Below are 41,070 nucleotides of genomic sequence, written 5' to 3'. Positions count from 1 at the left end.
ACGCAAACCGTGATTCTGTTTGTTGTTGTGGGTTTTTTTTTGTGTATCAGAGCCCGCGGGGGGGCCGCCGCCCCCCGGGTGGGGGCCACCGGCGTGTTCGGGCCCGCCGCGCCCGCCGACCGGTCGGCGCGCCCGGGCCGTCCGGTAGGCGACCCCCAACGGACCTGTGGGGCCGGGCCGTTGGCGACCGGCGAGGCCAATCGGCCCGCGCCGCACCGCTCGTCATGCCCACGGCCGTCAACTGGTACAGACCTATTGCCAGTTGCCGGCCGGCTCCCTACCCTCGGGGAGCACAGGATCCTCCGCGGCAACCCGACGGCCCGAGGTCTCCGCTCCGCGCTGCCCCACGGCCGGAGCGCTCGCACACCGCTCCACGCACCTGACACCTCCCCACGGGTATCGGGGCGCCCCGGCATGCCCGGAGGCCCCGGGACAGGAGCCACATCCATGCGCAGACGTCGGATCAAGCTGCCGCTGCTGGCGGCCGGTACCCTGCTCGTCCCGCTGCTCGCCGTCTCCCTGCCGGGCGCCACCGCCAACGCCGCCGGGTCCGCCACCGCCGCCTTCACCAAGGGCAGCGACTGGGGCAGCGGCTACGAGGGCGCCTACACGATCACCAACGGCTCCGCCGCCCCGGTCAACGGCTGGACGCTCGAGTTCGACCTGCCCGCCGGCAACACCGTCGCCTCGCTCTGGAACGCGACGTACACCACCGCGAGTTCGCACGTCACGGTCAAGAACCCGAGCTGGGCCGGGAGCCTGCCGCCCGGCGGCACCTACAACTTCGGCTTCAACATCGCCTACTCGGGCAGCTACAAGCCGCTGCTGAACTGCAAGCTGAACGGCCGGCCGTGCGACGGCGGCGGCGAGGACCGGACCGCGCCCACCGTGCCGGGCGGCCTCCAGGCCGGCAACACCACCCAGACCACGGTCGACCTGTCCTGGACGGCGAGCACCGACGACGTCGCGGTCACCGGCTACGACGTGTTCCAGGGCGGCACCAAGGTGGCCACCACGGACGGCGCGACCACCGCGGTCACCGTGCAGGGCCTGACCGCCGGCACCGCCTACCAGTTCACCGTCCAGGCCTTCGACGCCGCGGGCAACCGCTCGGCCGCGGCCGGCCCGGTGAGCGCGACCACCAAGCCCCCGGTCGACCCGGACAAGCAGCCGCCGACCACCCCGGGCACCCCCGCCGTCTCCGGATCCGACGCCAACAGCATCTCGCTGACCTGGGCCGCCAGCACCGACAACGTCGGCGTCACCGCCTACGACGTCTACAACGGCGGCGCGCTCGCCGCGACCGTCACCACGCCGTCCGCCACCGTGGGCAACCTGGCGCCGGACACCTCGTACACCTTCACCGTGAAGGCCCGCGACGCGGCCGGCAACGTCTCCCCCGCCTCGGGCCCGGCGACCGGGAAGACCAAGCCGGGCGGCAGCAACCCCGGCGCCCTGAAGATCGGCTACTTCACCCAGTGGAGCATCTACGCCCGCGGCTACAGCGTGAAGAAGCTCGACACCTCGGGCTCGGCCGGCCGGCTCACCACGCTCAACTACGCCTTCGCCAACATCCATCCGACCACCAAGCAGTGCTTCATCACCAACAAGGCGGCCGGGCCGGACAACGACCCGAACGCGGGCGACGGCGCCGGTGACGCCTGGGCCGACTTCGGCAAGGGCTGGGACGCGGGCAGCTCGGTGGCCGGCACCACCGACACCTGGGACCAGAAGCTGGCGGGCAACTTCAACCAGCTGAAGCAGCTCAAGGCCAAGTACCCCCACCTCAGGATCCAGATCTCGCTGGGCGGTTGGTCCTACAGCAAGTGGTTCTCCGACGCGGCCGCCACCGACGCCTCGCGCAAGGCGCTGGTCAGCTCCTGCATCGACATGTACATCAAGGGCAACCTCCCGGTCATCGACGGCCGCGGCGGCCCGGGCAGCGCGGCCGGCATCTTCGACGGCATCGACCTCGACTGGGAGTGGCCGGCCTCGGGCGGGCACGACGGGAACATCTTCCGGCCCACCGACAAGGCCAACTACACGCTGCTGGCACAGGAGTTCCGTCGCCAGCTGGACGCGCTCGGCGCCACCACCGGCAAGCACTACACGCTGAGCGCCTTCCTCCCGGCCGACCCGGCGAAGATCACCGCGGGCATCGACGTCCCCGGCCTGTTCGGCGCCTTCGACTTCGCCACCGTCCAGGGCTACGACTACCACGGCGGCTGGGAGACGAGCACCAACCAGCAGTCCGCGATCAAGCTCGCGGCCGGCGACCCGTCCACCCCGGACCGCCGGTTCAGCTCGGAGATCGCGATCAACGCGTACGTCGGCGGCGGCGCCCCGAAGAGCAAGCTCACCCTGGGCATCCCGTTCTACGGGCGCGGCTGGACGGGCGTGCCGCGCGGCACCACCAACGGCCTCTTCCAGAGCGCGACCGGCCCGGCCCCGGGCAGCTACGAGGCCGGGTTCGAGGACTACCACAAGCTCAAGGAGTACGCGACCAGCGGTGGTTACACCCTCTACCGGGACCCGGTCGCGGGCCACGCCTACCTCTACAACGGCTCGGTCTTCTACACCTACGACGACCCGACCGAGATGGCCCGCAAGACCGCCTGGATCAAGTCCCAGGGGTTGGCCGGCGCGATGATCTGGGCCTTCGACGGTGACACCGCCAACGGCGAGCTGATGGCCGCGGTGGACAACGGCCTGAAGTAGGCCGCCCGGGGCCGACCATCCCACCGGCCCCCCACCCGCCTGGCCCGTCGCCCGCTCAGCCGGCGCGGCGGGCCAGGTGCACGACGTCCGGAACCCCGCGGGCGACCGGGATCTCGTGGGTCACCACGTCCGAGAAGCCCGCCGCGCGCAGCGCCTCCTCGAAGGCCGGGGAGGGCTGCGCGCTCCACACCGCCAGCACGCCGCCCGGCTGCAGCCGGTGCCGGAGCACCGCCAGCCCGTCCGCGCCGTACAGCCCGGCGTTGGAGTCGGTGACCGTCCAGTCCGGGCCGTTGTCGATGTCGAGGCAGAGCGCGTGGTAGCGCTCGCCGTCCGCCCCCGCGAGGTACTCCAGCAGGTCGGTGTGGAGCACCGCCACCCGCTCGTCGTCCAGCGCCCCGGCCGAGAAGTCGGCCAGCGGGCCGGTCCGGTGCCAGTCGATGATCGCGTTCTCGCGCTCGACGACCGCGATCCGCCCCCAGCGCGGCTCGGCCGCCGCGTACGCCAGCGAGAAGCCGACGCCGAGCCCGCCGATCAGCACCGACGGCCGCTCGACCGCGGCGCCGGTCCGGTCCAGCTCGTCCAGCGCGGCCTGGATCAGCAGCCGCTCGGAACGCCCGTCGGCGGTGTCCATCAGGAAGCAGCCGTTGGCGATGATCTCGAAGTGCCGGCCGCGCTGCCGCAGCACCACCTCGCCGAAGGGGCCCTCCCGCCGGTCGAGCGTGACGACGGCGTCGAGGCCGTCCCGTGCGGGCAGTGCGGTGGACATCCGGATTCCTCTGGGTACTCGGGTGCGCGGACTACCCGCCCGACAATAGCCGAGGCCGGACACCGTCCGGTCATGTCGTGATCAGCACCCCCGCGTAGGAGACGCCCGCCACCATCACCCAGGACCCGAGGCCGAGCAGCGCGATCCGGCCGCCGGTGCGCACCATCGTCGGCAGGTGCACCGCACTGCCGAGACCGAACAAGGCGGCCGCCAGCAGCAGCTCCTGGGCGTCCCCGGCCAGGGTGAGCGCCCGGTCCGGCAGCAGGCCGGTGGTGCGCAGCGCGATCATCGCCAGGAAGCCGGCGACGAACAGCGGGACGATCGGCGGGCGTTTCCCGGTCTTCACCTCGTGTTCACCCCGGCGCCGCCTCCGGACCGCCATGGCGACCCCGGCGACCAGCGGTGCCAGCAGCACCACCCGCATCAGCTTGACCAGCACGGCCTCGCGCAGCGCGCCCGCCCCGCCGGTCTGCGCGGTGGCGACGACCTGGCCGACGTCGTGGACGCTGGCACCCACCCAGCGCCCGAACTCGGCCTCGCCGAGGCCGAGCGGGTGCTGGAGCAGCGGGAGGACGGCGATCGCCAGGGTGCCGCAGAGGGTGACCAGCGCCACCGAGGCGGCGACGTCCTCCTCCTCGCTGCCGGCGGCCTGGCTGACCGCGCCGATCGCGGAGGCCCCGCAGATCGAGTACCCGGTGGCGACCAGCAGCGGCTGGTCGCCGGGCAGGCCGAGCCGGCGCCCGAGCCACCAGGTACCGGCGAAGGTGGCGGCGACCACGGCGAGCACCATGGCCACGGTGGCCCAGCCGAGGCCGAGCACGTCGTCCAGGCTGAGCTTGAGGCCGAGCAGCACGATGCCGAGCCGCATCAGCCGCTTGCCGGCCGTGGAGAGCCCGGGCCGGGCGACGCCGCGGACCACCGGTCGCACCCCGGGCAGGTGGGCGGCGGCGATGCCGAGCAGCACGGCGGCGGTGAGCTTGGGCACGGCGGGGACGGCCTGGTGGACGGCGAGCGCGGCGGCCACGCCGAGCGCGGCGAGCAGCAGGCCGGGGGCGTCCCCGCCGAGCGGGGGCAGCGGGCGGGTGCGGACGCGCCGCTCCCGGATGGTCAGTGCCACGCCGCGCTCACCGCTGGTCGTCGGCGGGCAGCCGGTAGACCCGCCGGATGCTGGTGCCCAGCCGGGAGACGTCGGCGCCGTAGACGTGGATCGAGATGGCGGTGGAGCCGCAGGCGTTGCGGACCAGGTGGATGTCGCCGGGCGGGGCGAAGGCGGCGACGCTGCCGGCCGGCCCGACCACGTGCTCGGTCTCGACCAGGTGCGCGGTGCGCCCGTCGGAGACCAGCCGGTAGCGGATCTCGCTCTCCTGTCCGTGGTGGACGCCGGCGACGCACCAGGAGACGTGGTCGTGGATCGGGGTCTGCTGGCCGGGCAGCCAGACCAGGGCGACGACGGAGAAGCTGCCGTCGCTCTCGGCGTGCAGGACGTGCTGGCGGTAGCGGTCGGGGTCACCCTCGCACTGGGCGTCGGTGAGCAGGTCGTCGTGGGTCAGGTGCGGGGCGAGCCGTTCGCCGACCAGGTACGCGGTGAGTTCGGGCGGCAGACCGCGGTCCACGACGGCGCGGATCTCGCCGACCAGGGCGGTCATGCGCTCGGTGAGCCGGTCGCTGCCGACCGTCGCTGAGGGTGTCATGGCAGCAGGTTCGACCCGGTCGACCTATCACGTCCAACGAGGGTTCTTTAGCCGTCCCCCAAACCCCGCTTATGAATCGTCGGCCTCAGCGGGCCGAGGCCGGGGCAGGCCGGGCGCCTCAGCCGACCTCCGGCCACCCCGGCCTCGGTCGGCCCGGCCTCGGTCGGCCCGGCCGCGGCGCCTCAGCAGCCGACCCGGGCCGCGGCGGCCGATCGCAGGTGGTCCAGCACCAGTGCGGTCGCCGGGATCCGGCGGTGCTCGCGCAGCACGTACGCGCAGACCTGACGGCGCAGGTGGGGTTCGACGGCCCGCCCGGTGACCTTGCGGTGGCACATGAACGAGAGCACCAGCGCGGGCATCAGCGCGATCCCCACCCCGGCGGCGACCAGGCTCTGCACGGCGAGGTTGTCGTCGGTGGAGAACACGATGTCGGGCGCGAACCCCTCCTCCGCGCAGACGTGCAGCAGGTTGGCCCGGCAGCGCGGACAGCCGGCGATCCACCGCTCGCCGTCCAGGTCGGCCAGCCGGACGGCGTGCCGCCGGCCGAGCGGGTGACCCACCGGCAGCAGGACGGTGAGCAGGTCCTCCATCAGCGGGATCTCATCCACACCGTCCGGCACCTCGGTGGTGGCACCGGGATAACGGAAGGCCAGGGCGATGTCGCACTCACCCCGGAGCAGCCGCTGGACGGAGTCCGGCGGCTCGGCCTCCAGCAGTTCGACCCGGACGCCGGGGTGCTCGGCGAGCAGCCGGGCCATCGCCTCCGGTATCAGGGTGGCGTTGGCGCTCGGGAACGCGCAGACCCGGACCCGGCCGGCGCGCAGCCGGGCGAGCGCGGCGAGCTGCTGCTGGGCGGCGGAGAGGCTGCCGAGGATCAGCTCGGCGTGCCGGGAGAGCGCCTCGCCCGCCTCGGTGAGCCGCAGCCCGCGCCCGGCCCGGGTGAACAGCGGCACCCCGACCGACCGCTCCAGCGCCTTCATCTGCTGGGTGATGGCGGGCTGGGTGTAGCCGAGTTCACGGGCCGCCGCCGAGTAGGAGCCGGCCCGGACGACCTCGTGGAAGGTCCTGATGTGCCGCGAGTCGAATACCGGCTCCACTGACCCTCCGCCTGCCCGCTCCTGCGCCGGTCCCCCGGCCGGAGCAATCATAAGCAGACTTTGGAGGTCGCAGATCTAACCTCGCGCGCCACTATGGTTTACGGACGAACCGTCCGCACCTCCGCTGCGCCCCCTGCGACCCCGACCCGGCTGGCGGTCACCGGCCGCGCCGGCCCTTCAGCAGCCAGCCCAGCACACCGCCGGCCAGCAGCGTGGCCAGCAGGGCGATCCAGAGCGGCGTGGTCACGGTGAACACCCAGAACTGGATCTCGACCTCGTCGAGGTTGGCGAACAGGAACCACACGGCGAGGACGACGAGGACGCCGATCCCGATGTACCGGGTGGGGACGCCACCGATCTCGCTGCGCCCGGATCCGGACGGGCCGTCTGAAATCTTGCTCACACGCGCAGTCTGCGGGCCGGTCGGCCGGTCCGCCCGGCCACGCGCCCGGGAGTAGCCCGCACGGGGCAGGGTTGCCCCGTGCGGGCTCGCGCCCGGCCGCGGGCGGGCCCCTCTCACCTACCGCTCGTCCCGCCACGAGCGCCAGAGCGCCGCGTACGGACCGCCGGCCGCCACCAGCTCGGGGTGGCTGCCGTACTCGCTGATCCGCCCGCCCTCGACCACGGCGATCACGTCCGCGTCGTGCGCGGTGTGCAGCCGGTGCGCGATGGCGATCACCGTGCGACCCTCCAGCACCCGGGAGAGCGAACGCTCCAGGTGCCGGGCGGCCCGCGGGTCCAGCAGCGAGGTGGCCTCGTCCAGCACCAGGGTGTGCGGATCGGCCAGCACCAGGCGGGCCAGCGCCAGCTGCTGCGCCTGCGGCGGCGTCAGGGCCGTACCGCCCGAACCGACCTCGGTGTCCAGGCCCTCCGGCAGCGCGTCCACCCACTCCCCGGCGTCCACGGCGTCCAGCGCCCCGCGCAGCTCGGCGTCGTCGGCATTCGGCGCGGCCAGCCGCAGGTTGTCCCGCAGGGTGCCGACGAACACGTGGTGCTCCTGGTTGACCAGAGCGACCTCGGCCCGGACCCGCTCGGCCGGCATCCGGGACAGCGCCGCCCCGCCGAGGGTCACGCTCCCCCGGCCCGGCGCGTAGATCCCGGCCAGCAGCCGGCCCAGGGTGGACTTGCCCGCGCCCGACGGGCCGACCAGCGCGACCCGACTGCCCGGGGCGACGTCCAGGCTGATGCCGTGCAGCACGTCGGCGCCCTCGCGGTAGCCGAAGCGGACGTCCTTCGCCTCCACCCGCCGGCCGTCCGGCCGGGCCTGCTCGTCGCCCTCGTGCTCCGGCACCTCGCGGACCCCGACCAGCCGGGCCAGCGAGGCCTGCCCGATCTGCAGCTCGTCGTACCAGCGCAGGATCTGGTCGACCGGGCCGGTGAGGGCCTGGGCGTACAGCACCCCGGTGGTCAGCTGGCCGACGGTGATCCAGCCCCGGACGGCGAACAGCCCCCCGAGCACCAGGGTGCCGAGCACGGCCAGGGCGTAGACCGCATCGATGGTCGGGAACCAGACCGAGCGCAGCCAGAGGGTGTACCGCTCCCACGCGATCCACTCGCCGAGCTTGCGGTCCGTCAGCCGGACGCGGTCGTCCCCCAGGCGCAGCGCCTCGACCGTCCGCCCGGCGTCGACCGTCTCGGCGAGCACGGTGTTCACCGCGGCGTACCCGGCCGACTCGTTGCGGTAGGACTGCGGGGAGCGCCGGAAGTACCACCGGGTGGAGACCAGCAGCAGCGGCAGGCCGAGCAGCGAGGTGAGCGCCAGCAGCGGCGAGGTGAGCACCAGGGCGCCCAGCACCAGCAGCAGCGAGACGACGGCGACGGCCAGCTCGGGCACCGCCTCGCGGACCGACTTGTCCAGCCGGTCGATGTCGGTGGTACCCCGGGAGACGAGGTCCCCGGTGCCGGCCCGCTCCAGGACGCCGGTCGGCAGCGCCACCGAGCGGACCAGGAAGTCCTCCCGGAGGTCGGCCAGGACCCGCTCGCCGAGGATGCTGCCGCGCAGCCGCGACCACCAGGTGAAGGCGGACTGCACGGCCAGCGCCAGCAGGTACCAGCCGACCGCGACCGCGATGGTCGACTCGGCGGTGCCGGTGGCCAGCGACTCGACCAGGGTGCCGAGCACCCAGGGCCCGACCAGCCCGGCGACGGTGGCCACCGAGTGCAGCAGCACCACCGAGGAGAACCCGGACCGGTGGCGCCGGGCGAGCAGCCCCAGGTAGGCGCGGACGGCGGCCGGGGAGCCGACCGGCAGGGTGGTGACCGGCCCCTGCTCCCGTTGGACGGGGGGCTTCATGCGGTGCTCCTCGGCTCGTGCGGTCGGCTGGGGTCGTGCGACGGGATGGGCCGGTGCGGCCGGCTGGCCTCGTGCGACGGGATGGGCCGGTGCGGCCGGCTGGCCTCGTGCGACGGGATGACCTCGTGCGGCCGGCTGGGGTCGTGCGACGGATGCGACTCGTACGCCCCGGACGCGTGGTGCGTCGCGGTGCGACGGCTCCGCCCGCTCATACGCCCTCCCCGACCGGGGCCGGCTCCTCGTCGCGGGTGACCACGGCGCGGTAGGCGGGCTCATCGTGCATCAGCTCCCGGTGCCGGCCCGAGGCGGCGGCCCGCCCGCCCTGGACCAGCACCACCCGGTCCGCCTGGTCGAGCAGCAGGGGGCTGGTCGCGAACACCACGGTGGTACGGCCCTCCCGGTTCTTGCGCAGCCCGGCCGCGATCCGCGATTCGGTGTGCGCGTCGACCGCGCTGGTCGGCTCGTCCAGGACGAGCACCGGCGGGTCGGCCAGCAGCGAGCGGGCGAGCGCCAGCCGTTGGCGCTGGCCGCCGGAGAGCGAGCGTCCGCGCTCGGTGATCCCGGCCCGCATCGCGTCGCCCCCGGAGTCCGGCGAGCCGTCCACCAGGGCGTCCAGCACGTCCTCGGCGCGGGCGGCGGCCAGCGCCTCGGCGGGCGTGACCCGCCCGGAGGCCGGGACGTCGAGCAGCGCGGCCAGGGTGCCGGAGAGCAGCACCGGCTCCTTGTCGTGGACCAGCACCGCCGCCCGCGCCGCGGCCAGCGGCACGGCGTCCAGCTCGGTGCCGCCGAGCCGCACCGACGGCGAGGGCTCCACGCCCTCGGCCAGCGGCACGTGGCCGCCGAGCCGTTCGGCGAGTTCCCCGGCGAAGTCCGGGTCCCCGCAGACCACGGCGGTCAGCTCGCCGGCCCGGGCGGTCAGCCCGGAGGCCGGGTCGTACAGGTCGGACTGCCCGGGCGCGGACAGCTCGGCGTCGTGGTTGCCGCTGGTGCGGCTGAGCGAGAGCACCCGGACCGCCCGCCCGGCGGAGACCCGGGCCACGCTCCAGGCGTGCGCGGCCTCGCCGAGGATCCGCAGCGGCGCGGCCAGGTACGCGGTGGCGCCGTAGACCGCGACCAGGGTGCCGATGCCGATCCGCCCGGTGGCGGCCAGGTGGGCGCCGTACCAGGTGATGCCGACCACGAACAGGCCGGGCAGCAGGACCTGCTGGGCCTGCATCAGCGACCAGACCCGGGCCGAGCGGACGGCCGCCGAGCGGACCTTCTGGGAGGCGGCCCGGTACCGGTCGAGGAACAGCTCCTCACCGCCGATGCCGCGCAGTACCCGCAGCCCCGCGACGGTGTCGGCGGCCAGCTCGGTGGCCTTGCCGCCGAGCGCGCGCTGCTCCGAGTAGCGCCGCTCGAACGGGCCCAGCAGCGGCCAGACCGCGGCGGCCAGCACCGGTACGCCGAGCAGCACGGCCAGCCCGAGCACCGGCTCGACGACCAGCACCGCGGCACTGACGCCCAGCCAGACGATCACCGCCCCGCGGACCCGGGCGGAGAGCTCGACGTACCAGCCGATCTTCTCGACGTCGCCGCTGCCGACCGCGACGATCTCGCCGGTGGCGATCCGCCGGGACAGCCCGGCGCCGAGGTGCGAGGCCTGGCGGGCCACCAGCTGGCGCACCTGGGTGGCGGCGTGGATCCAGTTCCACACCGCCTGGCGGTGCAGCAGGACGGTGCCGAGCGCGGCCAGCGCGGCCAGCGCGAGTGCGGCACCGCCGGCGCGCCAGATGCCGGGGGCGTCGCCGTCGACGGCGGCCTGGACGCCCCGGCCCAGCGGGACCGGCAGGGCCGCCTGGCAGCCCAGCTCCAACAGCGACCAGCAGGCGGCGAGCACCTGGCCGCGCCGCTGGCTGCGCTGGAGCCAGCGCAGGAAGGCGAGGGGGGAGGAGAGGTCGGGGCCGCCGGGATCGGCCAGCGGCAGGGTTGCGAGCGGCATGACGCTCCGTTGGGGGTGGTACGGGCAGGTGGCGGCGCAGCCAACGCGGGTCGCGCGCCGGTGCGAGGGGGGGAGGAGGTCCGGCCGGTGCGGTCACGGCCGAGTGCTGGTCAGGGGTTCTCAGGAGGCCATGGCAGCGAGCCTGCCAATCCGAATGTGACCCACGCAACAGGTTTTCCCCGCCGCGCGCCCCCGCTCACGCCCCTCGCGCGAGCCCGCCGCGCGCCCCGCGAGGACCCCGTCGGCAGCCCCCGCCCGCAGCGCCGGCGGTCCGCCGGGCACCGGCCCCAGCCCGCTGCACGCGCCGGTACCACGCGTCAGAAAATTCTTTTCCGGACCGGGAACAATCGGGCCCCCGCACCGGTTGCTCGACTGGAAGCAGAAGGACGACCAGGAGGGCACCCCGTCCCGTGAGCAACATCCCCAGCGTCACCCTCAACGACGGCTCGCAGATCCCGCAGCTCGGCTTCGGCGTGTGGCAGGTGCCGGACGCCGAGGCCACCGCGGCCGTCCGCAGCGCCATCGAGGCGGGCTACCGCTCGATCGACACCGCGGCGGTCTACGAGAACGAGGCCGGCACCGGCAAGGCCGTCACCGAGGCGCTCGCCGACGGCGTGGCCCGCGAGGACCTCTACATCACCACCAAGCTGTGGAACTCGGGCACCCGCGACTGGTCCGGCGAGCAGGGCCGGGGCGCCGTGCTGCGCGCGTTCGACGCCTCGCTGGCCAAGCTCGGCCTGGACTACGTGGACCTCTACCTGATCCACTGGCCGCGCCCGATGCACGGCAGCTACCTCAACATCTGGAAGGCCCTCGAGCAGCTGCACGCCGACGGCCGGGCGAAGTCGATCGGCGTCTCCAACTTCGGCACCGAGCAGCTCACCCGCCTGCTCGGCGAGGCCTCGGTGAAGCCGGTGCTGAACCAGGTCGAGCTGCACCCCTACTTCCCCCAGGACGAGCTGCACGCCTTCCACGCCGAGCACGGCATCGCCACCGAGGCCTGGAGCCCGCTGGGCCAGGGCAAGGAGCTGCTCGCCGAGCCGGCCCTGGCGGAGATCGCCGAGAAGCACGGCCGCACCGTCGCCCAGGTGGTGCTCCGCTGGCACCTGCAGCGCGGCGTCATCGCGATCCCGAAGTCGGTCACCCCGTCCCGGATCAAGGAGAACCTGGACGTCGCCGGCTTCGAGCTGGACGCGGACGACCTCGCCGCGATCGCCGGCGTCGCCACCGGCAAGCGGATCGGCCCGGACCCGCAGGAGTTCGACTGGAACTGAGGCATCCGGAGAGCTGAGGCTGCCGGAGTCGCCGGAGAGCCGAGGCTCCCGGGGTCTCCGGAGAGCCGAGCCTCCCGGAGAACCCGATGCGCCCCGGGCCGTTGCCGTCGGCCCGGGGCGTCTTGGGCGCCTGACGATGCGCCAATCCCGAAGGCCGCCTCCCCCCGTCCGGGTCAGCGGCCTTCAGTACGTTGGCGAATCGTTTTGGCTGGAGCTCAAAGGGCGGAGGGGCTAGAGCCGGGCCGCCTTGGCGATCAGCGCGAGCGCGGGCTCGTGCTCGTCCTCCTCCAGCGGCGCGAGCAGCAGCCGCTGGACCTGGGCCACGCCCGCGGCCGAGCGGTGCAGCAGGTCCTGGCCCGCCGGCGAGAGCGACAGCAGGTTGCGCCGCCCGTCCGAGGGGTCACGCCGACGCTGCACCAGGCCGCGCCGGACCAGCCGGCTCACCATCTCGGCCATCGTCGCCTTGTCCAGCGAGGCCAGCTCGCCGACCGTGCGCTGGTCGGCGCCCGGCTCCAGCTCGAGCGCGTCGAGCACCGCGTACTGCGGCGCCGTCAGCTCCGAACCGACGTGCTCCGACCAGAGCTTGGTGTGCACCTGCTGGCTCACCCTGATCAGGTAGCCGATCGCCCGCTGGGCGTCCAGCATCGGCCGCGCGTCGGTGAGGACGGCGACCGCGGCGGGCTCCAGCCTGGCTATCTTGGCCATCACCCGGACGATCTCCAGCTGCTCCTCCGCCGTCAGCGGCTCGAAGAGCGTGCGCTGCACGCGGACCACTCCGCCGGTGGCCTCGCGGACAGCCTGGGCGCCGCTCTGCGAGAGAGCGAGCAGTTTGCGCCGGCCGTCGGCCGGGTCGCGGCGTCGCAGCACCAGGCCGCGCCGGACCAGCCGGGCGACCATCTCGGCCATCGTGGCCTTGTCCAGCGAGGCGCGCTCGCCGACCGTCCGCTGGTCAGCACCCGGTTCGAGGGCGAGGACCAGCAGTACGGCGAACTGCGGAGCCGTGAGGTCGGCTCCGACGTGTTCGGACCACAGACGGGTGTGAACCTGCTGTGCAACGCGGATCAGGTGCCCGGGCGACTGCTGCAGTCGCGCGGACACGCGGGTCGTCGGGATCTCCCCCAGCACCATGTATCCGTCCCGATGTCACACCCGGTGTGTGTGGGACACCCGGGTGGGGCAGTAACGGCGAGTGGGCGTCCCGCTGTGAGGGAGGGCGCTCCAGCCGTGCAGCCGGTGGCTGCTGGCGGACACTATACAAACGGCGAGCCCTTGCTGGCAGGCGGGGGCGGATAGTAGACGCAGGTTCGGCAACATTGGCATATTTACCCGCCGAGCCGACCCGGCGGAACCCGTTCGCACGAGAAACCCGACCGGCCGGTCCTTACCCTCGGTCACCTGCGGCTTCGCCCTGGCCGGGCTCCCTACTCGCCGGTAGGGTATGGCCACTCGGCGGTCCACCCCGAGGAGAGTCTCCGCGCGGCCCCCGCGAGGGTTCCGCACGGGCTCCGAGCCAGATCCGAGCGAATCCGAGAGAGACGAGAGCCAGCATGACCGAGCAGACCACCGCCCCCAGGGTCGCCGTCGTCACCGGCGCCGCGCGCGGGCTGGGCGCCGCCACCGCCGAGCGCCTGGCGGCCGACGGCTACGCCGTCGCCGTCCTCGACCTCGACGAGGCGGCCGGCAAGGACACCGTCGACCGGATCACCGCCGCCGGCGGGCGGGCCCTCGCGGTCGGCGCCGACGTCTCGGACGCCGACCAGGTCCAGGCCGCGGTCGACCGGATCGTCGCCGAGCTGGGCGCCCCGGTCGTCCTGGTCAACAACGCGGGCGTGCTGCGCGACAACCTGATCTTCAAGATGTCCGAGTCCGACTGGGACACGGTCATGAACGTTCACCTCCGCGGCGCCTTCCTGATGACCCGCGCCGTCCAGAAGCACATGGTCGACGCCGGCTTCGGCCGCATCGTCAACCTCTCCTCCTCCTCCGCCCAGGGCAACCGCGGCCAGGCCAACTACTCCGCCGCCAAGGCCGGACTGCAGGGCTTCACCAAGACCCTGGCCATCGAACTGGGCAAGTTCGGCGTCACCGCCAACGCCGTCGCCCCCGGCTTCATCGCCACCGACATGACCGCCGCCACCGCCGCGCGCGTGGGCATGGACTTCGAGGACTTCAAGCGCGCCGCCGCCTCGCAGATCCCGGTGCAGCGGGTCGGCCTGCCCGAGGACGTCGCGCACACCATCTCGTTCCTGGCCAGCGAGGGTGCCGGATTCGTGTCCGGCCAGGTCATCTACGTCGCCGGCGGCCCTCTCGACTGAGGCACCGAACCTACACAGGGTTACCACGGAGTGGGAGCCGGCGCGGCCGGGCTCCCACTCCGTTTCCTTTGCCCGCCCTTGGGAAAACCCGCGCGGCGACCGCACGAAAATTCGATCCGGAATTACCGGAAAAACGCCCCCGGGTGACCGGATTCCAGTCGCTTCGATCCTTTCCCGGAGAATTCCGAATTCCTCCCGGAAGGCCGCCGACCTGGTGGGTATGGTCACCAGCGTGCAAGCGCCGAGTGAATTGCCGGAGAACCCCACCACCCGCCGCGAGTGCCCACGCCGCTCCCCCGCGGAAACCGGCCGGGAACCCGGCTGGCCACCCTTGGGCCGCCGGCAGGCCGGACTCCTGGCCCTCACCGCGCTCGGCTACCTGCTGGTCGTGGCCGGCGTGCTGCTCGACAGCTCGCTGGTCGACCTCGACTGGACGGTCCGGCTGGCCCGCCCGTACGAACGGTGGCCCAGCCTCGAACCGCTGCTGGACAACTGGGTGGTGGCCGGCCAGCGCGGACCGTCCGCCGTCGCGGCCTTCGCCTGGCTCGGTTGGCGCGCGCACCGGCTCCGGCGGCTGCGTCCGCTGCTGGTGATGGGCGCGGCACTGCTGCTGCTCAACGTCACGGTCGGCGCGGTGAAGATCGTCACCGGCCGGCTCGGCCCGCACTACGCGCACTACGTCGGCTCGCCCGAGCTGTTCTCCGGCGGCACCATCTTCCCCTCCGGGCACACCGCGAACGCCGTGGTCACCTGGGGCGTGCTCGCCTACCTGGCGGTCCGCTGGCGGCGCACCGGCGGGGTGCTGGCCGCCGCCACCGCCTGCTCGGTCGGGCTCACCACCCTCTACCTGGGCACCCACTGGGTCACCGACGTGCTGGCCGGCTGGGCCGCGGGCCTGCTGGTCCTGCTCTCGCTGCCGCTGCTGGAACCCCTGGTCGCCGCCGCCGAACAGCGCATCGCCGACCGCGGCGCCGCCCGCCGGACCGGGCCGGAGGTCACCCCTCCCAGCTCCGTTCCACCACCCCGTCGCGCACCGCGAGGTTGAGCCGCCCCTCCCGGTGGTCCATGGTCATCATCGCCCCGGGCGGCAGCACCCGGACCGATGCCCAGCCGTGCCGGCGGGCCAGCTCCTCGGCCCGCTCCACCCGCAGCCCCGCGTAGCGCTCCGCGTCCGCCTCCGTCATGGCCCCTCCCGACCTCGAACACCGGACGTACGCTGGAATGGTAGACGGCAGCGACGCCGGACGGAGGTGACCGGGCATGCGCACCACCACCCCGCGCCGGTGGCGGAGCGGCACCGAGCCCGCCACCGCCCGCAGCGACCTCAAGCTCCGCTACCTGCTCTCGCTGACGTTCACCCCGCTGTTCGCGATCGCCACCGTGGCCTTCGCCGTCTGGGCCGCGCACGCCCCCGAGCTGGGCGCCCCCAGCCGGGGCACCCTCACGGGCTTCGCCGTGGCCTGCGGGATCCTCACCCTGTTCGCCGCCGTCGACCTCGTCGTCGTGATCCGGCGCCGCCGGACCGAGCTCTGACGCGGTATCTCCCGCGGGGTGGGCGGCCCTCCCGGCCTCCCACCCCGCACCCCGCTCAGCGGTTGCCGACCGCCTGCTTCACCAGCGTCCGCCCGAAGTCCCACATCAGGCCGCTCCCGCGGTGCGCGTCGTCCATCACGTCGGTGAAGGCGTCCAGGAACCGGTCGACGTCCCGCTCGGTGATGATCAGGGGTGGGATCAGTTTGATCACTTCCAGGTGGTCACCGGACACCTGCGTCAGGATCCGGTGCCGCTGCAGCAACGGCACCACCACCATCTGGGCGAACAGCCCCTTGCGCGCCGCCTGCAGCGCCGTCCACCCGGTCCGCAGCTTCAGTGACTTCGGCCGGCCGAACTCGATGCCGATCATCAGGCCGCGGCCGCGGACCTCGGCCAGCATCTCGTACTTGTCGACCAGCGCGGTCAGCCGCTCCCGGAACACGTCGCCGACCCGGCGGGCGTTCTCCACGACCTTCTCGTCCCGCATCACCTCCAGCGTCGCCAGCCCGGCCGCCATCGCCTGCGCGTTGGAACCGAAGCTGGCCGAGTGCACCAGCACCCGGTCCATCGAGGAGTACACCTTCTCGAAGATCCAGCCCTTGCCGAGGGTCGCCCCGACCGGCACGTAGCCGCCGGAGAGCGCCTTCGCCGCGCAGACCAGGTCCGGCAGCACGCCCTCCTCGTGCTGGTAGGCGAAGAAGTCCCCGGTCCGGCCGATGCCGGTCTGCACCTCGTCGCAGATCAGCAGCGCCCGGTGCTCGTGCAGCAGCTCCTGCGCCGCCCGCAGCCAACCGGGCGGCGGCGCCTGCACGCCCTTGCCCTGGATCGGCTCCACGATCAGCGCCGCGACGTCGCCCTTCTTCAACTCCTTGGCCAGCGCCGCGAGATCGCCGAGCGGGACGGCGGTGTCCGGCAGCAGCGGGTCGAAGCCCTTGCGGAAGCCGCTCTCGCCGTTGACCGAGAGCGAGCCGGCGGTCAGCCCGTGGAACGCGTGGTCCGCGAAGAGGATCCGCCGCCGCCCGGTGGCGTACCGGGCGAACTTGAGCGCCGTCTCGACCGCCTCCGTCCCGCTGTTGCCGAAGAAGACGCGGTCCAGCCCGGGCGCGTGGGAGAGCAGCCGCTCGGCGAGCAGGCCGGGCAGCGGCGAGCAGTCGAAGCGGACCAGGTCGGGCAGGCCGAGGTCCATCACCTGCTGGATCGCCGAGCGCACCACCGGGTGGTGCCGGCCGAGCGCGAAGATGCCGAAGCCGGCCAGCATGTCGAGGTACTCGTTGCCCTCGGCGTCGTAGAAGTACGGACCCTGGGCGCGCTCGTAGTACTTGTCGAAGCCGATGGTGTGCAGCATCCGCGGCAGCTGCGGGTTGAGGTAGCGGCCGTGCAACTCGTAGCGCTCGCCGCCGCGTTCGGCGATCAGCGCGGCGAGATCGAAACGGGCCTCGGTCGGGTCTGGTTCAGCCGGCATGGCGCTGGTTCGCTCCTCGGGTCGGTAGCAGGTTCTTGGCGAAGGCGGCGGTCTGGGCGGCGACCCCGGTGCCGGTCAGCCCGGTCTCCTCGAGGATCTCGCCGCGGGAGGCGTGCCCGAGGAACCGCTGCGGCAGTCCGAGCACCCGCACCGGCACGTCCACCTCGGCGTCCCGCAGGGCCTGGGCGATCGCGGCGCCGACCCCGCCGGTCCGACCGTTGTCCTCGACCGTGACGACCAGCCGGTGCGCGGCGGCCAGCGCGGGCAGCGCGGGGTCGACCGGCTTGACCCAGCGCGGGTCGACCACGGTCGCCGTGAACCCCTCGGCGAGCAGCAGCCGGGCCGCGTCCAACCCGGCGCCCGCGGTCGTCCCGACCGTGACCAGCAGGATCTCCGGCAGCTCGCCGGTCCGCAGCAGGACGTCCAGCCCGCCGATCCGCTCGACGGCGGGCACGACCGGCCCGATGTTCGCCTTCGGGAACCGCACCACGGTCGGCGCGTCCGGGACGTCCACCGCCTCGCGCAGCTGCGCGCGCAGCTGCTCGGCGTCGCGCGGCGCGGCCAGCCGCAGACCGGGGACGACCTGCAGGATCGACAGGTCCCACATGCCGTTGTGCGAGGCGCCGTCCGGGCCGGTCACCCCGGAGCGGTCCAGGACGAAGGTGACGCCCAGCCTGTGCAGGGCGACGTCCATCAGCACCTGGTCGAAGGCCCGGTTGAGGAACGTCGCGTACACCGCGACGACCGGGTGCAGCCCGCCGGTGGCCAGCCCGGCCGCGCTGGTCACGGCGTGCTGCTCGGCGATCCCGACGTCGAAGGTCCGCTCCGGGAAGGCCTTGGCGAACTTGGCCAGCCCGACCGGCTGGAGCATCGCGGCGGTGATCGCCACCACGTCGGGCCGCTCCGCCCCGAGCGCGAGCATCTCCTCGCCGAAGACGGACGTCCAGGAGGTCCCACCGTTGGGCGAGACGGGCAGGCAGGTGTAGGGGTCGATCGGGCCCACCGCGTGGAAGCGGTCCGCCTCGTCCTGCTCGGCCGGGCGGTAGCCGCGGCCCTTGACGGTCAGGCAGTGCACGATCACCGGGCCGCCGAAGCCGCGTGCCTGGCGCAGCGCCTGCTCCACGGCGGCCAGGTCGTGGCCGTCGATCGGCCCGAGGTACTTGAGCCCGAGGTCCTCGAACATGCCCTGCGGGGCGAAGGCGTCCTTGAAGCCCTTCTTGGCCCCGTGCAGCGCGTCGAAGATCGGCTGGCCGACCAGCGGGGTGCGCTGCAGCGCCTCCTTGCCGAGGGCGAGGAAGCGTTCGTAGCCCTGGGTGGTGCGCAGGGTGGCGAGGTGGTTGGCGAGGCCGCCGACGGTTCTCGCGTAGGAGCGCTCGTTGTCGTTGACCACGATGACCAGCGGGCGGTCGCGCGCCTCGGCGATGTTGTTGAGCGCCTCCCAGGCGAGGCCGCCGGTGAGCGCGCCGTCGCCGATCACCGCGACGGTCTGCCGGTCGTGCTGCCCGAGCAGCCGGGCCGCCTTGGCGAGGCCGTCGGCGTAGGAGAGCGCGGTGGAGGCGTGCGAGTTCTCGACCAGGTCGTGTTCGGACTCGGCGCGGGAGGGATAGCCGGACAGGCCGCCCTTGCCGCGCAGTCTGGAGAAGTCCTGGCGGCCGGTGAGCAGTTTGTGGACGTAGCTCTGGTGTCCGGTGTCCCAGACGATCCGGTCGTAGGGCGAGTCGAAGACCCGGTGCAGGGCGATGGTCAGCTCCACCACCCCGAGGTTCGGGCCGAGGTGGCCGCCGGTCCGGGTGACGGCGTCGATCAGGAACTCGCGGATCTCGTCGGCGAGGAGCGGGAGGTCGGCGGCCGGGATCTTCCGCAGGTCGGCCGGCGACTTGACGCTGGAGAGCAGTGGCATGTGTTCACCTCACGACTCGGAGCGGTGCGGTGGTGCCCCCCTGTGGCGGGTCGCCCGGCACAGGGGCTGCTCCCGTGCCGGGCGGGACGTGCTCAGTGGCCGCGGTTGGCGTTGACGGTCTCGGTGATCGCGCGCAGCGACTCCTTGAGGGAGCCCATGGTGGCGAGGACGGCGGTCGGCTCGTAGCCGCAGTGCGCCATGCAGTTGGCGCAGCGGGCGTCCTTGCCGCGGCCGTACTTGGACCAGTCGGTCTTCTCGATCAGTTCGCGGTAGGTGGGGACGTAGCCGTCGGCCATCAGGTAGCAGGGGCGTTGCCAGCCGAACAGCGAGTAGTTGGGGATGCCCCAGGCGGTGCACTCGAAGTCGACCTTGCCCTCCAGGAAGTCCAGGAAGAGCGGGCTGTGGTTGAGCCGCCAGCGCCGCCGGTTGCCGCCGGCGAAGGTCTTGCGGAACAGGTCCCTGGTCTGGTCGACGCCGAGGAAGTGCTCCTGGTCGGGTGCCTTCTCGTAGGCGAACGCCGGGGAGATCATCATCTCGTCCACCTTGAGCTCGTCGTTCAGGTAGTCGAGCACGTCGATGATGGTCTGCGGGGTGTCGGTGTTGAAGAAGGTGGAGTTGGTGGTCACCCGGAAGCCCCGGCGCTTGGCCTCCTTGATCGCCTCGACGGCCTCGTCGAAGGTGCCCTCCTTGGCCACCGAGGCGTCGTGCCGCTCGCGCAGCCCGTCGATGTGCACGGTGAACGTGAAGTAGGGCGAGGGCTTGAACCGGTCCAGCTTCTTGCGCAGCAGCAGCGCGTTGGTGCAGAGGAAGACGTACTTGCGGCGCTCGACCAGCTGCCGCACGATCTCGTCGATCTGCGGGTGCATGAGCGGCTCGCCGCCGGCGATCGAGACCATCGGAGCGCCGGACTCCAGCACCGCGCCGACCGCCTGGGCGACCGGCATCCGCTGCTTCAGCACGCCCGCCGGGTGCTGGATCTTGCCGCACCCCTCGCAGGCCAGGTTGCAGGCGAAGAGCGGTTCCAGTTCGACGATCAGCGGGAACTTGTCCCGCCGCTTGAGCTTCTGCTGCATGAGGTAGGTGCCGACCCGCACGGTCTGGCGCAACGGCATGGCCATGGCTAGCTCGCCTCCTGGGGGAGCGTCGAGGATGTGGGGTGGTGCCGGGTGCCGGCCACCGGGCCGCCGCGGCCCGGCCGGTTCCGTTCGTGCCAGTCGACCAGGGCGGGCACGGTGGCCCGCAGGGTGCGCCAGGCCCGGACGCCGGCCGGCAGGGTGCCCGGGCGCAGCAGCTCGTGCTCGGGGGTGTCGACGACGACCCGCAGGACGGCCGCGGGCAGGGCTGGGCGGAGTTCGTGCAGGGCGGCGAGCACCGCGGCGGCCTCCATGTCCACCGCGAGTGCGCCCTGCAGGTGGAGGGCGCGCCGTTCCAGGCCGCGCACCACGTGGTCGGCGGTGTGGTGCACTCCGGAGTGGGCGGTCAGGCCGCGCAGTCGGAGGGCCCGGGTGAGCTCCGGTCCCGAGTCGACGGGGAAGAGGTTCCCCTCGGCGTCGCGCACCCCGTTCGCGACGATCACGTCGCCGGGCGTCATTCCCGGTGCGACGGCCGCCCCGAAGCCGGCCACCACGACGGCGCCGTAGCCGCCGGGGGCCGAGGTGAGCAGCCGTCGGACGGCGTGCGCGGCCCGCCGCCGGCCGACCCCGGTGCGGACGAGCACCGGCGGGCCGCCGGCCGCGCCGCGCCAGTCCCCTCCGCGCAGGGCCCAGACCTCGGGGCCGAGCGCGCAGAGGACCAGCAGCGGGGCACGGTTCACCGGGCCGCCCCGATCGCCGGGGTGCTGGTCTCCCGGCCGGTGGCCGGGCTGCCGTGCAGGTACCGGCCGAGCGCGGTGACCGGGAAGACCAGCCGGTACAGGTGGTAGTTGATGGAGAAGTCCCACGGGAAGCCGGTGCCGGTGAACTGCGGCTCGTCCCAGGTGCCCTCGGGCAGCTGGGTGCGGACCAGCCAGTCGACGCCGCCCTCGACCGCCGGGTTGGCCCGGCCGTCCGGGCCCTCGCCGGCCGCGAGCAGCGCCATCAGCGCCCAGGCGGTCTGCGAGGCGGTGGAGTCGCCGCGCCCGGCCCAGCGGGCCGGATCCTCGTAGGAGCGCATGTCCTCGCCCCAGCCGCCGTCGGTGTTCTGCCGGTCCTCCAGCCAGCGGACGGCGCGGCGCACCGCCGGGTGCTCGTCCGGGACGCCGGCCGCGACCAGGGCGGGCAGCACCGAGCCGGTGCCGTAGATGTAGTTGGTGCCCCAGCGGCCGAACCAGGAGCCGTCGGCCTCCTGGTTGCGCAGCAGCCACTCGACGCCGCGGCGGGTGCGCGGGTCCTTGGCCTTGCCGACCTCGGCGAGCATCTCCACCACGTGGGCGGTGACGTCGGCGGAGGGCGGGTCGACCACCTCGCCGAAGTCGCAGAACGGCAGCTTGTTGGGCAGGGTGCTGGTGTTGTCGACGTCGAACGCGCCCCAGGCACCGTTCTTGGACTGCATGCCGAGGTTCCAGCCGACGCCGCGGTCGACCGCGCCGCCGACCTTGGCGGGGTCGGGGTGGGCGACCCGGCACAGCGCGAGCACCACCTCGGCGGTGTCGTCGATGTCCGGGTAGGTGTCGTTCTCGAACTCGAAGGCCCAGCCGCCGGGGGCGAGCGAGGGCCGCCGGACGGACCAGTCGCCACGGCGGGTGATCTCCTCGCCGAGCATCCAGTCGACGGCCGAGACCAGCGCGGGGTGGTCGGCGGGCAGGCCGGCGTCGACCAGGGCGATGGTGGCCAGGCAGGTGTCCCAGACCGGGGACTGGCAGGCCTCCAGCCAGCGCCGGCCGTCCTCGGTGTGCACGGTGAAGCGGTCGAAGGAGGAGAGCCCGGCCTGCATCACCGGGTGGTCGAGCTCGTAGCCTTCGAGGTGCAGGGCGATCAGCGAGTAGACGGCGGGCGGCTGGATACCGCCCCAGCAGCCGTCCGCCTCCTGCCGTTCGACGATCCAGCGGCAGGCCTGGGCGACGGCGAGCCGGCGCAGCGGGCGCAGTGCCCGGCGGTGGTAGGCGTGCAGCACCTTGTCCAGGCGTTCGAAGATGCCGTCCCAGGTGGTGGCGGGGGCGAGGGGGCGCTCGGGGAAGGGCCGGTCCGGGTCGGTGTGCAGCTCGGTGAGCGGGAAGGGCGCGTGGCGGACGGGGCGGTGGGCCGAGACGATGGTCAGCGGCACGATGGTCTGGCGGGCCCAGCACCCGAAGGCGTAGATGTTCAGCGGGAGCCACTTGGGCAGGAAGATGATCTCGGGCGGCATCTCGGGCAGCCGTTCCCAGGGCCACCAGCCGAACAGGGCGAGCCAGATCCGGGTGAAGACCCGGGCGGCCGCGATGCCGCCGGCGGAGCGGACGTAGCGGGCGGCGGCGAGCATGTGCGGGGCGTTCGGGTCGTCGCCGGCCAGTTTGAGGGCGACGTACGCCTCGACGGTGGTGGAGAGTTCGGCCGGGCCGCCGTGGAAGGTGGCCCAGGTGCCGTCCTCGCGCTGCTGGGAGCGGATCCACTCGGCGGTGGCCTTGGTCTGCTCCTCCGTCCGGATGCCGAGGAACTGTCGGAGCAGTAAGTCCTCGGCGTCCATGGTGACGTTGGTTTCGAGGTCGCCCTTCCACCAGCCCTCGGAGCTCTGCAAGGAGAGCAGGTGGGTGGTGGCGCGGGCCAGTGCCTCCTCGGCGGAGGCGGGCCCGGTCTTCGGTCGGTCCCGGCCGTCGGGGCCGGGCGCTCCGGGCCCTTCGGGCTGCCACCGCCCGGCGCTCAGCAGCGCCGGGGGGCGGTCGCCCACCGCGACCGGCTCGGAATCGTACTCAGGGTCGAGCCGGCCGTCCGCGGTTGCTGTCAACGTAACGTCACCTCTCTCGTACCACCACGAATTCGGCGAGTGCGACGAAGTGCTCGCGCACCGCGTCGGACATGGGCACCTCGTCCAGGGCGGCGAGGGCAGTCGTGTGCTGGCGGCGGGCCTCCTCCTGGGTCCAGGCGCGGCCTCCGGCCTCCTCGATCAGGGCGGCGCGGGCGGCGAGCTCGGGCTCGCTCTCCTCGCCGCGTCCCTTCGGGTCGGCCAGCTGTTCGGCGAGCCGCCGGGAGGCGCCGCCGCCCTCGGCGAGGGCGGCGGCGACCGGCAGGGACTTCTTGCGCTGGCGCAGGTCGCCCCAGTGCGGCTTGCCGGTGACCTCGGTGGCACCCCAGATCCCGAGCAGGTCGTCCACCGCCTGGAAGGCCAGGCCCAGGTGGTGGCCGTAGCGCTGGAGGGCCCCCGACACCCGGTCGTCGGCGCCGGCCAGGACGGCGCCGATGGCGGAGGCGGCGGCGAGCAGGGCGGCGGTCTTGCCGCCCTCCATCTCCAGGCATTCGGCGACGGTGACGCTGTCCCGCTGCTCGAAGGCGACGTCCATGGCCTGGCCGTCGATGAGCCCGCGGGTGGCGGTGGTGAGCAACCGGACGGCACGCGCGGCGTCGGTGGCGCTCGCCACGCCGGTCACCCCGGCGTCGAGGAGCACCTCCGTACCGAGCGTCGCCAGGGCATCGCCGACCAGGATCGCCTGGGCCGGACCGAAGACCGTCCAGGCGGTGGCCCGGTGCCGTCTGGTCTCGTCACCGTCCATCAGATCATCATGGAGGAGGGAGAAGTTGTGCACCAGTTCAACAGCGACCCCACCGGGCACTCCGGCCTCCGCCGGGGCGCCGACGGCCTGGGCGGAGAGCAGCGCCAGGGCCGGGCGGACGGCCTTGCCGCCGTCCCCCGCGACCGGCGTGCCGTTCCGGTCGATCCAGCCGAAGTGGTAGGCCGCGACGGTGTCCATCGGTGCGGCCAAACGGGCGACGGCGGCCTTCAGCGGCGGGGTGCAGAGCGTGCGGCTGCGGTTGAGCAGCTCCGGCACCGAGACCGGTGCGGCGTGCGCCGTGCCTCCGACGGCAGTGCCGGTGCGTGACTCCACGTGCGTTCCCTCTCCCTGGTGGTGCCGGGCCGCACGGGACGGCCGGGCGCTTGCGATGTCGATGAGACCGGTACGGCCGGCCTGGCCGGCGTCGGGGCCGGCGGCTCTCGCGGGGTCGCCGACGGCGGGGCCCTGCGTCACCTGGGCCACCTCCCGTCGCCGTGGTCCACCGGGAGCCTGGTGCCGGCGCCGGCGAGCGCCGCGTCGGCCGCGGCGTGGCCGCTGCGCACGGCACCTTCCATGGTCGCGGGCCATCCGGTGGCCGTCCACGCGCCGGCCAGCAGCAGGCCGGGGACGTTCGTCCGGGCGGACGGGCGCAGCGCGGCGGTGCCCGGGGCCGGGTCGAAGGTGGCGGTGCGCTCGCGGGTGACGAAGAAGTCCAGCACCTCGGCCCGGCCGGCGGCGGGCAGCAACCGGGCCAGTTCCGGCAGGTAGCGGCGGCGCAGCTCGGCGACCGGCAGGTCGATCTCGTCCTGGACGGCGGACTGCGAGAGCGCCAGGTACTGGGCGTCCGGGTGGGCCTCGCCCAGCCCGGTGCCGGCCAGGCCGGAGTGCGCGGTGCGGTCGAAGACCCACTGCACCGGCGAGCCGAGCGCGGCGAAGAAGGGCTTGCGCAGCACCTTGCGGTCGTAGACCACGTGCACGTTGAGGATCGGCGCGGTGCCGAACCCGGCGAGCCGCCGCTGCCCCTCGACGGCGTCCGGCGGCAGCAGGGCGGCGGCGGTGTCCTGGGCGCCGGCCAGCACGACGGTGTCGGCGGTGAGCAGTTCGTCGCCCTCCAGCCGGACGGCGTGCTGCGGGGCGGCGGGCTTGAGCTCGGTCACCCGGGCGCGCAGCAGCACCTTCACGCCGGCGCGCTCCAGCTCGGCGAGCGCCCGGTCGTGGTGGATGGTGCCGAGCGGGACGGCGGCCATGCCGATGTCGGAGGCGCCCGGGTCGGAGAGCAGGCCGGTCTTGAAGACCATCGCGGCCAGCGCCAGTGACACCTGCTCGGCGCGGGCGTTCAGGGTGGCGACGCCGACGAGGTCCCACAGCGCGGCGACGGTGCGCTCGTTCTGCCCGTTGCGGCGCAGCCAGGCGCCGAAGGAGACGGCGTCCAGCGCCGGGTCGGCGAGGTCGAGACCCTTGAGGGCGAGCGCGCCGCGGACCACCCGGGCCCGGTCGGCCGGGCCCAGGTGCGGGTAGCGGGCCAGGCTGCCGGCCAGGTGCAGCGGGACGGGCAGGCCGGCCCTGCGGAGCCGGCCGAGCGTGCGCACCGGGGCCGCGTCGGGCCCGGACACGCCGAGCACCGGCACGTCGAGCCGGTCCTGGAGGTGGACCAGCCGGCTCGCGCCGAGCCGGTCGAGCAGGCCGCGGTAGGCGGTGCAGCAGCGCAGGTAGACGTGCTGGCCGTTGTCGACGGTCAGCTCGCCGCGCTGGAAGGAGAAGGCCAGCCCGCCCAGCCGGGGGCGGCCCTCGGCCAGGGTGACCCGGTGGCCGGCCTCGGCCAGCCGCAGCGCGGCGGTGATGCCCGCCAGGCCGCCGCCGACCACGACGGAGGCCGGGCGCGCGGCATCGGCTCGCCCGGTCATCGGCCCTCCCCCTCGTGTCCGGCACCCGGTCCGGCCGGGGCGCTCGTGGTCGACGTCGTGCCCATCCTGGTGGACAACACGGGCCCACCCAGCAGTGATTCCCCGCTGACACAGCGTGACAGAACTGCGGCGAGAATCAAGAACGCCCCCCGGCGAGCCCGGAAAGCGCCACGTACGCCTTCTCCCAGCCCGGCAGCGAGACGCGGCCGCGCAGCACCGACTCCGGATCGGCGGCGATCCGGCCGAGCAGCCGGTGGTAGATGCCGGCCATCGCCGCGGTGCAGGCCCGGCTGCGGCGGTCCAGCATCGGCAGCAGCCGCAGGCCCTCCTCGAAGGCCGCCTGGGCGCGGGCGGCCTCGAAGGCCACCAGACCGGTGAAGTCCGCGCCGGCCGGCGGCCTCGGCAGCGCGAAGCCCTGCTCGCAGCCGAACCGGGCGAGGTCCTCGGCGGGCAGGTACGTCCGGCCGTTCAGGGCGTCCTCGCGCAGGTCGCGCAGGATGTTGGTGAGCTGCAGGGCCAGGCCCAGGGTGTCGGCGTAGTGCGCGCCGCGCTCCGGGTCCTCGCAGCCGTAGACGCCGAGCGACAGCCGGCCGATCGCGCCCGCGACGCACCGGCAGTAGACCTTGAGCTCCTCGTACGTCTGGTACTCGGCGCCCTTGAGGTCCATCTCGACGCCGTCGATCAGCTCGTCGAAGCCGCCGAGCGGGATCGGGAAGCGCCGGGCGGCGTCCGCCAGGGCGACCTTGATCGGGTCGGTGTCGTCCTCGGCGACCGCTCCGGCGCGGATCTCGTCCAGCAGCTCGCGGGTGCGCAGCAGCGCCTCGGCCTTGCGGTCGGCGGGGAGCTCCCCGTCGCCGATGTCGTCGACCCGGCGGGCCAGGGCGTACAGGGCCGACATGGCCAGCCGCTTCGGCTCCGGCAGCAGGCGGATGCCGTAGCTGAAGTTGCGGGCCTGCAGTCCGGTGACTGCCTCGCAGTACCGGTACGCCGCCATGACCTGCGCCGACGCCAGTGGTGATGCCGCCACTCGGGCGTTCACCTTCCCTTCGCGAAGATGGCCGCCGCCTTCGCTGCGAGGCGGCGCTTGTCGGGCTTCGCCCGCTGGGCGAGCACGTCGTACCCGGCGGCCTCGATGGCCGCCAGGGCCGCGTACCCGCCGGCGGTGAATCCCGCCAGGAGCAGTCGAAGCCTCCCCCGAACCGTACCTACCAATGGCGCGCCGCGGTCGAGCAGGGTGCGGGCCCGGGCGGCCTCGAAGGCGACCAGCTCACGGACGGCGCCGTCGGCGCTCGGGGCGGCGAGGTCCGCTTCGGTGACGCCGAACCGGTCCAGGTCCTCGGCGGGGAGGTAGATCCGGCCGCGGGCGAGGTCCTCGGCCACGTCCTGGAGGTGCTCGACCACCTGGAGAGCGCTGCACACCGCGTCGGAGAGCTCGATCCGCTCCGGGGCCGCGCAGCCGGCGATGGCCAGCACCAGGCGGCCGACCGGGTCGGCGGAGAGCGTGCAGTAGCCGATCAGGTCCTCGTAGGTGGCGTAGCGGGCGGTGGTCTGGTCCACCCGGTTGGCCTCGATCAGACGGCGGAACGGCTCGGGGGTCAGCGCCCGCCGGTCCACCAGCGGGACGAGGGCGCGCATCAGCGGGTGGCGGGGGGCCTCGGCGGCGCCGGGGTGCAGGACCGCCTCGAACACCCGGTCGAGGTCCCGCTCCAGGCCGTCGAGCAGGGCGAGCCGGAAGGCGACCTCGGCCGGACCGGGCGGGCCGGGCTGGGCCGAAGGAGTGGCCGAGGGGTCGGATCCGGCGGCCGGCGGCCGTTCGGCGACCCCGAGCAGACCGGCGGTGCCGGCCGGGTCGGCCAGGTCGCCGTCGCCGGCGTCGTCCACCAGGCGCGCGAAGCCGTAGACCGCCATCAGGTCGTCGCGCCAGGCGGCGGGCAGGAAGAACGGGGCGACCGGGAAGTTCTCCGCGCTCGCCTTGTCCAGGGTCGCCCCCGCCGAACGGTCCACGGGTTCACTGCTGGGCTGGGCCGAAGCCGACACTGAAGTCACTCCCCCGTTCTACACCGCTCCCTGCGACCACCCCGAGTCGGACACGCGTCCGATACCGGGAGTCCCGTCCGACACACCACCCCCGCGCCTTACAGCCTGGCACCACCGGCCGCGCCGGAGAAGGCCGCCCCGCCCGGCGCGCGGGGCACTCACCCGCGCAGCGGCGGGCCACCCGGGGTACCGCGGGGGCGCCCGGCTCGGCCGCGCGGGCCGGGGGCACCCGGCAGGGGTTCAACGGCGGGGGGCGACGCGCGGAGGGGCCGGTACCGGGCAGTCCCGGTACCGGCCCCTCCGCGCGTCGCCCGGGGGCTACGGCCGCTCGCCGCGCTCGTAACGGCCCACGACCTCCTCGGTCGGACCGTCCATGACCAGCTCGCCGGCCTCGATCCAGATGGTCCGCTCGCAGACCTCGCGGATCGAGTTGTTGTCGTGGCTGACCAGGAAGACCGTACCGGCGGAGCCCCGCAGCTCGTCGATCCGCCGCTTGCTGCGCTGCTGGAACGCCTGGTCGCCGGTGGCCAGCGCCTCGTCGATGAGCAGCACGTCGTGGGTCTTCGCCGCGGCGATGGAGAACCGCAGGCGGGCGCCCATGCCGGAGGAGTAGGTGCGCATCGGCAGGGAGATGAAGTCGCCCTTGTCGTTGATGCCGGAGAAGTCGACGATCTCCTGGTAGCGCGCCTTCACCTGGGCGGGGGTCATCCCCATCGCCAGGCAGCCGAGGATGACGTTGCGCTCACCGGTGAGCTCGTTCATCAGCGCGGCGTTGACGCCCAGCAGCGAGGGCTGGCCGTTGGTGTAGATGCCGCCCTTCTCGGTCGGCAGCAGGCCGGCGATGGCCGCCAGCATGGTCGACTTGCCGGAGCCGTTGGAGCCGATCAGGCCGATCGCCTCGCCCTTGTACGCGGTGAAGCTGATGCCCTTCACCGCGTGCACCTCGCGCACGCCGGCGCCGCGCTTGCGGCTGATGATGCGGCTCATCGCGGAGGTGGCGCTGCCCTTGCCCGAGCCGGCGCCGTGCACCCGGTAGACGATGTGCACGTCGTCGACGACCACGGTGGGCTCGCGGGCGACGTCGGTGTCCTGCACGGACAGGCTCTTTCCCAGGTCGGTGTCAGCCACGGCCGTACTCCTCCTCGGCCTTCCAGAAGAAGACGAATCCGATGACGAACATCCCGACCGCCCAGCCGATGCCGTAGAGCCACTGGTGCGGCGGGAGCACCTGGTGCTGGGGGATGTGCTTGTTGTAGATGACCGGCGCGAAGGCGTGCCGGAGCAGGTCCATGTAGACCGACGCCGGGTTGAGCTGCATCACCTTCTGCCAGAGCGGCGGCCAGCCGTTGATCTTGTCCTGGATGCTGAACATCACGCCGGACAGGAACATCCAGGCGCGCATCGCGAACGGGATCAGCTGGGAGATGTCGCTGGTCTTGGAGCCGATCCGCGCCATGACCAGGGCCACGCCGGTGTTGAACATCGACTGCAGGAGCAGCGCCGGGATCACCGCCAGCCAGGTCCGGCCCGGGGCGATGCCGCTGGCCAGCACGACACCGACCAGGACGACCATCGAGATCAGCAGCTGCTGGAGCTGGATCACGGTGAAGGCGATCGGCAGCGAGGCCCGGGGGAAGTGCAGGGCGCGGATCAGCCCGAGGTTGTCGGAGATCGCCCGGGTACCGGACTGCACCGCGTTCTGGGTGAACTGGAAGACGAAGACGCCGATGCAGAGCCAGGCGGTGTAGGTGCCCTCAGGGAACCCGTCCTTGCTCTTCAGGATCACACCGAAGACCAGGTAGAACACCGCGCAGTTCAGCAGCGGGGTCACGACCTGCCAGAGCTGGCCGAGCTTGGCGTCGGTGTACTGGGCCACCAGGCGGGCGGTGGCGAAGGCCCAGATGAAGTGACGCCGGGCCCACAGCTGCTTGGTGTAGGCGAACAGGCCGGGCCGTCTGCCGCTGACCGCCAGACCGTACTTGTCCGCAAGCTGCTTGGGGGTCAGGCCCGCGTCCGCCCCCCTCGGGGCTGAGAGGCTGACGGGTTCACTCACTGTCGACACATTCGTCCTTCGCGCGGGATCGGGTCGGGGCGGGCCGGTCGGCGGGGGTCCGCCGGCCTTGCGCCGATGGGGATCCACTGGGATCACGGGGGAGTCCGGCCGGTGTGTGGTCACCGGCCGCAGCGATCGGCCGACCGTACGGCTGTACGACCGGTCCGATCGTCCGGCCGTACGGTCATCGAACAGGTCAGATGACCGGTGGCCGGCCCAGCCTGGTCAGTCGCCAAACGGTACGCCATCGCATGGGCCGCCGCGTACCGCAGGGTTCGCGCCAGCCCGCCCGGAACCCGCCCCACCAGGCCTTCAGCGCCTCGGGGGAGGGGCGGCGGGCCAGGGTCAGCAGGAACCAGGTTCCCAGATAGAGAGGCACGAACAGGGCCGGAAGGTTCCGTCGGGCGAGCCACACCCTGTTGCGGGCCACGTTGTGGAAGTACGAGGCGTGCCGGGCGGGCGAGGTGGTGGGGTGGTGCAGCACCACGTCCGCCCGGTAGTCGATGGCCCAGCCGGCGTCCAGCGCGCGCCAGGCGAGGTCGGTCTCCTCGTGCGCGTAGAAGAACTCGGCGGGCAGCTGCCCGGCCTGCTCGAACACCGTGCAGCGCACGGCGCTGGCGCCGCCCAGGAAGGTGGTCACCCGGGAGGAGCGCAGCGGGTCGCTGGCGCGCAGCCGGGGGACGTGCCGGCGCTGGGTGACGCCGGTGTCCGGGTCGGCGATCCGGAAGCTGACGATGCCCAGCTCCGGGTCGGCGCTGAAGGCCTCGCGCAGCAGGCGGGCCGAGTCGGTGCGCGGCAGGTGGCCGTCGTCGTCCAGGAAGAGGACGGCGTCGACGTCCTTGCCGTCCCGGCCGAAGAGCTCGATGCCGACGTTGCGGCCGCCCGGGATGCCGAGGTTCTCCGGCAGCTCGACGGCGCGCACGTCCGCCGGCAGCGGCGGCAGCGGGGCGCCGTTGGCGACCACGGCCAGCTCGACGGCGGGCCCCTCCTGGGCGCGGACCGACTCGATCAGCGCGTTCAGCTCGGCCGGGCGGTTGCCCATGGTGATGATGACCGCGCCGAGCCGGAAGGTGTCGGCGGCCCCGGTCCTGGTGTCCCCGGTCACGGCGCTCACCGGAGCCTGCTGGAGAGGACGATGCTCAGCAGGTGCAGCACGGTCTGCAGCATGGCGATCGCGGCCAGCACGACCACCGCGAGCCGGGTGAACAGCAGTCCGCCGTGCACGGCGTCCGCGACGCCCGCGGCCAGGATGAACAGCGAGGCCTCGACCGCGCCGACCAGCCGGTGGAACTTGAGCAGCGACGCCACCCGGCGGGCCTTGGCGACCCCGGCCGAGCGCGGCACCGAGGCGCTGTCCTCGACCGCCGTCATGCCGCTGCGGGCACGGGCCACGTCGACCAGGTCGGTCTCGGACTTGATCAGGATGGCGCCGAGCGCGGCCAGCGTGCCGAGGAAGGCCCACTCCCAGTGGGAGCCGCCGCCCTCGCGGTGCGGCAGGTCGGTGGCGCGCAGGCCGAGGCCGGTCAGCAGGGCCGCCTCGGACATGTAGTGGCCGACCCGGTCCAGGTAGACGCCGGTGAGCGAGGTCTGCCGGCGCCAGCGGGCCACCTCGCCGTCCACGCAGTCCAGCAGCAGGTAGACCTGGATGAGCAGGGCCCCGAGGACCGCGCCGGTCAGGCCGGGGACGACCAGGGCGGCACCGGCGAGGATGCCGGTGAACATCATCAGGTAGGTCAGGCCGTTGGGCGTGATCGCCGTCATGGTGGAGAGCACGCGGGTGATCCGCAGCGAGATCTTCCGCATGTAGAGGCGGCCCGCCCAGTGCTCGGCGCTGCGGCGCTGGAGCATGCCCTCCGGGTGGATCACCGCGCGCAGTTCCTCGATCGAGGGGCGGCGGGTCAGGTCCACCGGGGCCGGGGAGGGGCCCTTCGTGGACGGCTCAGCTGTTGACGGCTTGGACATAGTCGGCGTACGCGTCCCTGATTGCGGAAGGGGAGAGGTCGAGGTGCTCAAGGATGGTGAAGCGACCCGGACGGGTGTTCGGAGCGTAGTGCACCGCTTCGGTGAACTCCGCTTCGCTGAACCCGATCTGAGCTGCGGTCACCGGCAGTCCGTGGCGCGCCAGGCGCTCCACGATCAGACCGGTCAGCTCGCGTTCGCCCCGCAGGAAGCTGGCGAAGGCCGCCCCGAGGCCGACCTGTTCGCCGTGCTGGGCGGACCGCTTGGGGTACAGCACGTCCAGGGCATGCGAGATCTCGTGGCAGGCGCCCGAGGAGGGCCGGGTGCTGCCCGCGATGTTCATCGCGATGCCGGACAGTACCAGGGCTTCCGCGAGTGCGGTGAGGAGGTCCTGATCCTGGAGGTTTCCTGGGTGCCGCAGCAGGTTCTCGCCCGCCGAACGGGCCATCGCGACGGCCAGTCCGTCCACCCGTTCACCGGTCTCGGCCTGCGACAGCTCCCAGTCGGCGCACGCCGAGATGTTGGAGATGACGTCGCCGATGCCGGCTGCCACGAAGCGCGGCGGGGCCTGCCGGATCACGTCCAGGTCGACCACGATGCCGATCGGGCTGGGCACCCCGTAGGAGCCCCGGCCGGCGTCGTTGTCGAGGGTGGAGACGGGCGAGCAGATGCCGTCGTGGGCGAGGTTGGTGGCGACCGCGACCAGCGGCAGGCCGACCCGGGCGGCGGCGTACTTGGCGGCGTCGATGATCTTGCCGCCGCCGAGCGCCACGACGGTGTCGTAGTGCCCGCCGCGCATCTCCTCGGCCAGCCGGACCGCGCTGTCGAGGCTGCCGTCGTCGACGTTGTACCAGTCGGCGCCGGGCAGCGCCGGCTCCAGTCGCCGGCGCAGCACCTCGCCGGAGCCGTTGCTGATCGCCACGGCGATCCGGCCCGACGCGGAGAGCCGCTGGTCCGCGAGGATGCCGCCGAGGGCGTCCAGCGCCCCCGAGCGGACCTCCACGAAGACCGGCGACGGCACCAGCCGGGTCAGTACTGGCACGCGATCTCCCGCGCCTTCGCCAGGTCGTCGTGGTTGTCGACCTCGACCCAGGAGACCTCGCCGATCGGCTGGACGTCGATCCGCAGGCCGCGGTTGACCATCTCCTGGTAGCCGTCCTCGTAGTACAGCTGCGGGTCGCGCTCGTAGGTGGCGCGCAGCGCGTCGGTGAGGTCGGCGGCGGCGGCGGGGTTGATCACGGTCACGCCGATGTACTCGCCGCTGGCCTCGACCGGGTCCATCAGCTTGGTGATGCGGCGCATGCCGGCGGCCGGGTCGACGACGACCTTCATCTCCTCGTCGGCGAGCTTCTTCACCGTGTCGAGGGCGAGCAGGATGCCCGGGGCGTTGCCCTCGGCGGTCAGCCGGGCGTTGCCCTCCAGCATGGTGCGCTGGACGGAGGCCGGGTGGACGGTGTCACCGTTGGCGAGCAGCAGGCCCTCGGCGAAGAGCTCGCGGGCGCACCAGAGGGAGTAGGCGTTGTTCCACTCCTCGGCCTTGTCGTTCTCGACCAGGGTGAGCTTGACCCCGTACTTCCGCTCCAGCGCGCTCTTGCGGTCGTACACCGCCTCCTTGCGGTAGCCGACGACGATCGCCGCCTCGCGCAGGCCGACCTCGGCGAAGTTGCCGAGCGTGAGGTCCAGGACGGTCCGCTCCCCGTCGACCGGCACCAGCGCCTTGGGCAGGGTGTCGGTGTACGGGCGCAGTCGGCGGCCGGCGCCGGCTGCCAGAACGAGGCCGATCATGCGGGGTCTCCTGATCCGTCGTGCTGTGCGCTGCCGCCGACGGTCGCGGTGGCGCGCCGATACCGGCGAGGATGCGGGCACCGTGTCCTAAGTGATGGTAGGCGACCACGGCGACCAGCCCGAACGCGGCCGGGCGCGGGCGGCGGGCCGCCGGAGCGGGCCGGGCCCCGCGGTGCGGGCGGCGGGCGGGGCGCGGGCGGCGGTCGTGGGGAAGGGGTGCGGCCCGGGGTGGCGGTTCCGCCGCGCGGACCCGCCGGATCGAACGCGCGCCGAACGGTTTCCGAACGGATCTGCTAGCCCGACGCCCATTCCGACGACAGGAACGGCCCGGGAACGGTCATGATCCGCCCGGTTGTGCGTGGGACCCCTGTGCACCGCCACCCGTACGGCACACTGGGGCACGACGCCACCGGTGCTCCGATCGCCCCCGAAAGAGGCCTCATGCCCCAGAGTCTGCCGACCAACCCGACGCACTTCACCTCCGAGATCGACACCGGTCTCGACGTGGAGACCGACGTGACGGCCGACCTCCGGGCCACGGCCGGCGCCTCCGCGCCCGAGATCCTGCTCGAGCTCGTCGACGACGAGGGCGTCACGATCGGCACCGCCGAGAAGCTCTGGGCCCACCAGCAGCCGGGGCGGCTGCACCGGGCGTTCTCGGTCTTCCTCTTCGACCGGCAGGGCCGGCTGCTGCTCCAGCGCCGCGCCCTGGGCAAGTACCACTCCCCCGGCGTCTGGTCGAACACCTGCTGCGGCCACCCCTACCCCGACGAGCCGCCGTTCGTCGCCGCCGCCCGGCGCACCGCGGAGGAGCTGGGCGTCGCACCGGCGCTGCTCTGCGAGGCCGGCACCGTCCGCTACGACCTGCCGGACGAGGCCTCCGGCCTGATCGAGCGGGAGTGGAACCACCTCTTCGTCGGCCTGGTCACCGCGGACGTGCAGCCGGATCCGGACGAGGTGGACGACTTCGCCTTCGTCACCGCGGAGGAGTTGCGCGAGCTGGAGGCGGAGCGGCCGTTCTCGGTGTGGTTCCGGACGGTCTTCGAGGCGGCGCTGCCGGGCATCCGGGAGATCGCCGGCCGCGACTGGTAGGCGGGGGCGGGCGGGAGCACCGCTGCTAGGGCCGGGTCCGGCGGTCCGCCTCCTCCCGGGGGACGGGCAGCGAGGCCCAGATGACCTTGCCGCCCTCCCCCGTCCGCTCCACGTCGCAGACCCCGCCGGCCTGCAGCGTCACGCTCTTCACCAGCAGCAGCCCCCGCCCGCCGGTCCGCCCGGTGTCGCTCTCCAGCGCCTTCGGCCGGTACGGGTCGCCGTCCTCGACCGAGACCCGCACCCAGCCGTCGCGGACCGCCAGCTCGGTGGTCACCTCCGGGGACTTCTCGGCGGCGTGCGTCACGGCGTTGCTCACCAGCTCGGAGACGATCAGCAGCACGTCGTCCACCAGCTCCTGGTACCGCACCCCGGCCATGCCCTGGGCCAGCAGCCGGTCCCGCACCGCGTGCCTGGTCCGGGGCACCGACGCCTCCGCCGCCGGCACCGCGAACCGCCACACGCCCTCCACCGGCCCGGCCCCGCGCCGTCTCGGCCCGGCCTCCGCCGACTCGCTGATCTGCTCCAGCTCCACGTCCAGCCGCCCTTCGTCCGCGACCCCGGGAATCAGGCGTTCCGCTCATGGCGCCCTCGGTCCACAGAGGCTAGGAGAGCTGCCCCCGGCGCCGTGGCACCGTCGACAACTTGACCGTGTCGGATCGGTCCCGGCCGCTTCCGATCGCGCGACGGTCACAACCCGACCGGTTCCCGTCCCTGAAGCACCACTTCGCTCACCCTCGCGATGCATCCCCGTCACCCCGGTGATCCCCGCCGGGGAAACGCAGGTGAGAAGCACTCCAGAACCCTGGTAATGTTCTCTCTGTCGCCGAGGGGTCGAGAGAAAAGCCCCCGGAGCACACACCCCGTCCGGGTGGCGGAATGGCAGACGCGCTAGCTTGAGGTGCTAGTGCCCTTTATCGGGCGTGGGGGTTCAAGTCCCCCCTCGGACACCGGTAATTCCCCGTGGGAACTCGAAAGAGATCCCACGGGGAATTTCTTTTTTTTCCCCGCTTTCCATCGTCAGGTCGCACCGCACGCGCCGCACTCGCCCCGCCGGGACCGGCCCTGAGCTGCTCAGACCTGCTCAGACCCGGGGGCTCGCGAGTCCGATAGTCGGACACGAGATGGCAACGATCGAACGATCTGAGCTTTATCTGAGGCTTTGGTCCGATTTCGCACCATAGCCTGCTGTGCGTTTATCCGGACACCGACCGATGTGGGGTCCGGACCCGGACGAAGCCACCGATGAGACGACAAGGACCGATACGTTGAGCGTGCCCGAGCCGGCGACGGCATCCCACCAGCACTACCGCCGCTCGCTCGGCACCATCAGCCTGACCGCCGTCGGGCTCGGCTCGATCATCGGGTCGGGCTGGCTGTTCGGCGCGGAGCGCGCCGCGCGGCTGGCCGGGCCGGCGTCGATCGTCGCCTGGGTGATCGGGGCCGCGGTCGCGCTGACCATCGCGCTGACCTACAGCGAGCTGGGCTCGATGTTCCCCAAGGCCGGCGGGATGGTGCGGTACGGCCAGTACTCGCACGGCTCCCTGGCCGGCTACCTGGCGGCCTGGGCCAACTGGATCGCGATCGTCTCGGTGATCCCCGGCGAGGCGACCGCCTCCGTCCAGTACATGAGCTCCTGGAAGTTCGGCTGGGCCAAGGACCTGTACGACGGCCAGGAACTGACCGTCAGCGGGGTCGCCCTGGCCAGCGTGCTGCTGGTCGGCTACTTCGCGCTGAACTGGTTCGCGATCACGCTGTTCGCCAAGACCAACACCGCGATCACCGTGTTCAAGGTGGTCGTCCCCACCCTCACGGCCGGCGCGCTGCTGCTGGCGCACTTCGACACCGCGCACTTCACCGACCACGGCGGCTTCGCGCCGAACGGCTGGAGCGCGGTGTTCACGGCGGTCGCCGTCTCCGGCATCGTCTGGGCGTTCAACGGCTTCCAGTCCCCGCTCAACCTGGCCGGCGAGGCCCGCAACCCCGGCAAGTCGCTGCCCAAGGCCGTCATCGGCTCGATCCTGATCGCGCTGGTGATCTACGTCGCGCTGCAGGTCGCCTTCCTCGGCGCCGTCCCGGCCGCCGACCTGGCGAACGGCTGGGGCGGCCTCGGCTACACCTCCCCGCTGGCCGACCTGTCGATCGCCTGGGGCCTGAACTGGCTGGCACTGCTGCTGTACGCGGACGCCTTCGTCTCCCCCAGCGGCACCGGCATGATCTACGCCGCCACCACCTCGCGCATGATCCACGGCGTGCAGGAGAACGGCCACCTGCCGTCGGTCTTCGGCCGGGTGGACGCCAAGACCGGCATCCCGCGCCCCGCCCTGCTGCTCAACCTGCTGATCGCCTTCCTCTTCCTCGCCGTCTTCCGCGGCTGGGGCTCGCTCGCCGAGATCGTCTCGGTCGCCACCGTGATCTCGTACATCACCGGCCCGGTCGCCGTGATGGCGCTGCGCCGCCTCGCCCCCGAGCTGCCGCGCCCGGTCCGGCTGCGCGCGATGCCGGTGATCGCCCCGGTCGCCATGGTCTTCGGCTCCCTGGTGCTCTACTGGGCCCGCTGGCCGCTGACCGGCAAGGTGATCCTGCTGATGGCCGCCGGCCTGCCGATCTGGGCCTGGTACGAGCTGCGCAAGCCGTTCGCCGAGCTGAAGCCGCACCTCAAGGCGGGTGCCTGGATGGTCGCCTACCTCTTCGTGATGGCCGCCGTCTCCTGGGCCGGCTCGACCGACTTCGGCGGCCAGGGTTACCTGCCGGAGGGCTGGGACCTGCTGGTCGTGGCCGCGATCGGCCTCGCCTTCTACTACTGGGGCGTCGCCAGCGCCTGGGCCAACCCGTCCCTGGCCGCGGTGAAGGACGAGCTCGCCGCCGAGGCCGGCGCCGAGACCGGGACCGAGGGCGCCGCGCTGCCGCGCCAGGCGGGCGAGGCCTCGCGGGTCTGAGCGGAGTACGTCGTGCGCGAGAGCGCCGGTCGGGGTCGCCCCGGCCGGCGCTCTCGCGTTGCCGCCGTCGTTCGGTGCCGGCCTGCGTACCGCCGGGCCGGCCCGATGCGGACCGGGCCGGTCAGCCCCGGCGGGCCCGGCGGATGGCGGAGGTGACGACCGGCGGGAGGAGGTCCCCCGCGACGCGCTTGGCCACGTTGGTCGGCCGCCGGCGCTCGGCGGCGCGGGCCCGGCGGACGGCGAGGTCCTCGGCGGCCGCCTCCTGGGCGCGCAGCGCCTCGCGACGGGACTCCTCGGCCTCACGGCGGGCGGACTCGGCGGCCAGCCGGTCGTGGTGGCGGGAGGGCCGGAACGGCGCGATGCCCTCCGAGTTGCCGCCGAGCCGCAGCACCTGCTGCCCGTTCAGGGTCTCCGTGGTGAGCTGGCAGCCCTCGGCCAGGCCGATCCGGTCCAGCAGGTCACGCTGGGCGGGCTCCGGGTCCCCCCAGGTCCCGTAGAACTTGCAGTCGGTGAGCACGATCGGCTTCAGCCCGTGGTTGAACACGGCCTCCCAGGTCGCGGCGGCCACGCCGGGCGTGTGCGCCGAACGGTAGTCGTCCAGGACCACCACGCCCTGGGGCTGGAGCGCCACCCGGGCCACCTGGAGGTCGCCCACCACGTGCTCGTACAGGTGCGAGGCGTCGATGTGGATGAACCGGAAGGCACCCGCCGGTATCCGGCCGCCGGCCAGGCTGGAGGTCGGCTCCTGGATGATCTCCGGCAGCTCCTGGTGGAACGACAGGTAGTTGTCCTCGAACGCGGACCGGGTCAGCGTCTTCCGGTAGGACATGTCCATCTCGGCGGCGTTCTCGTCGTCCGGGGCGTCCGAGTCGAAGAGGTCACAGACCGTGAACGTCTCGGCGGGCTGCAGGTGGCTGCCGATCACGATCGCGCTGCGCCCCAGGTAGGCGCCCATCTCCAGCAGGTCGCCGGTGACCCCCGCCTTCTCCTGGCGGGCGAGGAACCACTCGAAGAGGTGGCGGTCGTGGTCCCAGAACCACCCGGGGACGTCATCGAGCACAGCAGGCTCGGCGGGCCGGTGCTGCTCGGCGCTCAACGCGGCGTCGGTCACGAGGTTGCTCCTTACACGCTACGGACGACCATGGGGAACGTTCTCGAGGCACTGATGCAGGTCAGGAGGCCGGAGCCTCCCTCCCATCATCCGGAGCAGTGGTCGGTCCGGCACGGCGAAAGCCGATCGGACCCGTTGCCAACGCCGGCTCCGCGTGCCCGAGTGTGCTGCAATCTACCTCTCCCTGAACGAAGTTGAGGAGGTATTGCACAGAAAACATTCGCAGACCATCGATGCGTGGGCGGCGGCGGTCCGCGCACGGTCGGTGACGAGCCGGTGGGACCCCTGTGACCGGTGGGGCCTCCGGGCCGTGGACCGGGCCCCTCAGGCGCTCTCCGTGAGCCTCCTGGCGGCCGCCTCGGCGATCCGGGCGGTCCGGGCCGCGTCGCACTGCCGGCGCACCACCCGCCGGGCGGTGCCGTCGACCGGGCCGAGGACGACGTCCACCGGCCCGGGCACGGAGCGTCCCAGCACCACCGTGGCGGCCGGGGCGCCGCCGGGCAGGACGGTGGCGTGGAACTCGCCGGCCGCCAGGGTGTACGTCTCACCGCGCGTGCTGGTCCGCTCACCGAGCGCCTCCCAGCGCACCAGCCGCGGGGTCGGCCGGATCTCGTCCGCGCCGGCCGCGCTGCGCACCTCGTACGCGCGGTGGGTCGGCCGGTCCGGTTCGTCGTGCACCGTGACCCGCAGGTTGCCGACCCGCCCGTACAGCACGCTGCTCTTCAGCTCCCAACTGTGGCAGTGGATCTCCCGGGTGTCCGGGCCCGGACCGCGGCCCCCGGTGGTGCCCGGCCGGCCGGCGGCCGGGCCGAAGACGTGGACGCAGACCCCGAACACCCCGTCGCGCAGGACCGGCAGGCAGAAGAAGCCGAGCGGGTGGGCGACGGCCCGCACGGCTCTCGCGCCGGAGGCGACCTCGGCCAGGATCCCGCCGACCAGGCCGTCCAGGGCGGGCGCGGCGAGGGCGTCCCCCGCGGCCCGGTCGAGCGTCGCGTAGAGCTCCGGGGAGCGGTCGGCGGGAGCGGGAGTGGAAACGGGAGCGGGAGCGGGAGCCCGGCCGGGTGCGGACGCGGGGGTGCGGGGGTGCGGGAAGGACTGCAAGGGGTCGTCCATCGTCTTCTCCCTCCGGCGGCTACCTGCGGTACGGGTTCTCCGCGTGCAGCGCCCGGTCGATGATGTCGCCGACGTCCCCGTCCGAGAAGGCCGCCGGCAGCCGGATGCCCAGCTGCTCGAACAGCCGCCTGGCCTCGTCGACGGTCGGGTCGTCACTGAGCGGCTCGACGTCCCGGAGGTCGAGCTTGACCGCCTGTTCCCGGTAGTGGTGCAGCTCCGTGACGTAGTAGTCGTAGAGCGGCCGCCCCCGCTCGACGTAGAGGCTGACCCGCCGGGGATCGTCCTGGGTGATGATCAGGCAGGAGGCGGAGAGGTCGAACCGCAGGGCCGGGACGACGGACGAGAGGTGGACGTCGATCTCCAGCGTGTCGAGCCGCTGCCGGTACCAGGCGGCCGCGAACACCGTCGCGTACGACTCCTTGCGGGTCCGCTCCACGCTCCACCCACCGGCCTGCGCGCCGTCCGGCCGGTTGCCGAAGGTCTCCCGGAACCGCGAGTAGGCCGCGCAGGCCCGCTCGTCGCCGGGGTGCACGATGTCGATCTTGACGGTGAGCGACCGGCGCCGCCGCCGCGCCTCCCGGACGCACTCGGGCAGGGTGACCGCCCGCAGGTAGGTGCCGGTGCCGCCCTTGAACACCCAGCGGTCGGTGTCCAACCGTGCCCGCTCAAGCGCCCGTTCGAGTTCCACCCCGGCCAGTTCCCGCACCGAGGTCAGGTTGTCCAGCGCCTGCCGGGCGCCGGCCGTGGCCTCCCGGATGTCGGAGATCCGGCGCCGGCGCTCGGCGAGCGAGCCGTACACCACCGCCGCCAGCACCAGCAGGGTCGCGCCGGACACCACGTTGTCGCCGAGCCCGCCGCCGAACAGGTCGAGCAGCCCCACCGCCAGTGCCCCGCAGAAGGCGACCACGCCGTCGGAGTTCCGCAGCGCCCACGCGATCGCGTTCTCCAGCCGCCGCCCGGGACCCGCACCCCCGTCGGCCACCGCGCACCCCCTTCGTTCGCCGACCAACATGGTACGTGTGGCAGGCAGTTGACGACCAGACAGCCCGGTTTTTCGGGCCGCCCGGGCGCCTGTCCCCGGAGGACGTCAGCGGACGCGGCCGCGGGGTTTGAGGGGGGTGGCGGGGAGTTCGGGGGCGGGGAGGCGGTCGCCGTGGTAGCCGTGGACTTCGCCGAAGCGGGTGGTGGTCATCCAGTCGGTGCGGGCGCGGGCGATGTCGTCGTTGGTGCGGCCGATGAAGTTCCACCACATGACGAGGTGTTCGTCGAAGGGTTCGCCGCCGAGGAGGAGGAGTGTGGCGTCGGTGCGGGCGTGGAGGGGGAGTCGGCGGCGGTCGGTGCCGAGGTAGAGCATCGAGCCGGGTTCCAGGGGGACGCCGTCGACCTCGGT

The 41,070-nt window shown here is 73.2% G+C and carries 36 protein-coding genes and 1 tRNA gene; 8 read left to right on the top strand and 29 right to left on the bottom strand.

Annotated elements, in window-relative coordinates; all coding sequences use genetic code 11:
- Nucleotides 1-447: 447 nt before the first annotated feature.
- Nucleotides 448-2,718 carry a glycosyl hydrolase family 18 protein gene (locus tag ACFVHB_RS20900; RefSeq protein WP_380324071.1) on the top strand — a complete coding sequence of 757 codons (2,271 nt, stop codon included), beginning with the start codon at nucleotides 448-450 and terminating at the stop codon, nucleotides 2,716-2,718.
- A 55-nt stretch (nucleotides 2,719-2,773) separates the two neighbouring features.
- On the opposite strand, the gene ACFVHB_RS20895 is transcribed toward ACFVHB_RS20900, so the two are convergent.
- From ACFVHB_RS20895 to ACFVHB_RS20865, 7 genes are all read right to left on the bottom strand, one after another.
- Nucleotides 2,774-3,484 (bottom strand): spermidine synthase, encoded by a 711-nt coding sequence (locus ACFVHB_RS20895; RefSeq protein WP_380324069.1) that lies wholly within the window; start codon nucleotides 3,482-3,484, stop codon nucleotides 2,774-2,776.
- A 70-nt stretch (nucleotides 3,485-3,554) separates the two neighbouring features.
- Entirely contained in the window at nucleotides 3,555-4,595 is a 1,041-nt protein-coding gene (locus ACFVHB_RS20890; protein WP_380324175.1) for a YeiH family protein, read from the bottom strand.
- Nucleotides 4,596-4,608: 13 nt separating this feature from the next.
- Nucleotides 4,609-5,175, bottom strand: a complete 567-nt coding sequence (locus ACFVHB_RS20885) for a cysteine dioxygenase (protein WP_380324066.1) — start codon at nucleotides 5,173-5,175, stop codon at nucleotides 4,609-4,611.
- Between the two features lie 182 nt (nucleotides 5,176-5,357).
- Nucleotides 5,358-6,272: a LysR family transcriptional regulator gene (locus tag ACFVHB_RS20880; protein WP_360191013.1), complete on the bottom strand. Its 915-nt coding sequence runs from the start codon at nucleotides 6,270-6,272 to the stop codon at nucleotides 5,358-5,360.
- A gap of 157 nt (nucleotides 6,273-6,429) precedes the next feature.
- Nucleotides 6,430-6,675 carry a LapA family protein gene (locus tag ACFVHB_RS20875; protein WP_380324062.1) on the bottom strand — a complete coding sequence of 82 codons (246 nt, stop codon included), beginning with the start codon at nucleotides 6,673-6,675 and terminating at the stop codon, nucleotides 6,430-6,432.
- 117 nt (nucleotides 6,676-6,792) lie between these two features.
- Entirely contained in the window at nucleotides 6,793-8,565 is a 1,773-nt protein-coding gene (locus ACFVHB_RS20870) for an ABC transporter ATP-binding protein (RefSeq protein WP_380324060.1), read from the bottom strand.
- Nucleotides 8,566-8,773: 208 nt separating this feature from the next.
- Complete coding sequence (locus tag ACFVHB_RS20865; protein ID WP_380324057.1) at nucleotides 8,774-10,546, bottom strand: ABC transporter transmembrane domain-containing protein; 1,773 nt, start codon at nucleotides 10,544-10,546, stop codon at nucleotides 8,774-8,776.
- Between the two features lie 410 nt (nucleotides 10,547-10,956).
- Between ACFVHB_RS20865 and ACFVHB_RS20860 the strand changes: the two genes are divergently transcribed.
- Nucleotides 10,957-11,820, top strand: coding sequence for an aldo/keto reductase (locus ACFVHB_RS20860; protein ID WP_380324054.1), 864 nt, complete (start codon nucleotides 10,957-10,959; stop codon nucleotides 11,818-11,820).
- 231 nt (nucleotides 11,821-12,051) lie between these two features.
- Here ACFVHB_RS20860 and ACFVHB_RS20855 read toward each other — a convergent pair whose 3' ends face one another.
- A complete protein-coding gene (locus ACFVHB_RS20855) occupies nucleotides 12,052-12,918 on the bottom strand; it encodes a MarR family winged helix-turn-helix transcriptional regulator (protein ID WP_380324051.1) in 867 nt (288 codons plus the stop codon).
- Nucleotides 12,919-13,367: 449 nt separating this feature from the next.
- On the opposite strand from ACFVHB_RS20855, the gene fabG reads away from it, so the two are divergent.
- Together fabG and ACFVHB_RS20845 are read left to right on the top strand one after the other, a co-directional pair.
- The gene (fabG, locus tag ACFVHB_RS20850; protein ID WP_380324048.1) at nucleotides 13,368-14,135 is read left to right on the top strand and encodes a 3-oxoacyl-ACP reductase FabG; all 768 of its coding nucleotides are present in this window, start codon (nucleotides 13,368-13,370) and stop codon (nucleotides 14,133-14,135) included.
- Between the two features lie 331 nt (nucleotides 14,136-14,466).
- Nucleotides 14,467-15,180, top strand: a complete 714-nt coding sequence (locus tag ACFVHB_RS20845) for a phosphatase PAP2 family protein (protein WP_380324045.1) — start codon at nucleotides 14,467-14,469, stop codon at nucleotides 15,178-15,180.
- Here ACFVHB_RS20845 and ACFVHB_RS20840 read toward each other — a convergent pair.
- A complete protein-coding gene (locus tag ACFVHB_RS20840) occupies nucleotides 15,131-15,319 on the bottom strand; it encodes an I78 family peptidase inhibitor (RefSeq protein WP_380324042.1) in 189 nt (62 codons plus the stop codon). The genes ACFVHB_RS20845 and ACFVHB_RS20840 overlap by 50 nt on opposite strands.
- A gap of 76 nt (nucleotides 15,320-15,395) precedes the next feature.
- Here ACFVHB_RS20840 and ACFVHB_RS20835 point away from each other — a divergent pair, with 76 nt between their 5' ends.
- The gene (locus ACFVHB_RS20835) at nucleotides 15,396-15,668 is read left to right on the top strand and encodes a DUF6343 family protein (protein WP_380324040.1); all 273 of its coding nucleotides are present in this window, start codon (nucleotides 15,396-15,398) and stop codon (nucleotides 15,666-15,668) included.
- A 55-nt stretch (nucleotides 15,669-15,723) separates the two neighbouring features.
- Here the strand turns inward: ACFVHB_RS20835 and ACFVHB_RS20830 are convergent, their stop codons facing one another.
- From ACFVHB_RS20830 to ACFVHB_RS20760, 15 genes are all read right to left on the bottom strand, one after another.
- Nucleotides 15,724-17,130, bottom strand: coding sequence for an aspartate aminotransferase family protein (locus tag ACFVHB_RS20830; RefSeq protein ID WP_380324037.1), 1,407 nt, complete (start codon nucleotides 17,128-17,130; stop codon nucleotides 15,724-15,726).
- The gene (dxs, locus tag ACFVHB_RS20825) at nucleotides 17,120-19,030 is read right to left on the bottom strand and encodes a 1-deoxy-D-xylulose-5-phosphate synthase (RefSeq protein ID WP_380324034.1); all 1,911 of its coding nucleotides are present in this window, start codon (nucleotides 19,028-19,030) and stop codon (nucleotides 17,120-17,122) included. Before dxs ends, ACFVHB_RS20830 begins: the two co-directional genes overlap by 11 nt.
- A gap of 92 nt (nucleotides 19,031-19,122) precedes the next feature.
- Entirely contained in the window at nucleotides 19,123-20,148 is a 1,026-nt protein-coding gene (gene hpnH / locus ACFVHB_RS20820; protein ID WP_380324031.1) for an adenosyl-hopene transferase HpnH, read from the bottom strand.
- A 2-nt stretch (nucleotides 20,149-20,150) separates the two neighbouring features.
- The gene (locus tag ACFVHB_RS20815; protein ID WP_380324028.1) at nucleotides 20,151-20,843 is read right to left on the bottom strand and encodes a 1-hydroxy-2-methyl-2-butenyl 4-diphosphate reductase; all 693 of its coding nucleotides are present in this window, start codon (nucleotides 20,841-20,843) and stop codon (nucleotides 20,151-20,153) included.
- Nucleotides 20,840-22,927, bottom strand: coding sequence for a squalene--hopene cyclase (gene shc / locus ACFVHB_RS20810; protein WP_380324025.1), 2,088 nt, complete (start codon nucleotides 22,925-22,927; stop codon nucleotides 20,840-20,842). The genes ACFVHB_RS20815 and shc overlap by 4 nt, the downstream gene beginning before the upstream one ends.
- 7 nt (nucleotides 22,928-22,934) lie before the next feature.
- On the bottom strand, nucleotides 22,935-24,023 hold the full coding sequence (locus ACFVHB_RS20805) for a polyprenyl synthetase family protein (protein ID WP_380324022.1): 1,089 nt from the start codon (nucleotides 24,021-24,023) through the stop codon (nucleotides 22,935-22,937).
- A gap of 137 nt (nucleotides 24,024-24,160) precedes the next feature.
- Nucleotides 24,161-25,594, bottom strand: a complete 1,434-nt coding sequence (gene hpnE, locus ACFVHB_RS20800) for a hydroxysqualene dehydroxylase HpnE (RefSeq protein ID WP_380324019.1) — start codon at nucleotides 25,592-25,594, stop codon at nucleotides 24,161-24,163.
- A 136-nt stretch (nucleotides 25,595-25,730) separates the two neighbouring features.
- Nucleotides 25,731-26,588 (bottom strand): presqualene diphosphate synthase HpnD, encoded by an 858-nt coding sequence (gene hpnD, locus ACFVHB_RS20795; RefSeq protein ID WP_380324172.1) that lies wholly within the window; start codon nucleotides 26,586-26,588, stop codon nucleotides 25,731-25,733.
- A 41-nt stretch (nucleotides 26,589-26,629) separates the two neighbouring features.
- Entirely contained in the window at nucleotides 26,630-27,598 is a 969-nt protein-coding gene (gene hpnC / locus ACFVHB_RS20790; RefSeq protein ID WP_380324016.1) for a squalene synthase HpnC, read from the bottom strand.
- Nucleotides 27,599-27,949: 351 nt separating this feature from the next.
- Nucleotides 27,950-28,759: an ABC transporter ATP-binding protein gene (locus ACFVHB_RS20785; protein ID WP_380324013.1), complete on the bottom strand. Its 810-nt coding sequence runs from the start codon at nucleotides 28,757-28,759 to the stop codon at nucleotides 27,950-27,952.
- Entirely contained in the window at nucleotides 28,752-29,693 is a 942-nt protein-coding gene (locus tag ACFVHB_RS20780) for an ABC transporter permease (protein WP_380324010.1), read from the bottom strand. Before ACFVHB_RS20780 ends, ACFVHB_RS20785 begins: the two co-directional genes overlap by 8 nt.
- 187 nt (nucleotides 29,694-29,880) lie before the next feature.
- Nucleotides 29,881-30,726 carry a glycosyltransferase family 2 protein gene (locus ACFVHB_RS20775; protein WP_380324169.1) on the bottom strand — a complete coding sequence of 282 codons (846 nt, stop codon included), beginning with the start codon at nucleotides 30,724-30,726 and terminating at the stop codon, nucleotides 29,881-29,883.
- 68 nt (nucleotides 30,727-30,794) lie between these two features.
- A complete protein-coding gene (locus tag ACFVHB_RS20770) occupies nucleotides 30,795-31,532 on the bottom strand; it encodes a CDP-alcohol phosphatidyltransferase family protein (RefSeq protein ID WP_380324166.1) in 738 nt (245 codons plus the stop codon).
- A gap of 91 nt (nucleotides 31,533-31,623) precedes the next feature.
- Nucleotides 31,624-32,685, bottom strand: coding sequence for an iron-containing alcohol dehydrogenase family protein (locus ACFVHB_RS20765; protein WP_380324007.1), 1,062 nt, complete (start codon nucleotides 32,683-32,685; stop codon nucleotides 31,624-31,626).
- Nucleotides 32,673-33,428, bottom strand: a complete 756-nt coding sequence (locus ACFVHB_RS20760; protein WP_380324004.1) for a sugar phosphate nucleotidyltransferase — start codon at nucleotides 33,426-33,428, stop codon at nucleotides 32,673-32,675. Before ACFVHB_RS20760 ends, ACFVHB_RS20765 begins: the two co-directional genes overlap by 13 nt.
- 441 nt (nucleotides 33,429-33,869) lie before the next feature.
- Between ACFVHB_RS20760 and idi the strand changes: the two genes are divergently transcribed.
- Nucleotides 33,870-34,520, top strand: coding sequence for an isopentenyl-diphosphate Delta-isomerase (gene idi, locus ACFVHB_RS20755; protein ID WP_380324001.1), 651 nt, complete (start codon nucleotides 33,870-33,872; stop codon nucleotides 34,518-34,520).
- A gap of 25 nt (nucleotides 34,521-34,545) precedes the next feature.
- On the opposite strand, the gene ACFVHB_RS20750 is transcribed toward idi, so the two are convergent.
- Nucleotides 34,546-35,046 carry an ATP-binding protein gene (locus ACFVHB_RS20750; RefSeq protein WP_380324163.1) on the bottom strand — a complete coding sequence of 167 codons (501 nt, stop codon included), beginning with the start codon at nucleotides 35,044-35,046 and terminating at the stop codon, nucleotides 34,546-34,548.
- 336 nt (nucleotides 35,047-35,382) lie between these two features.
- Here ACFVHB_RS20750 and ACFVHB_RS20745 point away from each other — a divergent pair.
- Nucleotides 35,383-35,467: transfer RNA gene (locus tag ACFVHB_RS20745), tRNA-Leu, on the top strand.
- Nucleotides 35,468-35,731: 264 nt separating this feature from the next.
- Complete coding sequence (locus tag ACFVHB_RS20740; RefSeq protein WP_380323998.1) at nucleotides 35,732-37,456, top strand: APC family permease; 1,725 nt, start codon at nucleotides 35,732-35,734, stop codon at nucleotides 37,454-37,456.
- Between the two features lie 121 nt (nucleotides 37,457-37,577).
- Here the strand turns inward: ACFVHB_RS20740 and ACFVHB_RS20735 are convergent, their stop codons facing one another.
- The 4 genes from ACFVHB_RS20735 to ACFVHB_RS20720 all read right to left on the bottom strand — a co-directional run.
- Entirely contained in the window at nucleotides 37,578-38,567 is a 990-nt protein-coding gene (locus tag ACFVHB_RS20735; protein ID WP_380323995.1) for a class I SAM-dependent methyltransferase, read from the bottom strand.
- A 324-nt stretch (nucleotides 38,568-38,891) separates the two neighbouring features.
- Entirely contained in the window at nucleotides 38,892-39,680 is a 789-nt protein-coding gene (locus ACFVHB_RS20730) for a hypothetical protein (RefSeq protein ID WP_380323992.1), read from the bottom strand.
- A 19-nt stretch (nucleotides 39,681-39,699) separates the two neighbouring features.
- Nucleotides 39,700-40,662 (bottom strand): hypothetical protein, encoded by a 963-nt coding sequence (locus ACFVHB_RS20725; protein WP_380323989.1) that lies wholly within the window; start codon nucleotides 40,660-40,662, stop codon nucleotides 39,700-39,702.
- 105 nt (nucleotides 40,663-40,767) lie between these two features.
- On the bottom strand, nucleotides 40,768-41,070 hold a 303-nt coding region (locus ACFVHB_RS20720; protein WP_380323986.1), incomplete at its 5' end, for a pirin-like C-terminal cupin domain-containing protein.

It is taken from the genome of Kitasatospora sp. NPDC127111, from assembly GCF_042677465.1.
Lineage (GTDB): Bacteria > Actinomycetota > Actinomycetes > Streptomycetales > Streptomycetaceae > Kitasatospora.
This window is presented reverse-complemented; position numbering and strand designations above follow the sequence as displayed.

Bases quoted from the DNA above. Each gene is read 5' to 3' on its own strand.
- ACFVHB_RS20865 (WP_380324057.1), bottom strand. From the start codon at position 10,546: ATGCCGCTCGCAACCCTGCCGCTGGCCGATCCCGGCGGCCCCGACCTC.
- idi (WP_380324001.1), top strand. From the start codon at position 33,870: ATGCCCCAGAGTCTGCCGACCAACCCGACGCACTTCACCTCCGAGATC.
- ACFVHB_RS20885 (WP_380324066.1), bottom strand. From the start codon at position 5,175: ATGACACCCTCAGCGACGGTCGGCAGCGACCGGCTCACCGAGCGCATG.
- hpnH (WP_380324031.1), bottom strand. From the start codon at position 20,148: ATGGCCATGCCGTTGCGCCAGACCGTGCGGGTCGGCACCTACCTCATG.
- ACFVHB_RS20835 (WP_380324040.1), top strand. From the start codon at position 15,396: ATGCGCACCACCACCCCGCGCCGGTGGCGGAGCGGCACCGAGCCCGCC.
- hpnD (WP_380324172.1), bottom strand. From the start codon at position 26,588: ATGGCGGCGTACCGGTACTGCGAGGCAGTCACCGGACTGCAGGCCCGC.
- ACFVHB_RS20730 (WP_380323992.1), bottom strand. From the start codon at position 39,680: ATGGACGACCCCTTGCAGTCCTTCCCGCACCCCCGCACCCCCGCGTCC.
- dxs (WP_380324034.1), bottom strand. From the start codon at position 19,030: ATGCCACTGCTCTCCAGCGTCAAGTCGCCGGCCGACCTGCGGAAGATC.
- ACFVHB_RS20870 (WP_380324060.1), bottom strand. From the start codon at position 8,565: ATGAAGCCCCCCGTCCAACGGGAGCAGGGGCCGGTCACCACCCTGCCG.
- ACFVHB_RS20740 (WP_380323998.1), top strand. From the start codon at position 35,732: ATGTGGGGTCCGGACCCGGACGAAGCCACCGATGAGACGACAAGGACC.
- ACFVHB_RS20895 (WP_380324069.1), bottom strand. From the start codon at position 3,484: ATGTCCACCGCACTGCCCGCACGGGACGGCCTCGACGCCGTCGTCACG.
- ACFVHB_RS20760 (WP_380324004.1), bottom strand. From the start codon at position 33,428: ATGATCGGCCTCGTTCTGGCAGCCGGCGCCGGCCGCCGACTGCGCCCG.
- ACFVHB_RS20830 (WP_380324037.1), bottom strand. From the start codon at position 17,130: ATGCCGGCTGAACCAGACCCGACCGAGGCCCGTTTCGATCTCGCCGCG.
- ACFVHB_RS20775 (WP_380324169.1), bottom strand. From the start codon at position 30,726: ATGGGCAACCGCCCGGCCGAGCTGAACGCGCTGATCGAGTCGGTCCGC.
- ACFVHB_RS20900 (WP_380324071.1), top strand. From the start codon at position 448: ATGCGCAGACGTCGGATCAAGCTGCCGCTGCTGGCGGCCGGTACCCTG.
- ACFVHB_RS20840 (WP_380324042.1), bottom strand. From the start codon at position 15,319: ATGACGGAGGCGGACGCGGAGCGCTACGCGGGGCTGCGGGTGGAGCGG.
- ACFVHB_RS20770 (WP_380324166.1), bottom strand. From the start codon at position 31,532: ATGCTCCAGCGCCGCAGCGCCGAGCACTGGGCGGGCCGCCTCTACATG.
- hpnE (WP_380324019.1), bottom strand. From the start codon at position 25,594: ATGACCGGGCGAGCCGATGCCGCGCGCCCGGCCTCCGTCGTGGTCGGC.
- fabG (WP_380324048.1), top strand. From the start codon at position 13,368: ATGACCGAGCAGACCACCGCCCCCAGGGTCGCCGTCGTCACCGGCGCC.